General features: G+C 63.7%; 45 protein-coding genes, 1 tRNA gene and 1 pseudogene. 30 read left to right on the top strand and 17 right to left on the bottom strand.

Annotated features, from left to right (window positions below):
• Positions 1-203 precede the first annotated feature (203 nt).
• From AB3X89_RS32005 to AB3X89_RS31990, 4 genes and pseudogenes are all read right to left on the bottom strand, one after another.
• A pseudogene (locus AB3X89_RS32005) lies at positions 204-1,748 on the bottom strand (IS66 family transposase).
• A gap of 123 nt (positions 1,749-1,871) precedes the next feature.
• Positions 1,872-2,198 (bottom strand): IS66 family insertion sequence element accessory protein TnpB, encoded by a 327-nt coding sequence (gene tnpB, locus AB3X89_RS32000; RefSeq protein ID WP_368586832.1) that lies wholly within the window; start codon positions 2,196-2,198, stop codon positions 1,872-1,874.
• A gap of 159 nt (positions 2,199-2,357) precedes the next feature.
• Positions 2,358-2,597, bottom strand: coding sequence for a transposase (locus AB3X89_RS31995; RefSeq protein WP_368586831.1), 240 nt, complete (start codon positions 2,595-2,597; stop codon positions 2,358-2,360).
• A gap of 106 nt (positions 2,598-2,703) precedes the next feature.
• Complete coding sequence (locus AB3X89_RS31990) at positions 2,704-3,900, bottom strand: M20 aminoacylase family protein (protein ID WP_368586830.1); 1,197 nt, start codon at positions 3,898-3,900, stop codon at positions 2,704-2,706.
• 187 nt (positions 3,901-4,087) lie between these two features.
• Between AB3X89_RS31990 and AB3X89_RS31985 the strand changes: the two genes are divergently transcribed.
• Positions 4,088-6,166 carry a molybdopterin-dependent oxidoreductase gene (locus AB3X89_RS31985; RefSeq protein ID WP_368586829.1) on the top strand — a complete coding sequence of 693 codons (2,079 nt, stop codon included), beginning with the start codon at positions 4,088-4,090 and terminating at the stop codon, positions 6,164-6,166.
• A gap of 147 nt (positions 6,167-6,313) precedes the next feature.
• Positions 6,314-7,987, top strand: coding sequence for a long-chain fatty acid--CoA ligase (locus AB3X89_RS31980; RefSeq protein ID WP_368586828.1), 1,674 nt, complete (start codon positions 6,314-6,316; stop codon positions 7,985-7,987).
• Between the two features lie 127 nt (positions 7,988-8,114).
• Here AB3X89_RS31980 and AB3X89_RS31975 read toward each other — a convergent pair whose 3' ends face one another.
• Positions 8,115-9,311, bottom strand: coding sequence for a porin (locus AB3X89_RS31975; RefSeq protein WP_368586827.1), 1,197 nt, complete (start codon positions 9,309-9,311; stop codon positions 8,115-8,117).
• Positions 9,312-9,615: 304 nt separating this feature from the next.
• Here AB3X89_RS31975 and coq7 point away from each other — a divergent pair, with 304 nt between their 5' ends.
• From coq7 to lpxC, 18 genes are all read left to right on the top strand, one after another.
• On the top strand, positions 9,616-10,254 hold the full coding sequence (gene coq7 / locus AB3X89_RS31970; RefSeq protein WP_368586826.1) for a 2-polyprenyl-3-methyl-6-methoxy-1,4-benzoquinone monooxygenase: 639 nt from the start codon (positions 9,616-9,618) through the stop codon (positions 10,252-10,254).
• Positions 10,255-10,708: 454 nt separating this feature from the next.
• Positions 10,709-11,137: a division/cell wall cluster transcriptional repressor MraZ gene (mraZ, locus tag AB3X89_RS31965; RefSeq protein ID WP_013090620.1), complete on the top strand. Its 429-nt coding sequence runs from the start codon at positions 10,709-10,711 to the stop codon at positions 11,135-11,137.
• A 15-nt stretch (positions 11,138-11,152) separates the two neighbouring features.
• Positions 11,153-12,106: a 16S rRNA (cytosine(1402)-N(4))-methyltransferase RsmH gene (gene rsmH / locus AB3X89_RS31960; protein WP_176104975.1), complete on the top strand. Its 954-nt coding sequence runs from the start codon at positions 11,153-11,155 to the stop codon at positions 12,104-12,106.
• Complete coding sequence (ftsL, locus tag AB3X89_RS31955; protein ID WP_368586825.1) at positions 12,103-12,453, top strand: cell division protein FtsL; 351 nt, start codon at positions 12,103-12,105, stop codon at positions 12,451-12,453. Before rsmH ends, ftsL begins: the two co-directional genes overlap by 4 nt.
• Positions 12,450-14,315, top strand: a complete 1,866-nt coding sequence (locus AB3X89_RS31950; RefSeq protein WP_368586824.1) for a peptidoglycan D,D-transpeptidase FtsI family protein — start codon at positions 12,450-12,452, stop codon at positions 14,313-14,315. Before ftsL ends, AB3X89_RS31950 begins: the two co-directional genes overlap by 4 nt.
• Entirely contained in the window at positions 14,312-15,874 is a 1,563-nt protein-coding gene (locus AB3X89_RS31945) for a UDP-N-acetylmuramoyl-L-alanyl-D-glutamate--2,6-diaminopimelate ligase (protein WP_368586823.1), read from the top strand. Before AB3X89_RS31950 ends, AB3X89_RS31945 begins: the two co-directional genes overlap by 4 nt.
• The gene (gene murF, locus AB3X89_RS31940; RefSeq protein WP_368586822.1) at positions 15,871-17,283 is read left to right on the top strand and encodes a UDP-N-acetylmuramoyl-tripeptide--D-alanyl-D-alanine ligase; all 1,413 of its coding nucleotides are present in this window, start codon (positions 15,871-15,873) and stop codon (positions 17,281-17,283) included. The genes AB3X89_RS31945 and murF overlap by 4 nt, the downstream gene beginning before the upstream one ends.
• 15 nt (positions 17,284-17,298) lie before the next feature.
• Positions 17,299-18,468 (top strand): phospho-N-acetylmuramoyl-pentapeptide-transferase, encoded by a 1,170-nt coding sequence (gene mraY / locus AB3X89_RS31935; protein ID WP_176104980.1) that lies wholly within the window; start codon positions 17,299-17,301, stop codon positions 18,466-18,468.
• Positions 18,469-18,493: 25 nt separating this feature from the next.
• Complete coding sequence (murD, locus tag AB3X89_RS31930; protein WP_368586821.1) at positions 18,494-20,005, top strand: UDP-N-acetylmuramoyl-L-alanine--D-glutamate ligase; 1,512 nt, start codon at positions 18,494-18,496, stop codon at positions 20,003-20,005.
• Positions 20,002-21,279 (top strand): putative lipid II flippase FtsW, encoded by a 1,278-nt coding sequence (ftsW, locus tag AB3X89_RS31925; protein WP_176121921.1) that lies wholly within the window; start codon positions 20,002-20,004, stop codon positions 21,277-21,279. The genes murD and ftsW overlap by 4 nt, the downstream gene beginning before the upstream one ends.
• Positions 21,276-22,400, top strand: a complete 1,125-nt coding sequence (gene murG, locus AB3X89_RS31920; RefSeq protein WP_368586820.1) for an undecaprenyldiphospho-muramoylpentapeptide beta-N-acetylglucosaminyltransferase — start codon at positions 21,276-21,278, stop codon at positions 22,398-22,400. Before ftsW ends, murG begins: the two co-directional genes overlap by 4 nt.
• Positions 22,397-23,800 (top strand): UDP-N-acetylmuramate--L-alanine ligase, encoded by a 1,404-nt coding sequence (gene murC, locus AB3X89_RS31915; RefSeq protein ID WP_368586819.1) that lies wholly within the window; start codon positions 22,397-22,399, stop codon positions 23,798-23,800. Before murG ends, murC begins: the two co-directional genes overlap by 4 nt.
• A gap of 1 nt (position 23,801) precedes the next feature.
• Entirely contained in the window at positions 23,802-24,743 is a 942-nt protein-coding gene (locus tag AB3X89_RS31910) for a D-alanine--D-alanine ligase (protein ID WP_368586818.1), read from the top strand.
• 23 nt (positions 24,744-24,766) lie between these two features.
• On the top strand, positions 24,767-25,519 hold the full coding sequence (locus tag AB3X89_RS31905; protein WP_368586817.1) for a cell division protein FtsQ/DivIB: 753 nt from the start codon (positions 24,767-24,769) through the stop codon (positions 25,517-25,519).
• A 27-nt stretch (positions 25,520-25,546) separates the two neighbouring features.
• Positions 25,547-26,779, top strand: coding sequence for a cell division protein FtsA (ftsA, locus tag AB3X89_RS31900; protein ID WP_008921172.1), 1,233 nt, complete (start codon positions 25,547-25,549; stop codon positions 26,777-26,779).
• Between the two features lie 116 nt (positions 26,780-26,895).
• Positions 26,896-28,098 (top strand): cell division protein FtsZ, encoded by a 1,203-nt coding sequence (gene ftsZ, locus AB3X89_RS31895; protein WP_013090606.1) that lies wholly within the window; start codon positions 26,896-26,898, stop codon positions 28,096-28,098.
• A gap of 264 nt (positions 28,099-28,362) precedes the next feature.
• On the top strand, positions 28,363-28,866 hold the full coding sequence (locus tag AB3X89_RS31890; RefSeq protein ID WP_013090605.1) for a peroxiredoxin: 504 nt from the start codon (positions 28,363-28,365) through the stop codon (positions 28,864-28,866).
• A gap of 287 nt (positions 28,867-29,153) precedes the next feature.
• Positions 29,154-30,071: a UDP-3-O-acyl-N-acetylglucosamine deacetylase gene (gene lpxC, locus AB3X89_RS31885; RefSeq protein WP_368586816.1), complete on the top strand. Its 918-nt coding sequence runs from the start codon at positions 29,154-29,156 to the stop codon at positions 30,069-30,071.
• Positions 30,072-30,134: 63 nt separating this feature from the next.
• Here the strand turns inward: lpxC and AB3X89_RS31880 are convergent, their stop codons facing one another.
• Positions 30,135-30,617, bottom strand: coding sequence for a DciA family protein (locus AB3X89_RS31880; protein WP_368586815.1), 483 nt, complete (start codon positions 30,615-30,617; stop codon positions 30,135-30,137).
• Between the two features lie 284 nt (positions 30,618-30,901).
• Here AB3X89_RS31880 and secA point away from each other — a divergent pair, with 284 nt between their 5' ends.
• From secA to AB3X89_RS31860, 4 genes are all read left to right on the top strand, one after another.
• Complete coding sequence (secA, locus tag AB3X89_RS31875; protein WP_368586814.1) at positions 30,902-33,721, top strand: preprotein translocase subunit SecA; 2,820 nt, start codon at positions 30,902-30,904, stop codon at positions 33,719-33,721.
• A gap of 154 nt (positions 33,722-33,875) precedes the next feature.
• On the top strand, positions 33,876-35,117 hold the full coding sequence (argJ, locus tag AB3X89_RS31870) for a bifunctional glutamate N-acetyltransferase/amino-acid acetyltransferase ArgJ (protein WP_368586813.1): 1,242 nt from the start codon (positions 33,876-33,878) through the stop codon (positions 35,115-35,117).
• 37 nt (positions 35,118-35,154) lie between these two features.
• Entirely contained in the window at positions 35,155-36,024 is an 870-nt protein-coding gene (locus AB3X89_RS31865; protein ID WP_368586812.1) for an ATP-binding protein, read from the top strand.
• The gene (locus AB3X89_RS31860; protein ID WP_368586811.1) at positions 36,021-36,467 is read left to right on the top strand and encodes an NUDIX domain-containing protein; all 447 of its coding nucleotides are present in this window, start codon (positions 36,021-36,023) and stop codon (positions 36,465-36,467) included. The genes AB3X89_RS31865 and AB3X89_RS31860 overlap by 4 nt, the downstream gene beginning before the upstream one ends.
• 91 nt (positions 36,468-36,558) lie before the next feature.
• Here AB3X89_RS31860 and yacG read toward each other — a convergent pair whose 3' ends face one another.
• The 9 genes from yacG to AB3X89_RS31815 form a co-directional block, all read right to left on the bottom strand.
• Positions 36,559-36,762 carry a DNA gyrase inhibitor YacG gene (gene yacG, locus AB3X89_RS31855; RefSeq protein WP_368586810.1) on the bottom strand — a complete coding sequence of 68 codons (204 nt, stop codon included), beginning with the start codon at positions 36,760-36,762 and terminating at the stop codon, positions 36,559-36,561.
• Between the two features lie 123 nt (positions 36,763-36,885).
• Positions 36,886-37,641 carry a cell division protein ZapD gene (gene zapD, locus AB3X89_RS31850; protein ID WP_008921182.1) on the bottom strand — a complete coding sequence of 252 codons (756 nt, stop codon included), beginning with the start codon at positions 37,639-37,641 and terminating at the stop codon, positions 36,886-36,888.
• A 257-nt stretch (positions 37,642-37,898) separates the two neighbouring features.
• Positions 37,899-38,513, bottom strand: coding sequence for a dephospho-CoA kinase (gene coaE, locus AB3X89_RS31845; protein WP_368586809.1), 615 nt, complete (start codon positions 38,511-38,513; stop codon positions 37,899-37,901).
• A gap of 3 nt (positions 38,514-38,516) precedes the next feature.
• Positions 38,517-39,458, bottom strand: coding sequence for an A24 family peptidase (locus AB3X89_RS31840; protein ID WP_368586833.1), 942 nt, complete (start codon positions 39,456-39,458; stop codon positions 38,517-38,519).
• 27 nt (positions 39,459-39,485) lie between these two features.
• Entirely contained in the window at positions 39,486-40,724 is a 1,239-nt protein-coding gene (locus tag AB3X89_RS31835) for a type II secretion system F family protein (protein ID WP_368586808.1), read from the bottom strand.
• Positions 40,721-41,977 (bottom strand): GspE/PulE family protein, encoded by a 1,257-nt coding sequence (locus AB3X89_RS31830; RefSeq protein ID WP_368586807.1) that lies wholly within the window; start codon positions 41,975-41,977, stop codon positions 40,721-40,723. Before AB3X89_RS31830 ends, AB3X89_RS31835 begins: the two co-directional genes overlap by 4 nt.
• A gap of 147 nt (positions 41,978-42,124) precedes the next feature.
• Positions 42,125-43,423, bottom strand: coding sequence for an HlyC/CorC family transporter (locus tag AB3X89_RS31825; RefSeq protein WP_368586806.1), 1,299 nt, complete (start codon positions 43,421-43,423; stop codon positions 42,125-42,127).
• 244 nt (positions 43,424-43,667) lie between these two features.
• Positions 43,668-43,744 (bottom strand) — tRNA-Pro (locus AB3X89_RS31820).
• A 49-nt stretch (positions 43,745-43,793) separates the two neighbouring features.
• Positions 43,794-44,786, bottom strand: coding sequence for a polyprenyl synthetase family protein (locus AB3X89_RS31815; protein ID WP_026229109.1), 993 nt, complete (start codon positions 44,784-44,786; stop codon positions 43,794-43,796).
• A gap of 285 nt (positions 44,787-45,071) precedes the next feature.
• Here AB3X89_RS31815 and rplU point away from each other — a divergent pair, with 285 nt between their 5' ends.
• From rplU to proB, 4 genes are all read left to right on the top strand, one after another.
• Complete coding sequence (gene rplU, locus AB3X89_RS31810) at positions 45,072-45,383, top strand: 50S ribosomal protein L21 (protein WP_007180329.1); 312 nt, start codon at positions 45,072-45,074, stop codon at positions 45,381-45,383.
• A 25-nt stretch (positions 45,384-45,408) separates the two neighbouring features.
• The gene (gene rpmA, locus AB3X89_RS31805) at positions 45,409-45,669 is read left to right on the top strand and encodes a 50S ribosomal protein L27 (protein ID WP_008923994.1); all 261 of its coding nucleotides are present in this window, start codon (positions 45,409-45,411) and stop codon (positions 45,667-45,669) included.
• 235 nt (positions 45,670-45,904) lie between these two features.
• Positions 45,905-47,026 carry an Obg family GTPase CgtA gene (gene cgtA / locus AB3X89_RS31800; RefSeq protein WP_368586805.1) on the top strand — a complete coding sequence of 374 codons (1,122 nt, stop codon included), beginning with the start codon at positions 45,905-45,907 and terminating at the stop codon, positions 47,024-47,026.
• 69 nt (positions 47,027-47,095) lie between these two features.
• The gene (gene proB, locus AB3X89_RS31795) at positions 47,096-48,214 is read left to right on the top strand and encodes a glutamate 5-kinase (RefSeq protein WP_176121902.1); all 1,119 of its coding nucleotides are present in this window, start codon (positions 47,096-47,098) and stop codon (positions 48,212-48,214) included.
• Positions 48,215-48,335: 121 nt separating this feature from the next.
• On the opposite strand, the gene AB3X89_RS31790 is transcribed toward proB, so the two are convergent.
• Positions 48,336-48,893, bottom strand: coding sequence for a CNP1-like family protein (locus AB3X89_RS31790; RefSeq protein WP_368586804.1), 558 nt, complete (start codon positions 48,891-48,893; stop codon positions 48,336-48,338).
• 77 nt (positions 48,894-48,970) lie between these two features.
• Positions 48,971-49,720: an RNA pyrophosphohydrolase gene (locus AB3X89_RS31785; RefSeq protein WP_368586803.1), complete on the bottom strand. Its 750-nt coding sequence runs from the start codon at positions 49,718-49,720 to the stop codon at positions 48,971-48,973.
• 300 nt (positions 49,721-50,020) lie between these two features.
• Here AB3X89_RS31785 and AB3X89_RS31780 point away from each other — a divergent pair, with 300 nt between their 5' ends.
• Positions 50,021-51,757 (top strand): proline--tRNA ligase, encoded by a 1,737-nt coding sequence (locus tag AB3X89_RS31780; protein WP_368586802.1) that lies wholly within the window; start codon positions 50,021-50,023, stop codon positions 51,755-51,757.
• Between the two features lie 12 nt (positions 51,758-51,769).
• Complete coding sequence (locus tag AB3X89_RS31775; RefSeq protein ID WP_013090584.1) at positions 51,770-52,369, top strand: MarC family protein; 600 nt, start codon at positions 51,770-51,772, stop codon at positions 52,367-52,369.
• Positions 52,370-52,542 lie beyond the last annotated feature (173 nt).

Raw genomic sequence — 52,542 nt, 5'->3', positions numbered from 1 at the left:
CAGGACCGTGAAACGACTCCACGCCGATGATAGTGCGGATTGCCCGTGTGAAAGTAGGTAATCGTCAGGCTCCCCCACAAGCCAGAAACCCCACCCCCAGCGGTGGGGTTTTTGCGTTTACGCGGCCGAAATCAACAAACAGCATTGAAGCAAGCGAAAAGTAAGCGTGGCCTCGGCGACGTCTTGACTGGAGACTGAGATCTTTAGGCCGCGGTGCGGAGTTGATCGGCGACGACCCACGGTGCGAGTTCATCGATGCGGTTGATCGCATGCTCGGCGATGCGCGCGAGCACGAAGCGCAGATACGCCTCTGGATCGATGCCGTTGAGTTTTGCGGTGCCAATGAGGCTGTAGATCGCGGCGGCACGTTCGCCGCCGGAGTCTGCTCCAGCGAACAGATAGTTGCGTCGACCGATGGCCACCCCGCGTAGCGCGCGCTCGACTGGCAGGTTATCGATTTCGAGCTGGCCGTCATTGCAATAGCGTGTGAGCGCTTCCCACCGGTTCAGCGCATAGAGGATCGCCCGGCTCGTATCCGATTTGCGCGAGAGGGTCTCCAGCGCCGTTGTGAGCCACGCACGGACTCGATCGAGTAGCGGCCGCGCATGCTTCTGGCGATGCGCACGGCGCTGGTCGGGCGGCTTGCCCCTGATTGTTTCCTCAATCCTGTATAGCGCGCCGATACGCTCAAGCGCCTCGGTGTTCAACGTATTCGGGCGCGCTGCGTGCAGTTCATAGAACTGACGTCGGGCGTGCGCCCAACAGGCCGAATCCGTGACGCGCCCGGTTTCATAGATGGCCTGGTAGCCACCGTATGCATCGGCTTGCAGCGTGCCGTTGAATCATTCGAGATGCTGTCGCGGTTGGATGCCCTTACGAGCCGGCGTATAGACGAACCACACCGCCGACGGCGTCGTATCGGCCGATGCGCGGTCATCGCGCACGTAAACCCAAAGGCGACCGGTTTTCGTCTTGCCGTTGCCCGGTGCAAGCACCGGAACCGGCGTGTCGTCAGCGTGCAGTTTGGTCGCCGACATCACGTGTCGACGCAACGTTTCAACGAGCGGCTGCAGCAGCGTCGCCGCGTGACCGACCCACTTCGCAAGCAGCGAGCGATCAAGCTCGACGCCTTCTCGCGCGTACATGACCGACTGCCGGTAAAGCGGTACATGATCTGCGAACTTCGAGACCAGCACGTGGGCGAGCAGCCCTGGGCCGGTGACACCGCGTTCGATGGACAGGCTCGGTGCAGGCGCCTGAGAGATGTAATCGCAACACACGCACGCAAACTTCGGGCGCACATGACGGATGACCCGGAAGCTTGCCGGTACGTACTCGAGCTGTTCGGCAACGTCTTCGCCCAGCGGCTGCATCTCGCCACCGCACTCCGAGCACTTCCCGGCAGATTCAGGCAAGTAGGTTCGGAGCTCGCGCGGCAGATGTTTTGGCAGTGGCTTGCGAGGTGCCTGTTCCACAGCCGTGCGCGGCGCCTTCGGGATTTCGACTGGCGCCGCCCCTTCGTCGGCCTCAAGCTCTTCGAGGCGCAGCTCCAGTTGCTCGATCTGATGGTCCAGCTTCTCCGACTTGCGACCGAACTGCATACGGCGCAGCTTGACAATGAGCAGCTTCAGGTGTTCGACCTCGGCTGTGCGCGAGGCCAGTGCGGCTTGTTGCGAGTCGATCGTTTCCTGCAGTTTGAACACCTGCGCGTCGCGCTCGCGCAGCGCCGCCTCGTGGCTGAGCAGCATCGCCTTCAGCGTTTCGACATCGTCGGGAAGTGGGCTCGCGCGCGTCATGCGACCAGTTTGCGCGCGGGCCACGACGTTTACAACGCCGAGGTCGGTCGTGCAGTTCTCGTCGGTTGCCGCCAGTCAATGCCTTCGAGCAGCATCGACAAGTTGCGCCGGGCTCAGGCAGATAACGGCACCGTCGGCTTGAGGCCATACAAAGCGCCCCTTCTCGAGACGCTTCATCAGCAGGCACATGCCATCGCCACTCCACCACAGCACTTTGAGCAGGTCGCCGCGTTTGCCGCGAAACACGAAGACGTGTCCGCAGAACGGATCGCGTTTCAGCACGGTCTGCACCTTGGCGGCGAGACTGTTGAATCCGGCCCGCATGTCGGTGACGCCAGCGGCCAGCCACACTCGGGATCCGGACGGCAGGCCAACGGCGGACGGCAGCATCAGCAGGCTCATCGGGCAAGACCCCGCACAATCTTGATCAGGTTTGCGATGGGCGTGTCAGCGCTCAGGCGTAGCCGGACGTCACCGCATTCGACCTCGTAGGTGCCGGCGCTGTCCGACGATGGGCTCGCCGGGCACTTCCAGTAAAGGCTCAGCTACGGCCACTGGTAGCTAGTTGAGTGCAGGCGCCTCTGGCAACGGCACGTCGGGCATGCCGAAATCGCCGGCAAGATAGTGACGACGCCATTTGAACAGCAGATTGGCGTTGATGTCGTGCTCGCGAGCGATGAGCGCGGCCGACGCGCCCGGCTTGAGCGTCGCCTCGACGATCTGCCGCTTGAACTCAACAGAAAAATTGGGTCGCTTGGACCGTTCGGATTGAGGAGAGCTGTCCACTGTTGCGTCCACCATTCATTTGGTGGGCACCAAAGTAGCCAAACTCAACGACGAAATCTACACGGTAATGAAGACGCGCTTACAGCGAAAACCTCCACGCGCCTCAATGCTTCTCAACTCTCTACTTACCCTGCGCCAGAAATTTCTGCGCCAGTCGAACCCAATACGTCGACCCCACCGGCAATAGCTCGTCGTTAAAGTCATAACTCGCGTTGTGCAGCATGCAAGGGCCCGCGCCGTGGCCGGCTTCGCGGTGGCCGCCATCGCCGTTGCCCAAAAAAGCATAGCAACCCGGTTTCGCCAGCAGCATGAACGAGAAATCCTCGGCGCCCATCGTCGGTTCAACAGCGTCATCGACATTTTCCGCGCCAACGACCTCTTTCATGACCGACGCCGCAAAACGCGCTTCCTCGCCACTATTGATCGTAGGCGGGTAGTTCCGGTGGAATTGGATCTGAACGGAGCAATCGTATGCTTCGGCTGTACTTTGCGCGATCTTGCGCATGCGTGACTCGATCAGGTCGAGCGTTTCTGTCGTAAAGGTCCGCACGGTCCCCGCGATCCACGCGTCGTTCGGCACGACATTGACCGCATCGCCGGCATGTATTTGCGTAATCGACAATACCGCGGTATCCAGCGGCTTTTTGTTGCGCGTGATGATGCTTTGCAGTCCGCTGGCGATTTGCACCGCGGTAAAGACCGGGTCACGGCCGTTGTGCGGAAGTGCCGCATGCGAGCCGACGCCCTTGATTTCGATGCGAAATTCATTGCTCGACGCCATGATGGGGCCTTCGGTCACGCCGAAGTGGCCTGCCGGCATGCCCGGCCAGTTGTGAATGCCGAACACGGCATCCACGGGAAATCTGGTGAACAGGCCGTCGTCGATCATCGCCTTCGCGCCGGCGCCCCCTTCTTCGGCCGGCTGGAAAATGAACACAATCGTGCCGTCGAAATCACCATGTTTGGCCAGGTAATGCGCGGCACCGAGCAGCATCGCCGTATGTCCATCATGCCCGCACGCGTGCATCTTGCCGTCGTTCGTCGAACGATGATCGAAGCTGTTGAGTTCCTGGATCGGGAGCGCATCCATGTCGGCGCGCAAACCAATCGCGCGCGAGCCGTTCCCGCGCTTCAATACGCCGACCACGCCCGTCTTGCCCAAACCACGGTGAGTCTCGATGCCCCAGGACTCGAGCGAACGCGCGACGAGATCAGCGGTCGCCGTCTCTTCGTAGCGCAGTTCCGGATGGGCATGGATGGTTCGTCGAAGGGTCTGGATTTCGCCGCGAGCGGCCTGAATTTCGGGGATGAGTTTCATGATGGAGTGATTATGCGTTTGTGCTCGACGAGCATGAGATCGCCGCGGACCGCGTCGGCCCGGGCACTGCGGATAATTCATTCTACGCCGAAGGCATTTTTGGCGGCACCACCCGGGTCGGCGGCCTATTGACGTAATAAAATTCCATTTTGCCCGATCACTTTCTGCTCGCCAGGACACCTTGCCGATGAACGCCCCGACCGAATTCGCGCGCGCCGTGTGCCCGCACGATTGCCCCGACACCTGCGCGATGCGCGTGACCGTCGACAACGGACGGGCCATCAAGGTCGCCGGCGATCCCGACCATCCGCCGACTCAGGGCGTGCTGTGCACGAAGGTCAGCCGCTACGCGGAGCGCGTGTACCATCCGAACCGGTTGACGACGCCGATGAAGCGTGTCGGCCGCAAGGGCGAGGGCCGCTTCGCGCCGATCAGCTGGGACGAAGCATTGGACCTTGCCGCAAACCGCCTCGGCGAAATTGCCCGTCGCGCGCCGGAAGCGATTCTGCCGTACAGCTACGCGGGCACGATGGGCTTGGTGCAGGGCGACAGCATCGCGCAACGCTTCTTCCACAAGCTCGGCGCATCGCAGTTGGATCGAACGATTTGTGCGGCTGCCGGCGCAGCTGGCCTCAAATACACGTATGGCGGCGGCGTCGGTATGCACAGCGAGTTTTTCGCCGAAAGCGAAGTGATTCTGATCTGGGGCGCCAATCCGATCGCATCGAATCTGCATTTCTGGACGCGCGCGCAGGAAGCCAAGCGTCGCGGCGCCCGGCTGATCGCAATCGATCCGTATCGCTCGCTGACCGCGGAGAAATGCCACCAGCACATCGCGCTGAAGCCCGGAACCGACGGGGCTCTCGCGCTCGGCATCATGAACGTGCTGATCACCGAGGATCTGCTCGACCACGAATACATCGCGGCGCACACGCTGGGCTTCGCTGACTTGAAGCTGCGCGCGCTCAGCTATCCACCGTCACGCGTTAGCGAAATTTGTGACGTCAAAGAGGAAGAAATCGCCGATCTTGCGCGACTTTACGCCAGCACGAAGAAAGCCGCGATCCGCTTGAACTACGGTCTGCAGCGGGTGCGCGGCGGCGGTAATGCGGTGCGCGCGATCGCGTGTTTGCCGTCGCTGACCGGCGCATGGCGCGAGCGCGCGGGCGGGGCGCTGTTGTCGGCGAGCGGTTGGGCGCCGGTCGACTCCCAGGCGTTGCAGCGTCCCGACCTGATGCCGGGCTGGCCGTCGAAGCCGAGCCGCGTGATCAATATGAATGCGATCGGCGACGCGTTGCTGCACCCGGGCGACGCGACGTTCGGCCCCAAAGTCGAAGCGATCGTCGTCTACAACTCGAATCCGGTCGCGGTCGCGCCAGACTCCGAACGCGTCGCGGCTGGCTTTGCGCGCGAGGATCTTTTCACGATCGTGCTCGAGCATTTCCAGACCGACACCGCGGATTACGCCGATCTGCTGCTGCCCGCCACGACCCAGCTCGAGCATCTCGACGTGCACAAGTCATACGGCCACACGCACGTGATGGTCAACCTGCCCGCGATCGCGCCGTTTGGCGACGCACGCCCGAACACCGAGATCTTCCGCGGCCTCGCGCGCCGCATGGGCCTGACGGAACCGTCACTCTTCGACAGCGATGAAGCCGTCGCGCAAGCCGCATTTCGCTGGGAAGACAAGACGCTGGACGGTGTCGACTGGCCGCTGCTGAAGCAAGCCGGCTGGGCCCGTCTCAATCTACCCGACGCGCCATTTGCCGACGGCGGTTTTCGCACGCCATCCGGCAAGTGCGAGTTCTACAGCGAGCGGCTCGCCCAACAGGGCCTCGACCCGCTGCCGGACTACCTGGCACCCTACGAATCGGCCGACGGCTCGCCCGAACTGGCGGCCCGCTATCCGCTCGCGATGATTTCGCCTCCAGCGCGCAACTTCCTGAACAGCACCTTCGTGAACATCGAGAGTCTGCGCGCTACCGAGGGCGAGCCCCATCTCGACATCCACCCTGCGGACGCGCGCGCGCGCGGCATCGGCGACGGCGATCAGGTGCGCATCTTCAACGACCGCGGCTCGATGCAGGCGCGCGCCCGCGTGACCGACCGGGCGCGCGAAGGCCTGGTCGTCGGGTTGTCGATCTGGTGGAAGAAGCTCGCGCCGGACGGCCGTAACGCCAACCAGTTGACGAGCCAGGCACTCACCGATCTCGGCGGTTCCGCGACGTTTTACGACTGTCTCGTCGAAGTCGAGCGGGCCTGAAAGCCGCACCGCACCTTGAAGCCGACGGCGAGCCTCGCAAGTTCGAGGCTGCCGTCTAACCCCATCGCTTTGGCCATTGGCGGCAATATGCCCATGCTACGATGCGTTTTTAGCACGATCATTCGAAAATAATTCAGGAGACGCTGCATGGAGAAAATCTGGCTGAAGTCTTATCCGCCCGGCGTTCCCGCAGAGATCGACCCGACACGCTATTCGTCGGTGGCCGAGTTGCTCGAGGAAGCCTTTCGCGAACACCGCGCGAAGCCGGCGTTCGTGTGCATGGGCAAGCAGATCAGCTACGGTGAACTCGACCAGCTCTCGCGCCATCTTGCGGCGTGGCTGCAGTCGAAAGGGCTCGCGCGCGGCGCGCGTGTCGCGATCATGATGCCGAACGTGCTGCAATATCCGGTCGCAATCGCCGCGATTCTGCGCGCGGGCTATGTGGTCGTGAATGTGAATCCGCTGTACACGCCGCGCGAACTCGAACACCAACTGAAGGACAGCGGCGCTGAGGCGATCATCCTGCTCGAAAATTTCGCGGGGACCTTGCAGGCAATCGTGCGCAATACGCCGGTCAAGCATGTGGTGGTCGCGGCGATGGGCGACCTGATGGGGATCAAAGGCCCGCTCGTGAACTTTGTGGTGCGCAAGGTCAAGAAGATGGTGCCGGCGTGGAGCCTGCCCGGACACGTCAGGTTCAACGACGCGGTCTCGGAGGGCGCGCGCCTGACGTTCAAGCCGGTCCAGCAGGGGCCTGACGATATCGCGTTTCTGCAATACACGGGCGGCACCACCGGCGTGGCCAAGGGCGCGACGCTGCTGCACCGGAACCTGATCGCGAACGTGCTGCAGTCGGAGGTCTGGCTCAATCCGGTGCGCGCGAACCGCACCGATATCGACCAGTTCATTACGGTCGTTGCTCTGCCGCTGTATCACGTGTTCGCGCTGACCGTGTGCGGGCTGCTGACGATCCGCACCGGCGGTCTCGGCGTGCTGATCCCGAATCCGCGCGATATCCCTGGCATGATCAAGTCGCTCGAGGGTTATGCGATCACGACGATTCCCGCCGTCAACACGCTGTACAACGCGATGTTGAACAGCCCCGATTTCCACAAGCTCGACTTCTCGAAGCTGCTGACCGCGAACGCCGGCGGCATGGCGGTGCAGGAGGCGGTCGCGAAGCGCTGGTTCGAGCGGACGCGCACGCCGATCGTCGAAGGCTATGGGCTGTCGGAAACGTCGCCGTGCGTGACCTGCAACCCCGTCACCGTCACTGAATACAGCGGCACGATCGGCCTGCCGCTGCCGTCGACCGAGATCTCGATTCGCGACGACTCAGGCAACGAATTGGCGCCCGGCCAGGCAGGCGAGATCTGCATCCGCGGCCCGCAGCTGATGGCGGGCTACTGGAACCGTCCCGACGAAACCGCCAAGGTGATGACGGCCGACGGCTTCTTTAAATCCGGTGACGTCGGCATCATGAGCGCGGACGGCTTCGTGAAGATCGTCGATCGCAAGAAGGACATGATTCTGGTGTCCGGCTTCAACGTATATCCGAATGAAGTCGAGGACGTCGTCGCAAAGCTGCCGGGCGTGTTCGAAGTCGCGGCGGTCGGCGTGCCCGATCAGCATTCGGGTGAGGCCGTGAAGCTGTTCGTCGTGAAGAAGGACCCGTCGCTGACCGACGAACAGATCTTCGCGTACTGCAAAACGCAACTGACCGGCTACAAGCGGCCCAAGGTCGTCGAATTCCGCACCGAGCTGCCGAAGAGCAACGTCGGCAAGATCCTGCGCCGCGAGTTGCGCGACGGCAGGGCTTAAGCGAGCGAAGAACAGAAAAGCCCGGCGCACGAAAGTGCGCCGGGCTTTTTCGTTGCGCCTACAAAACCCGCGCATAAAAAAAGGCGCCCGGAGGCGCCTTTGAGGCAAACTGCTTTTTTACGACTTATTAGAACTTGTGGCGAATACCAACACGAGCCGTGAACTGGTTGTTGGTCGACGAACCGGTCAGGCCGTTGATGCCTGCCGTTGCTGCGACCACCTGGCCCGTTGCGTTGACCGTGTCGCCCAGAGCGTGCTGATACACGCCGACCAGGTACACGTCGGTACGCTTGGACAGGAAGTAATCCACGCCCAGTGCGCCCTGATGGTACTGAGCACGCGAGTGGCCTTCGATCTGCTCGCCGCGCGTGTAGTCATACGCTGCGCCGACCAGCAGTGCCGGGGTCAACTGGTACTTGAAGTTGATTTCGCCGTTGTTGAACGTAGCCTTCTGGCCAGTGAACGGCGACGTGAAGGTCTTGCCCAGGTTGCCGAACTGGATGTTCGAATACGTCAGGCCGATGGTTGCCGCGCCGAACGTGTACGCACCGCCTGCGCCGACGACCTGATACGTGTTAGCCGATGCGAAGCCAGCGTAAATCGGGCTCGTGACTGCGAAGTTAGCCGGAGTAGTACCCACGGCCGGCGTGTTCGTTGCGATCGTGCCGCCGTTGTTGAACAGACCACCCGATGCTGCAGGCGTACGTGCGTTCAGGTAACCAACGCCCAATGCCAGCGGGCCATTGTTATAGCCAGCACCCAACGACCAGATCTGGTTGTGCGTGAAGTCACCAGCGACGCCGCCGAAGCTATACGTGCCGCCGAACGTCAGGCCGTTGTAGTTCGCGCTCGTGTACTTGATCGTGTTGTTGGTGCGATATGCGTTGTTGAAGTTGTCGATATCGCCCGGGTGAGCGGCGATGTAACCGCCCCACTGATCGCCCGATTCGAACGGACCCACGTAGTCGACGACGGAGTCGTACTGACGACCCAGCGTGACCGTGCCGAAGGTGCTCGACAGACCGACGTATGCCTGACGACCGAACATCAGGCCGCCTTGCCCGAGCTTGCCGTTGGTCACGTCAAAGCCGTTTTCCAGAACGAACAGCGCCTTCAGACCGCCGCCCAGATCTTCCGTGCCACGCAGGCCGAAACGCGAGCCTTGCAGGACGCCGCTAGACATGTCGTACTTGTGAAAGCCACCAGCATTGGTATTCATGTTGATACCAACGTCAACGATGCCGTACAGGGTCACGCTGCTCTGCGCATGAGCGACGCCTGCGAATGCGCCCAGTGCTGCGAGAGCGAGAAGCGACTTTTTCATCGAATGATCTCCAAGGATTACGAATCTTTTGTTCAAGGCGAAATATTTAGTTGGTGCTAAGGCCTTGCTTGTCCAACTTCGCGAGAAGTTGCCACGTAATGTAACAAAAGGCATACATGGGACAAAGAAAAAGGAGGCGCTCCGGACGGCCGCTGTTTCGTTTACGCAACATGGTCTAGAATCCGAAATTAACCGCCCATTTCATGCGAATTGAGGCCTGTCGGATCGCGGCTTTCGCGTCGCAAGGCCTTGTCCCACGGACCTTCCGGAACGATGCGGCGGTTGTCGAATCAGGGAGCGCTTTATGTTGCTGGACGAGTTGATTGGCGAGTTTGATCGGGGTTTACGCTCACTGACGGGGGTCTCGCGGATGAGCCGTCCGCTGCCGCTTCCGCAGGTTTCCGCGGCGACGGCCGAGGCGCCCGAACTCTCGCCCGCGGAGCGCGCGCATGCAGCTGGTTTGATGCGGGTGAACCACGTCGGCGAAGTGTGCGCGCAGGCGCTTTACCAGGCGCAGAAACTCGCTACCGACTCGCCTTCATTGCGCGCGATGTTCGATCACGCCGCATCGGAAGAAGAGGATCATCTGGCGTGGACCGCCAAACGCCTCGAGGCGCTCGACTCGCGTCCGAGTCTGCTCAATCCGCTGTGGTACACCGGCGCACTTGCGATCGGGCTCGCCGCGGGACGTCTAGGCGATCGCGTGAGCCTCGGCTTCATGGCCGAAACGGAGCGCCAGGTCGAGCAGCATCTCGACAGTCATCTCGATCAGCTGCCCGCCGCGGACCACGAGTCGCGCGCGATCGTCGAGCAGATGCGCGCCGATGAAGTGCAGCACGGCAAGGCCGCGGTGGACGCTGGTGGCATCGAGTTGCCGTTTCCGGCGCGTGCGTTGATGCGCGCGATGTCGAAGGTGATGACGCGCACCGCCTATTACATATGAGCGTTTCGGCTTTGCTTCGTCGACCGCCGCACCGCACGTATCGCATCGAGCATCGCTGAACGCATTAATCGCAAGTGGCACGGCGCCGCGCGCGCCGTTCGTCATTCGTCCCCGCAGCGTCGTCCTTTTCCTTTCAGAATCCCTTAACGATCTCTTTCAATCCGCGCTGTTTCCCCGCACTGTTCACGTATCACCTTCACAAGTTGCACTAGCCCATTCATTTATAACGGTTTTCCGTTTTATACGGGACGTGAAGGAGTCGCGCTAAGTCCTTGTTCTAACAAACAAAATCCGCCCGAAAAGCGGGCCGCTCCCTTGACCCGTGTGTAGCGTTCCTCTAAAGTGGGAGACAGTGTGAGAAAGTGTATTTTTGTGTGTTCTCGACATCACTTTCAGGTAGATTTTCACGGACCGGGCGGGCGGCGCAAACAGCACCGCAATAGGGGAGAGCGAAGTGTTCCAAGGGGCGTCGGCGCTGACGCTCGATGCGAAAGGGCGGATGTCGATCCCCTCTCGTTATCGGGATGCGCTGCAAACACAGGCAGAGGGCCGGGTGACGATCACCAAGCACCCGGACGGCTGCCTGTTGCTCTTTCCGCGCCCCGAATGGGAAATCTTCCGTGACAAGGTCGACAAGCTGCCCATGAACGCAGCCTGGTGGAAACGCATTTTTCTCGGCAATGCAATGGATGTGGATATGGACGGCGCAGGCCGTGTGCTCGTGTCGCCGGAGTTGCGCGCGGCTGGCTCGCTGGAGAAGGAAGTGACGCTGCTCGGCATGGGCCGTCATTTCGAGCTGTGGGATGCACAGATCTACGCCGCGAAGGAACAGGCGGCGATCGCCGAGGGCATGCCCGACGCGTTGAAAGACTTCACGTTCTGATCGCGGCTTATTTATATGGCTTCTGCGATGAGAAACGAATTGCAGCATCGCACGGTGCTGTTGAACGAAGCGGTCGATGCGCTGGTTACGCGCGCCGACGGCACGTATGTGGACGGTACGTTCGGCCGTGGCGGCCATAGCCGCCTCGTACTTGAGCGGCTTGGTGAAGCGGGGCGGTTGATCGCGTTCGATAAAGATCCGCTCGCGATCGCGACGGCGCAGAAGATCGCCGACCCGCGCTTTGCCATCGTCCACGAGAGTTTTGCTTCACTGCGCGCCGCGATGGCGGAGCGCGGGGTAGGGCGTGTGTCGGGGGTGTTGCTGGATCTGGGCGTGTCGTCGCCGCAAGTCGACGATCCGGAGCGGGGCTTCAGCTTCCGCGCCGACGGCCCGCTCGACATGCGGATGGACCCGACGCGCGGCGAATCCGCGGCTGACTGGCTCGCGCGGGCTACGGTGCAGGAACTGACGGAGGTGATACGAGATTATGGGGAAGAACGGTTTGCTTTTCAGATTGCAAAGGCGCTTGTTGCTCGCCGGGCAGAGTCCGACCGTCTTGGGCCTCTCGTCAGCACGGGCGAGCTTGCCCAAATCGTGGCTAACGTCGTCAAAACCCGTGAGAAGGGCAAGGACCCGGCAACCCGCACCTTTCAGGCTATACGGATTCACGTCAATCAAGAGCTTGCGGAGCTGCAAGTCGTTCTAGAAGCAGCGTTGTCGTTGTTGGAGCAAGGGGGGCGGCTGGTGGTCATCAGCTTTCATTCGCTCGAGGACCGTATCGTCAAGCGATTCATGCAGGCGCACGCAAGTACGCCGGCGGTCGACCGCCGCCTGCCGATCCGCGCGGTCGACCTGCCGAGCCCTCCGCTCAAGATCATCGGCCGCGTATTCGCGAGCGACGCTGAAGTCGCCGACAATCCGCGCGCCCGTTCTGCCGTGATGCGCGTGGCGGAGCGGATCGCGCCATGAACCGCCTCAATATCTTCCTGCTGATCATCGTGATGGGCTGCGCCTTGTCGGTCGTCAACGCGACCAATCAGCAGCGTCAGATCTTTATCCAGCTGCAGCGCGCGCAGTCGCAGGAGCGTCAGCTGCAGCAGGACTATTCGCAGCTTCAATATCAGCAGAGCGCGCTGTCCAAAACGTCGCGCATCGAGCAACTCGCCACCGCCTCGCTGAAGATGCAATCGGCCACCACGGGCCGCACGCAGTACCTGACGCTCGCCCCGGGTGCCGCAACGGCGCTCGACGCCCCCATTCCGACTTCCGCGCCGGCCTCGGCGCCGGTTGCAGCCCGTCGCGGAGCCACGCGATGAAAAAATCGTCGGCGCACAAGAGCGTTGCGTTCTCGGCCAACCCGATTCTGTCGGTGCGCCTGCCGATGTGGCGCTCGAAGCTCGTCGTGTTCCTGCTGTTCATGGCGTTCGTCGCGCTCGCCGGGCGCGCGTTCTGGATTCAGGGGCCGGGGAACGCGTTCTATCTGAAGCAGGGCGAAATCCGCTATCAGCGCCGCATCGACATGCCCGCCACGCGCGGCAAGATTCTCGACCGCAACGGTCTCGTGCTCGCCACGAGTCTGCCGGTGCGCGCAATCTGGGCGATTCCCGAATCGGTGCCGGACGACCTCGGCGCCGACAAGCTCGACGCGCTCGGCAAATTGCTCGGCATGACGACGAAGGAACTGCGCTCGAAGCTGTCGGAAGACAAGACCTTCGTCTACGTGAAGCGCCAGGTGCCGGTGGACGTCGCCGATAAAGTCGCGGCGCTCGACATCCCCGGCATTTACTCGCGCGCCGAGTACAAGCGCTTCTATCCGGAAGGCGAGATCACCGCTCACCTGATCGGCTTCACCAACGTCGAGGACGAGGGCCAGGAAGGCGTCGAGCTCGGCGACCAGAAGCTGCTCGCGGGCACCTCGGGCAGCCGTCGCGTGATCAAGGACCGGATTGGTCACATCATCGAGGACGTCGACGAGCAGGTCGTGCCGCACAATGGCAAGGACGTCGACCTGTCGATCGACAGCAAGATCCAGTACATCGCCTATACGAACCTGAAAGCGGCCGTCGAAAAATTCAAGGCGAAGGCCGGCGCGGCGATGGTGATCGACGTGCGCACCGGCGAAGTGCTCGCGCTCGTCAACTACCCGACCTACAACCCGAACGACCGCTCGCACCTGACCGGCGAGCAGCTGCGCAACCGCATCCTGACCGACACGTTCGAGCCGGGCTCGATCATGAAGCCGTTCACGGTGTCGCTCGCGCTCGATCTGCACCGGGTGACGCCGACTACACTGGTAGATACGGGCAACGGTCACTTCGTACTCGACGGCGCGCCGATCACCGACGACAGCGGCTTCGGCGTGCTGACGGTCGGCGGCGTGATCCAGAAGTCGAGCAACATCGGCGCGACGAAGATCGCGATGCAGCTACGGCCCGAAGAAATGTGGAATATGTATACCAGCATCGGTCTCGGCCAGGCGCCGAAGGTCGGTTTTCCGGGCGCGGCGGCGGGCCGCCTGCGTCCGTGGAAGAGCTGGCGCCGCATCGAGCAGGCGACGATGTCGTACGGCTACGGCCTGTCGGTGTCGCTGTTCCAGCTCGGCCGCGCGTACACCGCGATCGCGCACGACGGCCAGATCATGCCGGTGACGATCTTCCACGCGCCGGGCGACCAGCCGGCCACCGGTCCGCAGATCTTTTCGCCGACCACCGCGCGTGAAGTGCGCGCGATGCTCGAAACCGTCGTGTCGGCACAAGGCACGTCGCCGGATGCGGCGGTGCCCGGCTATCGCGTCGGCGGCAAGAGCGGTACCGCGTACAAGCACGGACCGCACGGCTACGACCACTCCAAATATCGCGCGTCGTTCGTCGGGATGGCGCCGATGCCGAATCCACGCATCGTCGTTGCAGTGTCGGTCGACGAGCCGACGGCGGGTAGCCACTTCGGCGGCCAGGTGTCGGGCCCGGTGTTCTCGGGCATCGTCGGCGATACGCTGCGCGCGCTGAACGTGCCGCCCGACATGCCGGTCAAGCAGATGGTGGTGTCCGACGATTCGGCGCCGCCCGCGCCCGGCGCGCCGTCGGCGCCGTCCGGGGCGAAGAAGCTGCCGACGAACCCGGGCGTGAAGAAGGTGACCATTTCCGCCAACCAGAAAACCCATCCAGGAGGCGAGCGATGAGCGCGCTGCGCGAGCAACATCCAGCGCACCGGCAGATCGCCGACGCCCTCGCCTGGCTGCGCGCGCACGTGCAGCCAGGCGCGCATCTGCACGCCGACACGCGCTCGCTCGCGGCCGGCGACGCATTCTTCGCGTACGCGGTCGATGGCGCGGACAACCGCGCGTTCATCGACGCGGCGATCGAGCGCGGCGCGGCCGCCGTGCTCGTGCAACCCGAAGGCTTCACCGGCAAGCTCGACGCGTCCGTCGCGCATGCGGTACCGGCTTTGAACGAACTCGCCGGCACGATCGCGAGCGCGTGGTATCGCGATCCGAGCGACGCGATGCTCGCGGTCGGCATCACCGGCACGAACGGCAAGACGTCTTGCAGCCAGTGGGTCGCCGCGGCGCTGTCCGCGCGCGGCACGCGCTGTGCGATCGTCGGCACGCTCGGCACGGGCCTCGTTGGTCAGCTCGTGCACACCGGCTTCACGACGCCCGACGCACCGCAATTGCAGCGCAGCCTCGCGCAATTGCGTGACGCGGGCGCGCAGGCGGTGGCGATGGAAGTGTCGTCGCATGCGCTGCATCAGGGGCGCGTGAACGGCACCGCTTTCGACATCGCGGTGTTCACGAATCTGACGCAGGACCATCTCGACTATCACGGCACGTTCGAGGCCTATGAAGCCGCCAAGGCGCGCCTGTTCGCATGGCCCGAGCTGCGCGCGGCCGTGATCAATCGCGACGATGCCGCCGGCCGGCGTTTGCTCGCGAGCACGCGTGGTCACGCTCGCACCATCGCTTATGGCATCGAGGGCGAGCATGGCGGCGCCGGCGCCACGAATGCGCCACAAGCGGACGCTTGGCTGACCGCATCGAACGTGCGTGCGACCGCGACCGGCACCGCGTTTCGTCTGAGCACCTCGGACTGGGGCAACGCCGACGTCGAAGTGCAAACGCTCGGCCTCTTCAACGTCAGCAATCTGCTTGCGGTGCTCGGCGTGCTGCTCGCCGCGGACGTGCCGTTCGGCGCGGCGCTCGCCGAACTCGCAAAGCTGGAACCGGTGAACGGCCGCATGCAGCGTTTGGGCGGCCGACTGCAAAACGACGAGCCGCTCGTCGTGATCGATTACGCACACACACCCGACGCGCTCGAAAAAACGCTCGAGGCACTGCGCCCGATCGCGACCGCGCGCGGCGGCGAACTCGTCTGCATGTTCGGCTGCGGCGGCGACCGCGATGCGACCAAGCGTCCGTTGATGGGCGCGATCGCCGAGCGGCTGGCGGACAACGTCGTCGTGACGAGCGACAACCCGCGCAGCGAAAACCCGCTCGCGATCATCGAGCAAATTACCGCGGGCATGCAGGATGCGTCGCAGGCGCGCCGCGTCGAAGACCGCGCGAGCGCGATCCTGCAGGCGATCCGCGGCGCCGCGCGTGAAGACGTGATCGTGCTGGCCGGTAAGGGGCACGAAGCGACACAGGAAATCATGGGCAAGAAACGCGCTTTTTCCGATCAGGACCACGCCCGCCTCGCGCTCGCCGCGCGGGCCACACAAACTCGCGGAGGTGGCGAATGACGATGTTCTCGCTACGAGCAGCCGCCGCGCAGATTCCCGGCGCGAGCGTCAGCGGCGACGACAGCGTGCGCTTCGAACGCGTGTCGACCGACAGCCGCAGCACCGGTCCCGGCGATCTGTTCATCGCGATCAAGGGCGATCGATTCGACGCGCACGACTTCCTGCCGCAAGTCGCCGAGCGCAATGTCGCGGCCGTGCTGGTCGCGCGCACGCCGGAGAACTGGAGCGTGCCAGCGATTCGCGTCGCCGATACGCGCGCAGCGCTCGGCGCGCTCGCGCGCGGCTGGCGTCGTCAGTTCGACCTGCCGCTCGTCGCGGTCACCGGCAGCAACGGCAAGACCACGGTCAAGGAAATGATCGCGTCGATCTTCGCGGCCGCGGTCGGCGCGGACGCGCGTCTGGCCACCGCCGGCAATTTCAACAACGACATCGGCCTGCCGCTCACGCTGTTCCGTCTGCATGCCGCGCATCGGCTCGCGGTGGTCGAGCTCGGCATGAACCATCCGGGCGAAACCGAACAGCTCGCGAAGCTCGCCGAGCCGACGGTCGCGGTCGTCAACAACGCGCAGCGCGAGCACCAGGAATTCATGGCGACCGTCGAAGCGGTCGCGCTCGAACACGCGAGCGTGATTCACGCGCTGTCACCGGAAGGCACCGCAGTGTTCCCCGCCGACGACGCGTACGCGAGCATCTGGCGCGTCGCCGCTACCGGCAGCCGCATCATCGATTTCGCGTTGAACAGCGCGGAGCGCACCACCGAAGCCGCGGTGCAGGGCACGTTCGACGGCAAGCGTTTGAGCATCGACACGCCGCAAGGCCATCTCGACGTGACGCTGCAGGTGCTCGGCGATCACAACGCGCACAACGCGCTCGCGGCGACCTCGGCCGCGTTGGCCGCGGGTGTGTCGCTCGACGCGATCCAGCGCGGACTCGAATCGTTCGGCGCGGTGAAGGGCCGTCTGCAGGTCAAGCAGGCCGCGCTCGGCTCGCTCGCGGGCGCAACCGTGATCGACGACACCTACAACGCGAATCCCGATTCGATGCGCGCCGCGATCGACGTGCTCGCGTCGCGTGAATCGCCGCGTGTGCTCGTGATGGGCGACATGGGCGAAGTCGGCGACAACGGCCGGGCGTTTCACCGCGAAATCGGCGCGTATGCGAAAGAGCGCGGTATCGACGCGCTGTATGCGATGGGCGACGCCTCGCGCGACGCCTGCACCGCATACGGCGCGGGCGCGCACCACGTCGCCGATGTCGGCGCGCTGGTCGCGCAATTGCAGCAGGCCGGCTTCGGCGCTGCCGCAACGCTTCTCGTGAAAGGCTCGCGTTTCATGCAAATGGAGCGCGTGGTGGACGCCGTTACGAGTCCACAACCCAATGCCGCGGGCTCGACGCCCGCCGCACATTAAAAGAAGGATCCAGGCATGCTACTGGCGCTGGCGCAATGGCTGCAGAATGACGCAAGCTTCTTGCGCGTGTTCAGTTATCTGACGTTTCGTGCGGTGATGGCGACCATCACCGCGTTGCTGATCGGGCTCGTCTGCGGCCCGGCGGTCATTCGCAAGCTGACCGCAATGAAGGTCGGCCAGGCCGTTCGCAAGGACGGCCCGCAAACTCATCTCGTCAAATCGGGCACGCCGACGATGGGCGGCGTGCTGATCCTGCTCGGCATCGGCGTCGCCACGCTGCTGTGGGCGGATCTGACCAACCGCTTCATCTGGATCGTGATGCTCGTCACGTTCGGCTTCGGCGTGATCGGCTGGGTCGACGATTACCGCAAGGTCGTCTACAAGGACCCGCGCGGCATGTCATCGCGCGAGAAGTATTTCTGGCAATCGGTGATCGGACTGTTCGCGGCGGTGTATCTCGCGTTCAGCGTGTCCGAGGCGAGCAACGTGCGCGTGTTCGACCTGTTCATGGCGTGGGTGCGCAGTGGCCTGTCGATGGGCCTGCCGGCGCGCGCCGACCTGTTGCTGCCGTTCTTCAAGTCGATCACTTATCCGCTCGGCGTGTGGGGCTTCATCGTGTTGACGTATCTGGTGATCGTCGGCGCGAGCAACGCGGTGAATCTGACCGACGGCCTCGACGGACTCGTGATCATGCCGGTCGTGCTGGTCGGCGGGTCGCTCGGCGTATTCGCATACGTGATGGGCAGCTCGGTCTACTCGAAGTACCTGCTGTTTCCGCACATTCCCGGCGCGGGCGAACTGCTGATCTTCTGTTCGGCGATGGGCGGCGCGGGACTTGCGTTCCTGTGGTTCAACACGCACCCGGCGCAGATGTTCATGGGCGACGTCGGCGCGCTCGCACTCGGCGGCGCGCTCGGCACGGTCGCGGTGATCGTGCGTCAGGAAATCGTGCTGTTCATCATGGGCGGCATTTTCGTTGCGGAGACGCTGTCGGTGATGCTGCAGGTCACGTGGTTCAAGTACACGAAGCGCCGTTACGGCGAAGGGCGGCGCTTCTTCAAGATGGCGCCGCTGCATCACCATTTCGAATTGTCGGGCTGGAAGGAAACACAGGTGGTCGTGCGGTTCTGGATCATCACGTTGATGTTGTGCCTATTCGGTTTGTCCACTCTCAAATTGCGTTAAGCAGCAGTATTTAAGGAAGCAGGCGATGTTCGGCGAGAAGTTTCGGGATCGGCAAAAGCCGATGGTGCTCGTGCTGGGACTGGGTGAATCCGGTCTCGCGATGGCGCGCTGGTGCGCCAGGCACGGCTGTCGGCTGCGCGTGGCAGATACGCGCGAAGTGCCGCCGAACCTGTCCGCCCTCGAAGCGCATGGTGTCGATGCCGATTTCGTCGGCGGTCCGTTTTCGCCGGTGCTGCTCGAAGGCGTCGAACTGGTCGCGATCAGCCCGGGGCTGTCGCCGCTCGCCGCCGATCTGCTGCCGCTGATCACGGCGGCGCGCGAGCAGGGCATTCCGGTGTGGGGCGAGCTCGAACTGTTCTCGCAGGCGCTGCGCACGCTCGGCGAGTCCGGCTACGCGCCGAAGGTTATCGCGATCACCGGCACGAACGGCAAGACCACGACGACGAGCCTGACCGGCCTGCTGTGCGAACGCGCGGGCAAGAAGGTCGCGGTGGCGGGCAACATCAGCCCGTCGCTGCTCGACAAGCTGTCCGAAGCGATCGATCAGACCGCGCTGCCCGACGTGTGGGTGCTCGAACTGTCGAGCTTCCAGCTGGAGACCTCGCATACGTTTACGCCGGACGCGGCGGCCGTGCTCAACATCACGCAGGATCATCTGGACTGGCACGGCGGACTCGATGCGTACGCGGCCGCGAAGGGCCGCATCTTCGGTACACGAACGGTGCGCGTGCTGAATCGCGACGACGCCCGTGTGATGTCGCTCGGGCCCACCAGCGGCGAGGCGGAAGTCATCACGTTCGGCGTGACCGAGCCGAAGAACGACGGTGACTACGGCCTGTTGCGCGAGAACGGCATGGTGTGGCTCGTCGAGGCGCAAGATCGCGACGCGAGCGATGAGCCCACGCCGAAGCGCCGTCGCAAGAACGAAGCAGCCGCAACGCCCGACATCGCGCTGAAGCGTCTGATGCCAGCCGACGCGCTGCGCATCCGCGGTCTGCACAACGCGGCGAACGCGCTGGCCGCGTACGCGCTCGCGCGCGCGATCGGTCTGCCCGGCGCACCGCTGCTGCATGGCCTGCGCGAATATCGCGGCGAGCCGCATCGCGTGGAACTGATCGCGTCGATCGACGGCATCGACTACGTGGACGACAGCAAGGGCACCAACGTCGGCGCGACGGTCGCCGCGCTCGACGGTCTCGCGCAACGCGTCGTGCTGATCGCGGGCGGCGACGGCAAGGGCCAGCAATTCGAGCCGCTCGCCGCGCCGGTGATGCGCTGGTGCCGCGCGGTGATGCTGATCGGCCGCGACGCGCCGCAAATTCGCGCGGCGCTCGAACACTGCGGCGTCGCGATGACCGATCACGCGACGCTCGAAGAAGCGACGCGCGCGGCCACGGCAATCGCGCAGCCCGGCGACGCGGTGCTGCTGTCGCCCGCGTGCGCGAGCTTCGACATGTTCAACGGATACGCACACCGTGCGGCGGTATTCCGCAGCACGGTCGAAGATATCGCGGCCGAACGGGGGACGATGATATGAGCTGGTCGGAACGTTTCGGCTCGCGCGAAGCCACCGGCGGCAACGGCGCCGCCGCAGGTACGTCTTCCCGCACGTCGACCCGCACGGGCGGCAGCGGACTCGCGAGCGCGGTCAACGGCGTGCGGCCGCTGCGCTCGCGCATGCTCGACTACGACCACTCGCTGTTGTGGGTCGTCGTCGCGCTGCTCGGACTCGGCATCGTGATGGTGTACTCGGCGTCGATCGCGATGCCCGATTCGCCGAAGTACGCGTCGTATCGCGACTGGGCGTTCCTCGTGCGCCAGATCGTCTTCGTGCTGATGGGCTCGGCGGTCGGCATCGTCTCGTTCCGCATTCCGATTTCGACGTGGGACAAGTACGCGCCCAAGCTTTTCCTGATCTCGCTCGTCGCGCTCGTGATCGTGCTGATTCCGCACGTCGGCAAGGGTGTGAACGGTGCGCGCCGCTGGATTCCGCTCGGCATCACGAACATGCAGCCGTCGGAAATCATGAAGCTCGCGGTGACGATCTACGCGGCGAACTACACGGTGCGCAAGCAGGAATACATGCACAGTTTCGCCAAGGGCTTTCTGCCGATGGCGGTCGCGGTCGGCCTGGTCGGCGCGCTGCTGCTGCTCGAGCCGGACATGGGCGCGTTCATGGTGATCGCGGCGATCGCGATGGGCGTGCTGTTCCTCGGCGGCGTGAACGGCAAGCTGTTCGGCGGCCTCGTCGCGACCGCGGTGGGAACATTTACGTTGCTGGTGTGGGCTTCGCCTTGGCGTCGTGAGCGGATCTTCGCGTACCTCGATCCATGGGACGATCGCTACGCACAGGGCAAAGCGTATCAATTGACGCACTCGCTGATCGCGTTCGGGCGTGGCGAGTGGTTCGGCGTCGGTCTCGGCGGCAGCGTCGAGAAGCTCAACTATCTGCCCGAAGCGCATACCGACTTCATTCTCGCAGTGATCGGCGAGGAGTTGGGTTTCGTCGGCGTGCTCGTCGTGATCCTGATGTTCTACTGGATCGTGCGCCGTTCATTCGAGATCGGTCGTCAGGCGCTCGCACTCGATCGCACGTTCGCGGGTCTCGTCGCGAAGGGCGTCGGCATCTGGTTCGGCGCGCAGACCTTCATCAACATGGGCGTAAACCTCGGTCTTCTGCCGACCAAAGGTCTCACGCTGCCGCTCGTTAGCTACGGTGGCTCGGGCATTTTGCTGAACTGTGTGGCGATCGCCGTTTTGATGCGGGTGGATTACGAAAATCGTGTGCTGATGCGTGGAGGGAAGGTATGACCCTCACGCCACAACGCACGCTGATGGTGATGGCCGGCGGCACCGGGGGACATGTGTTCCCGGGGCTCGCGGTCGCGCATCTGATGCAGGCATGGGGCTGGAAAGTCGTATGGCTCGGCAACCCCGCGGGCATGGAAGCGACGCTGGTACCGAAGCACGGCATTCCGATGGAGTACGTGCGCTTCGGCGGCGTGCGCGGCAAGGGGCTGAAGACCAAGCTGATGCTGCCGGTGAATCTGCTGCGCGCGTGCACGCAGAGCCTAAGCGTGCTGCGTCGCGTGAAGCCCGATGTCGTGCTCGGCATGGGCGGCTACATCACGTTCCCGGCCGGGCTGATGACCGCGTTGAGCGGGTGCCCGCTGGTGCTGCACGAACAGAATTCGATCGCCGGTCTCGCGAACAAGGTGCTCGCGAAGCTCGCGAAGCGCGTGCTGGTCGCGTTTCCGAATGCGCTGCCGCACGGCGAATGGACCGGCAATCCGATTCGTGAGGAACTTGCGCGCGCGAATGCACCCAAAGCACGCTACGCGCAGCGTAACGGTCCGCTGAACGTGCTCGTCGTGGGTGGCAGCCTCGGCGCCGCCGCGTTGAACGAAGTCGTCCCGCGCGCGGTCGCGCTGTTAGCGCCCAATGAAAGACCGCGCATCGTGCATCAGGCGGGCGCGAAGCATATCGATGCGCTGCGCGAGAACTATGCGGCCGCAGGCTTGCAGGCAGGCGCGGACGTGTCGCTCGTGCCGTTCATCGACGACATGACGAGCGCCTATGCGCAGGCCGACCTGGTGATCTGCCGCTCGGGCGCGATGACGGTGTCGGAGATATCGGCGGTCGGCGTCGCGGCGCTGTTCGTGCCGTTCCCGTACGCGGTCGACGATCACCAGACCACTAATGCAGCGTTTCTCGCCGACAACGGCGCGGCGCTGGTCGTACAACAACGCGATCTGTCGGCGGAAAAGCTCGCCGACTGGTTGCGTAGCCAGACGCGGGAAAGTCTCGCGGAAATGGCGGAGCGTTCGCGCTCGCTCGCGAAACCGGATGCCACCGAACAGGTCGCGCAGATCTGCGCGACGGTGGCGGGTGCGGGTTCGATGGCGGGCATGAGCCCAGAAGGAAAGCAATGAAACACATCGTCAAACATATTCATTTCGTCGGCATCGGCGGCGTCGGCATGAGCGGCATCGCCGAAGTGCTCGTCAATCTCGGCTATCAGGTGAGCGGCTCGGACCTGTCGGGCAACGCGGTCACCGAGCGCCTCGCCGGGCTCGGCGCGCGCATTTCGATCGGGCACGCGGCGGAGAACATCGAAGGCGCGAACGCGGTGGTGGTGTCGACCGCGGTGCGCAGCGACAACCCGGAAGTGCTGGCCGCGCGTCATCGCCGCATTCCGATCGTGCCGCGCGCGGTGATGCTCGCGGAACTGATGCGTCTGAAGCAGGGCATCGCGATCGCCGGCACGCACGGCAAGACCACGACCACGTCGCTGGTTGCGAGCGTGCTCGCCGCGGGCGGGCTCGATCCGACCTTCGTGATCGGCGGCCGGCTGATCAGTGCGGGCGCGAATGCGCGTCTGGGCACCGGCGACTTCATCGTCGCCGAGGCGGACGAATCGGACGCGTCGTTCCTCAACCTGTTCCCGGTGATCGAAGTCATCACGAACATCGACGCCGATCATATGGATACCTATGGTCACGACTTCGCGCGTCTGAAGCAGGCGTTCATCGAATTCACGCACCGTCTGCCGTTCTATGGCATCGCGGTGCTGTGCGTCGACGATCCGAACGTAAAAGAGATCCTGCCGTTCGTGTCGAAGCCGATCATCCGCTACGGTTTTGCGGCCGATGCACAGGTGCGCGCGGTCAACGTCGAAGCGCGCGAAGGGCGCATGCATTTCACCGTGATGCGCGAAGACGCGGCGCCGCTCGACGTCACGTTGAACCTGCCGGGCGAGCACAACGTGCAGAACGCGTTGGCCGCAATTGCAATTGCGACTGAACTTGAAGTGAAAGATGCCGATATCCAGCGAGCGCTCGCGGATTTCAACGGCGTCGGCCGACGCTTCCAGCGTTACGGCGAAGTGCCGGTCGTCAGCGACGGCCAGGCCGCGGGCTCCTACACGCTGGTGGACGACTACGGTCACCACCCGGTCGAAATGGCCGCCACGGTGGCGGCGGCGCGCGGCGCATTTCCGGGTCGGCGCCTGGTGCTGGCGTTCCAGCCGCACCGCTTCACGCGCACGCGTGATTGCTTCGAGGATTTCGTGAAAGTGCTGTCGACCGTCGACGCGCTCGTGCTGACCGAAGTCTATGCGGCCGGCGAAGCGCCGATCGTCGCGGCGGACGGCCGCGCGTTGGCGCGCGCGCTGCGTGTCGCGGGCAAGGTCGAGCCGGTGTTCGTCGATACGGTCGATGAAGTGCCGGACGCGCTCTCTACGGTGGTGCGCGACGGTGATGTGGTGATTACGATGGGCGCGGGTTCGATCGGCGGTGTGCCGGGTCGCCTCGCTCAGGAACTGAAGGTGTGAGATGAGCAGTATCGATCCCAAAAAATTCGGCAAGGTGGCAGTGCTGCTCGGCGGTAATTCGGCCGAGCGCGAGGTGTCGCTCAATTCCGGACGTCTGGTGCTGCAGGGTCTGCGCGACGCCGGCGTCGACGCGCATCCGTTCGATCCGGCCGAGCGTCCGCTGTCGGCATTGAAGGAAGAGGGCTTCGTGCGCGCGTTCAACGCGCTGCATGGCGGCTACGGCGAAAACGGCCAGATCCAGGGCGCGCTCGATTTCTACGGCATCCGCTACACCGGTAGCGGCGTGCTCGGCTCGGCGCTCGGACTCGACAAGTTCCGCACCAAGCTCGTGTGGCAGCAGCTCGGCATTCCGACGCCGCCGTTCGAAGCGGTGCTGCGCGGTGACGACTACGAAGCGCGCGCGAAAGAGATCGTCGCGAAGCTCGGCCTGCCGCTGTTCGTCAAGCCGGCGAGCGAAGGTTCGAGCGTCGCCGTGATCAAGGTGAAGAGCGCGGACGCGCTGCCGGCCGCGCTGATCGAGGCCGTGAAATACGACCGTATCGTCGTGGTCGAGAAGAGCATCGAAGGCGGCGGCGAGTACACCGCGTGCATCGCCGGCAATCTGGATCTGCCGGTGATCCGCATCGTGCCGGCCGGCGAGTTCTACGACTATCACGCGAAGTACATCGCCAACGACACGCAGTATCTGATTCCCTGCGGTCTCGGCGCCGAAGAGGAAGCGCGCCTGAAGGTGCTCGCGCGCCGCGCGTTCGACGTGCTCGGCTGCACCGACTGGGGCCGCGCGGATTTCATGCTCGATGGTGAAGGCAAGCCGTACTTCCTCGAAGTGAACACGGCGCCCGGCATGACCGATCACTCGCTGCCGCCGAAAGCGGCGCGCGCGGTAGGCATCAGCTATCAGGAACTCGTGGTCGGCGTCTTGGCGCTGACGCTGCAGGATTAACCAGGGTAAGCGCAAGCAACACCATGTGGAACAACGTTCGCCAGCTCAATCTCGCCACCAACGCGCTGCACGCGTTGCTGGTGCTCGTGCTGCTGGCGGCGGGCGGTTACTGGATGATCCAGCGCCCGAATTTCGCGCTGCGCGAGATCCAGATCGACGGCGACACCGAGCACATCAATTCGCCGACGGTGCGCGCCGGCGTTGTGGGGCGCCTGAAGGGCAACTACTTCACGGTCGATCTCGACGCCGCGCGTCAGGCGTTCGAGCAGATGCCGTGGGTGCGTCACGCGAGCGTGCGGCGCGTGTGGCCGAATGCACTGGCTGTCACGCTCGAAGAGTACAAGCCGCTAGGGACGTGGGGCAGCGATCAGCTGGTGAGCGTCGACGGCGAACTGTTCACCGCGAACCAGGGCGAGCTCGACGAAGAACTGCCCGCGTTCGACGGCCCGGACGGTACGGCGAAGGAAGTCGTCGCGCGTTATCACGACTTCCAGAAGTGGTTCGCGGCGATCAACGCGACGCCCGAGGAAGTGACGCTGTCGCCGCGCTATGCGTGGACGGTGAAACTGTCGAACGGCACGCAGGTGGAGTTCGGCCGCGAACGCAATCAGGACACGCTGGCCGATCGCAGCAAACGCCTGACCGCGGCATGGGGCGCGGTGACGCAACGTTGGGGAAAGGATATCGAGAATGCGGACTTGCGCTATCCGAACGGTTTCGCGATTCGTGCCGCTGGCATGCGCTTCATCAGCGAACCCGACAAGGGCAAGAAGTAAACGGACATCACACGCACTGAGCACGCTATGAGTAAAGACTATAAGGATCTGCTGGTCGCCCTCGACATCGGGACGTCGAAGGTAGTGGCCATCGTCGCCGAGTTGAAGGGCGAGGGTCACTACGAGGTGATCGGTCTCGGCCAGAGCGAATCGAAGGGGCTCAAGAAGGGCGTGGTGGTGAACATCGAAGCCACCGTGCAGTCGATTCAGCGCGCGCTCGAGGAAGCCGAGCTGATGGCCGACTGCAAGATCACGAACGTGTTCACCGGGATCGCCGGCAGCCATATCCGCAGCTTCAATTCCAGCGGCATGGTCGCGATCAAGGAGAAGGAAGTCACGCAGGCGGACGTGGCGCGCGTGATCGAAACGGCCAAGGCGATCAACATCCCGACCGATCAGCAGGTGCTGCATATCCTCACGCAGGAATTCATCATCGACGGCCAGGAAGACGTGCGCGAGCCGATCGGCATGAGCGGCATCCGCCTCGAAGTGAAGGTGCATATCGTCACCGGCGCGGTCAGCGCGGCGCAGAACATCGTCAAGTGCGTGCGCCGCTGCGGTCTCGAAGTGAACGACCTGATTCTGCAGCCGCTCGCGTCGTCGCTGGCGGTGCTGACGGAAGACGAAAAGGAACTGGGCGTGGTGCTGGTCGACATCGGCGGCGGCACGACGGACATCGCGATCTTCAGCGAAGGCGCGATCCGCCACACCGCCGTGATTCCGATCGCCGGCGACCAGATCACCAGCGACATCGCAATGGCGCTGCGCACGCCGACGCCGGATGCCGAAGACATCAAGGTCGACTACGGCATCGCCAAGCAGGCGCTCGCCGATCCGGACGAGATGATCGAAGTGCCGGGTCTCGGCGAACGCGGTCCGCGCACGCTGTCGCGCCAGGCGCTGGCGGCGGTGATCGAGCCGCGCGTCGAAGAACTGTTTTCGCTCGTGCAGCAGGTGGTGCGCGAGTCGGGTTACGAGGAGTTGCTGAGTTCGGGCGTCGTGCTGACGGGCGGCGCGTCGATGATGATCGGCATGGTCGAGCTCGGTGAGGACATTTTCCTGAAGCCGGTGCGCATTGGCGTGCCGGAGTACGCGGGCGGTCTCGCCGACGTCGTGCGCAATCCGCGCTATTCGACGGCGATGGGCCTGCTCGTCGAAGGACGCTCGCAGCGCATGCGCGGGCGCAAGGTTGCGGTGCAGTCGGGGTCGATGGGACAGGTGTTCTCGCGCATGAAGGACTGGTTCCTCGGCAACTTCTGACCAGGGGTTTCGAGAAATTCGCGCTGGTGCCGGCGGCCGGTGCGCGACAGGAGGTTGCCCGATCTCCTGCCGGATAACGCCGAGTGGCAGTAACTTTTTATCTTGACGGAGGCAACATGGAATTCCAGATGCTGGAAACCGAAACGAGCGGCACCATCATCAAGGTCGTCGGAGTCGGTGGCGCTGGCGGCAATGCCGTTCAGCACATGATCAACAAAGGCGTGCAAGGCGTCGACTTCATCGTGATGAACACGGACGCGCAGGCGCTGTCGCGTTCGCGCGCAACCGCGGTGATCCAGCTCGGCAACACGGGTCTGGGCGCAGGTGCCAAGCCGGAAATGGGCCGCGCCGCCGCTGAAGAAGCACGCGAGCGCATCGCCGACGCACTGCGCGGCGCGCACATGGTGTTCATCACCGCCGGCATGGGTGGCGGCACGGGCACGGGCGCGGCACCGGTCGTCGCGCAGATCGCGAAGGAAATGGGCATTCTGACCGTCGGCGTCGTCAGCAAGCCGTTCGAATTCGAAGGCGGCAAGCGGATGCGCGTGGCGGAAGCCGGTTCGCAACAACTGGAGGATCACGTCGACTCGCTGATCGTCGTGCTGAACGACAAGCTGTTCGAGGTGATGGGCGACGACGCCGAGATGGACAAGTGCTTCCAGTGCGCTGACGACGTTCTGAACAACGCGGTTGCGGGCATTGCGGAAATCATCAACGTCGACGGTCTCGTCAACGTCGACTTCGAAGACGTGAAGACCGTGATGGGCGAGCAGGGCAAGGCGATGATGGGCACGGCGACGGTTGCCGGTGTCGATCGCGCGCGTCTCGCGGCCGAGCAGGCCGTCGCGAGCCCGCTGCTGGAAGGCGTCGATCTGTCGGGCGCGCGTGGCGTGCTGGTCAACATCACGTCGAGCCGTTCGCTGCGTCTGTCGGAAACGCGCGAAGTGATGAACACGATCAAGAGCTATGCCGCGGAAGATGCGACGGTGATCTTCGGCGCCGTGTACGACGATGCAATGGGCGACGCGCTGCGCGTGACGGTCGTGGCAACGGGTCTCGGCCGCGCGGCGAAGAAGCAGCAATCGGCACCGATGACGCTGCTGCGCACCGGCACCGACAACCAGCCGGTCGGCGCGATGGCGCACGCAGCGTACGCACCGGCGGCAGGCCATGCCAGCACGGCCGACTACGGCGCGCTCGACACGCCGGCAGTGTGGCGCACGTCGCGCGACACGGCGGCCTCGCACGTGCAGGCGCTGCAGGAAAAGGGCGTCGATACGTACGACATTCCTGCATTCCTGCGCAAGCAGGCGGACTGAGCGCACGGGCAGGCTTCGTTGCCGCGCTGCGACTGAGGTCGCAAGTGCAGCGCTGGCGGACGAACGCACGAGCGTGGCGGGTGAACGGCAAGCAGGTCGCGTATCGTCTGGTTCGCGGCAGGGGCAACTGCCCTCTGCGGATTCGCGAGGCGGACGAAGTGACTGCCGCCGCACGGTGTGGCTTATAGTTGAAAAGGCCGAACCGATATTCACTGCGACACGAGGACGTGCGAGCGTGCTTCGCATCGATGCAAAGGACTGAGCATGATCAAGGAAGGTGAAAAGCTGCCCGACGCGACGCTCTTCGAGTATGTCGAAGACGACCGGGCGGGCTGCACGATCGGACCGAACAGTTTCGACGTGCGCGAGCAGACGGCGGGCAAACGCGTGGTGATCTTCGGATTGCCTGGCGCGTTCACGCCGACCTGTTCGGCCAAACATGTACCGGGCTATGTCGAGCATGCCGAGCAGTTGCGCGCTGCCGGCATCGACGAAATCTGGTGCGTGTCCGTCAACGACGCGTTCGTCATGGGCGCGTGGGGACGCGATCAGCACACCTCGGGCAAGGTGCGCATGATGGCGGACGGCAGTGCGGCTTTTACACGGGCGCTTGGTCTGGAGCAGGATCTGTCGGCGCGCGGCATGGGGATTCGTTCCCTGCGCTACGCGATGGTGGTCGACGACGGCGTGGTCAAGACGCTGAACGTCGAGGCCGCCGGCAAATTCGAAGTCAGCGATGCAGCGAGTATTCTCGCTACGTTGAGCTAGTTGCTGACGTCGCACCTTCGCCGCGACCCGCGCGCTGATGCCGCGTGGCGCGACGGCAACGGTGATTACGACGCTTTTGTGACAGGCCGTTACGCGGGCCGATGACCGGAAACGCCTCCGTTCCGGGGCATCGGCCCGTCACGCTTTCCGTCGCTAAGCCCAATGGGTAATGCAGCGAAACAGATTGTCACGTTCCCCGCAAAGACGCTGGTCTGGGGATTGGAGTATAATTGCGGCTATGGAATAAAAAATCCTGATTAGGATTTTCAATCGAATAGAAGACCACCATGTTGAAGCAGCGCACAATCAAATCGATCGTCAAGACTGTCGGTATCGGATTGCACTCCGGCCGTAAAGTCAATCTGACGCTCCGTCCGGCGGGGCCGGACACTGGCATCGTGTTTTCGCGCGTGGATTTGCCCACGCCGGTGGACATTCCTGCGTCGGCGATGGCGATTGGCGATACGCGTCTGGCTTCCGTGTTGCAGAAAGACGGCGCGCGCGTGTCGACCATCGAGCATCTGATGTCCGCCTGCGCCGGTCTTGGCATCGACAATCTTTACGTCGACGTCACCGCCGAAGAAATCCCGATCATGGACGGCAGCGCGGGTTCGTTCGTGTTCCTGATCCAGTCGGCGGGTATCGAAGAGCAGAACGCAGCGAAGAAATTCATCAAGGTCACGAAGCCGATCGAAATCCGCGACGGCGACAAGTTCGCGCGCCTCGATCCGTATTTCGGCTTCAAGCTCAAGTTCACGATCGACTTCCGTCACCCCGCCGTGGACAAAACCGGTCAGGCGCTGGAAGTGGATTTCGCCAACACGTCGTACGTGCGCGAAATCGCGCGCGCCCGCACGTTCGGCTTCGCGCATGAAGTGGAAATGATGCGTGAGCTCGGCCTCGCGCGGGGCGGCAGCATGGACAACGCGATTGTGCTCGACGAGTACCGCATCCTGAACAACGACGGCCTTCGTTACGACGACGAGTTCGTCAAGCACAAGATGCTCGACGCGATCGGCGACCTGTACGTGATCGGTCACCCACTGCTCGCGTCGTACACCGCGTACAAGTCCGGCCACGGCCTGAACAATGCATTGCTGCGCGAGTTGCTCGCGCACGAAGACTCGTACGAAATCGTCACCTTCGACGACACGCAAAAGGCCCCGCGCGGCTTCGCGTACGAAACGCAGACGGCGTTCGCATAAAGCCGGCGTGACAGGCAGGCAGATGAAAAACGGCCCCTCCGGGCCGTTTTTTTCGTTCAGCGTTCAGCGATTGCGCTGATGCCGCGCGGCCATGCGCGCGAGCGCTTCCTGCAACGGCGAAGGCTCGAGCGATTCGCTCAACGCCTGCAGCGCGGCGGCGCCGGCCGGCGTCATGCGCGCCTGCTTGACGGGCGGCGGTTCTTTAAGCGGCTGCGGCCGTACGCGAATCTTCAGAGCCTGCACGGGCCAGCCGCGCTGCTGCAAATCCACCAGCAGCCGCGGCTCCAGATGCCGCAGACGCGCCGCGAGCGCGTTGTGCGCGGCGAATAGCGCCAGCACGCCCTCCTTGATGAAGCTGGGCTCGACACTCGTCGCCAGATAGTCGGGCAAAAGCTCGCGCAGATCCTTCTCGAGCGCGGCGATCTGCTCGACGCCCGCGCGCAACGCCGCGAACGCGTCCGTGCGGCCGAGAACCTCGGCGAGCGGTTGCGGGCGGCGCAGATCGAACTGCTTCGGCGGCCTTGAAAAGGACGAAAAACGGCTCATGTTTGGCATTGACACGTGAACTCGCCCCATGCGCGCTCACGCCGCGATTGTACCGCGCGAGCAGCTTGCGATGCCGGTCCGCGCGGCGCCGAAGGTTGCCTGGCGGGGCCGAACAGAGCCGGCGCCGTCACGGCTCCGACACGAGCGCAGCCGGAGGCGCGTGCTAAAATGCCCGATTCGAATTCACTCTTGGACTAAGCCGCCGAGGACTTTCCGACCCAGGCGCGGTATGCATGTAGCGCACACCGCGAGCCAGCCGAAGCCGCGACGCAGACACCGATCCGATGACCACCGGTTTTCTACAGAAGATTTTTGGCAGCCGTAATCAGCGGCTTGTCAAGCAATATCAAAAGACCGTCGCGGCGATCAATGCGCTCGAGCCGCAGATCGAGCAATTGACGGATGACCAACTGCGCGCCAAAACGGGTGAATTCCGCCAGCGCGTCGCGAGCGGCGAATCGCTCGACAAGATCCTGCCGGAGGCGTTCGCGGTCTGCCGCGAGGCCAGCAAGCGGGTGCTGAAGATGCGCCACTTCGACGTGCAGCTGATCGGCGGTATGGCGCTGCACTACGGCAAGATCAGCGAAATGCGCACCGGCGAGGGCAAGACGCTCGTCGCGACGCTGCCGGTCTACCTGAACGCGCTGTCGGGCCGCGGCGTCCACGTGGTCACGGTCAACGACTACCTCGCGCAGCGCGACGCCGAGTGGATGGCGCGTCTCTATAACTTCCTCGGTCTGTCGGTCGGTATCAACCTGTCGCAGATGGAGCACACGGCGAAGCAGCAAGCCTACGCCGCCGACATCACCTACGGCACCAACAACGAATTCGGCTTCGACTACCTGCGCGACAACATGGTCTACGAGACCGACGCGCGCGTGCAGCGGAGCCTGAACTTCGCGGTCGTCGACGAGGTGGACTCAATCCTGATCGACGAAGCGCGTACGCCGCTGATCATCTCCGGCCAGGCCGAAGACCACACCGAACTCTACGTGCGCATGAACGCACTGCCGCCGCTGCTCGAGCGCCAGATCGGCGAAGAGAAGGCGGACGGCACCGGCGTCGAGAAGCCTGGCGACTACACGCTGGACGAAAAAGGCCGTCAGGTGTTCCTGACCGAGTCTGGCCACGAAAAGGCGGAGCGGCTGCTCTCCGAGTGGGGTCTGATCGGTGAGGGCGAAAGCCTGTACGCGCCACAGAACATCACGCTGATGCATCACGTGTACGCGGCGCTGCGCGCGCATACGCTGTTCTTCAAGGATCAGCACTACGTCGTGCAGAACGGCGAAGTGATCATCGTCGACGAATTCACCGGCCGTCTGATGGCCGGCCGCCGGTGGTCGGACGGTCTGCACCAGGCGGTCGAGGCGAAGGAGCACGTGAAGATCCAGAGCGAGAACCAGACGCTCGCGTCGATCACGTTCCAGAACTACTTCCGCATGTACGCGAAGCTGGCCGGCATGACCGGCACGGCCGACACCGAAGCGTACGAATTCAACGAGATCTACGGTCTCGAAACGGTCGTGATCCCGACCAACCGTCCGCCGAAGCGGATCGACAAGCAGGATCAGATCTACAAGACCGCGAAGGAACGCTACGACGCGGTGATCCGCGACATCCGCGAGTGCTACGAACGCGGGCAGCCGGTGCTGGTCGGCACGACGTCGATCGAGAACTCGGAACTGCTGTCGCATCTGCTGAAGCAGGCCGGCTTGCCGCACGAAGTGCTGAACGCGAAGCAGCACGCGCGCGAAGCGGCAATCGTCGCCGAAGCGGGTCGTCCGCAACGCATCACGATCGCGACCAACATGGCCGGCCGTGGTACGGACATCGTGCTCGGCGGCAACGCGGAGAAGCAGGCGTCGTTCATCGAGCAGGACGAAACGCTCTCCGACGACGAAAAGCAACGCCGCATCCAGAAGCTGCACGACGAATGGCAGACGCTGCACGATCAGGTGAAGGCCGCGGGCGGTCTGCACATCATCGGCACCGAACGTCATGAGTCGCGCCGGATCGACAACCAGCTGCGCGGCCGTGCTGGCCGTCAGGGTGACCCGGGTTCGTCGCGCTTCTATCTGTCGCTGGAAGATCCGCTGCTGCGCATTTTCGCGGGCGACCGCGTGCGCGCGATCATGGACCGTCTCAAGATGCCGGAAGGCGAGGCGATCGAAGCAGGCATCGTGTCGCGTTCGATCGAATCGGCGCAACGCAAGGTCGAGGCGCGCAACTTCGATATTCGTAAGCAATTGCTCGAATATGACGACGTGTCGAACGACCAGCGCAAGGTGATCTACCAGCAGCGCAACGAACTGCTCGAAGCGAACGACATCACCGAGACCATCACCGCGATGCGTCACGGCGTGGTGGGCGACATCGTGCATCAGTTCGTGCCGGTGGGCAGTATCGAAGAACAGTGGGACGTGCCCGAGCTCGAAGAAGTGCTGCGCAACGAATGGCAGCTCGACCTCGCGATCCAGGAAATGATCAACGAGTCGAACTCGATCAGCGCGGAAGAGATTCTCGAAGCTGTCGAGGCCGCCGCGGACGAGGGGTACGAAGCGAAGGTCCAGCTGGTCGGCCGTGAATCGTTCAGCGCGTTCGAGCGCTCGATCATGCTGCAGACGCTCGACCGCGCATGGCGCGAGCATCTGGCCGCGCTCGACCATCTGCGTCAGGGCATCCATCTGCGCGGCTATGCGCAGAAGAACCCGAAGCAGGAATACAAGCGCGAGGCGTTCGAACTGTTCGCCGCGATGCTCGACGCGGTGAAGCTCGAAGTCACGCGCATCGTGATGAACGTGCAGATCCAGTCGCCGGAGCAGCTCGAAGCGGCCGCGGAGCAGATGGAAGAGCAGGGCGGTCATCTGGAGAACGTCGAGTTCCGTCATGCCGAGTTCGCGGAAGCCGGCGCCGCCGCGCCGGTTGCAGCCGAAGCGGCCACCGCCGCGATGATCGGCGACGCAATGAGCCATGGTCATGGCCACGGCGCGGTGCCGCAGACCCTGAACGTGAATACCGACAACGTGCCGAAAGTCGGCCGCAACGACCCGTGTCCGTGCGGTAGCGGCAAGAAGTACAAGCAGTGCCACGGCAAGATCGCATAATTGCCGACGCGGCGCGCTTCAGGGCGCGCCGCGTCGCTTTTGAGCGCCGCTTGTCCGTTTTGATTTCGCGGGTGACCCGGCAACACGCCCGGGTCATCAGTTCCGTTTCCCCGATGCCGGCGTCCGCCGGCATTTTCTTCGACAGGTCGCGACCATGGCTGTCAACTTTCCCTCGATCGATCCCGCTCAACTCCACCCCGTCGCCGGCGTCACGCTAGGCTGGGCGGAAGCGAATATCCGCAAGCCGAACCGCAAGGACGTGCTCGTCATTTCCGTCGACGAAGGCGCGACGGTCGGCGGCGTGTTCACGCAGAACCGCTTCTGCGCGGCGCCCGTCACGGTCTGCCGCGAGAACCTGCAGCGCGTGCGCGCGGGCGGCAAGCCGATTCGCGCGCTGGTGATCAACACCGGCAACGCGAACGCGGGCACCGGTGAGCAGGGCCTCGCGGCGACGCGCGAAACCTGCGCGGAACTCGCGCGTCTCGCCGACATCCTGCCCGAGCAGGTGCTGCCGTTCTCGACGGGCGTGATCCTCGAACCGCTGCCGGTCGATCGTCTGAAGGCCGGTTTGCCGGCCGCGCTCGCGAATCGCAAGGAAGCAAACTGGTACGACGCGGCGCAGTCGATCATGACGACCGACACGCTGCCGAAGGCGAGCTCGCGCCAGGTCACGATCGACGGCCACACGGTCACGCTGACCGGCATCAGCAAGGGCGCCGGCATGATCAAGCCGAACATGGCGACCATGCTCGGCTTCCTCGCGTTCGACGCAGCCGTCGCGCAGGCCGTGCTCGACGAACTCGTGAAGCACGTCGCGGACCGCTCGTTCAACTGCATTACGATCGATGGCGATACGTCGACCAACGATTCGTTCATCCTGATCGCGTCGGGCAAATCAAGCCTGCCCGCGATCACGTCCACCGATTCGCCCGCTTATGCAGCGCTGCGCGACGCGGTGACCGAGGTCGCGCAGAGCCTCGCGCAACTGATCGTGCGCGATGGTGAAGGCGCGACCAAGTTCATGACCGTGCATGTCGAAGGCGGCTCGAGCGTCGGCGAATGCCGCCAGATCGCCTACGCGATCGGCCATTCGCCGCTCGTCAAGACGGCCTTCTATGCATCGGACCCGAACCTCGGCCGCATTCTCGCGGCCATCGGCTATGCCGGCGTGGACGATCTCGACGTCGGCAAGATCGATCTGTATCTCGACGACGTGCTGGTCGCGACTGCCGGCGGCCGCAACCCGGCCTACCGCGAAGAAGACGGCCAGCGCGTGATGAAAAAGAGCGAGATCGGCATTCGCGTCGTGCTCGGCCGCGGCAATGCGCAAGCCACGATCTGGACCTGCGATCTGTCGCACGACTACGTGAGCATCAACGCCGACTACCGCTCGTAATCAGGTTCAAAGCTCGGCCGCGGGCCGCCTACTTACCATGGACAAACTCGAACAGTTTCTGACCCGGGCCGAAGCCGTGCTCGGCCGCCTGGAAGCGATGCTTCCGCCCGCCGCGCCGGACATCGACTGGTCGGCCGCAGTCGCGTTTCGCTGGCGCAAGCGCCAGGGGCGCGGCTACCTGCAGCCGGTGCCCGCCATTTCGTCGATCACGCTCGACGACCTGCAGAACATCGATCGGCAGAAAGGGCTGATCGAACAGAACACGCGCCAGTTTGTGCGCATGCAGCCGGCCAACAACGTGCTGCTGACGGGCGCGCGGGGCACCGGCAAGTCGTCGCTGATCAAGGCGTGTCTGAACGCTTACGCGAAAGACGGCCTGCGTCTGATCGAAGTGGACAAGGACGATCTGCACGACCTCGGCGACATTGTCGATCTGATCGCGAAGCGCCCGGAGCGCTTCATCGTCTTCTGCGACGACCTGTCGTTCGAAGAAGGCGAGTCGGGCTACAAGGCGCTGAAAGTCGCGCTCGACGGCTCGGTCGCCGCGCAATCCGACAACGTGCTGATCTACGCGACGTCGAACCGCCGCCATCTGCTGCCCGAGTACATGAGCGACAACGAAACGTACAAGCACACGTCGGACGGCGAGATTCATCCGGGTGAACTGGTCGAAGAGAAGATTTCGCTGTCGGAGCGTTTCGGGCTGTGGGTCAGCTTCTATCCGTTCAAACAGGACGACTATCTGACGATCATCGCGCACTGGCTGCGTCATTTCGGTTGCGACGACGCCGAGATCGAATCGGCGCGCGGCGATGCGCTCGTGTGGGCGCTCGAACGCGGCTCGCGCTCGGGGCGGGTCGCATGGCAATTCGCGCGCGACTGGTCTGGCCGTAAGACGCCGGCATGAGCGACGCTGGCAAAAACGCGGGCAATAGCGCCGGCACTAACGGCGCCGGCCGACCCGTCACCGAGGTCGCGGTCGGCGTGCTGGTGCAGCCTGACGGGCGCTATCTGCTCGCACAGCGTCCGGCGGGCAAGCCGTACGAGGGCTACTGGGAGTTTCCGGGGGGCAAGCTGGAGGCGGGTGAGTCAGTCGAGGCCGCGCTTGCGCGCGAGCTGCACGAGGAGCTGGGAATCGAGGTCGAAGCGAGCCATCTGTGGCACACGCTCGAACACGATTATCCGCACGCCTATGTGCGCCTATTCTTCTGCAAGGTGACGCAGTGGTCGGGCGAGCCCCACGGGCGTGAAGGCCAGGCCTTCGTGTGGCAGAGCTTGCCTGCGGATGTCTCGCCGTTGTTACCGGCCACAATCCCGGTGCTGGAGTGGCTGGCGGCCGAAAACAAGTGATCGGTTGAAACAGAGTGGCTGAAAAGGCCACGCGATAGCGTTGCGCTGTCTCGGGAGCGTCGCGATTCGCGTGGCTTTTTTGCTGGCTCACTCAGTGCGGGTTGTAGTCGCCGCGCGGCGTTTCCTCTTCGGACGAAGACCCTTCCTGTTCGTTGCCGCCAATCCGGTATTTTTCGGCGGCCCATGCGCCGAGATCAATCTGCTTGCAGCGCTCGGAGCAGAAAGGACGGAAGCGGCTCTCGGGGATCCAGCGGACATCTTTACCGCAGGTAGGACATTTGACGACGGTAGGCATACGGTCGGACGGTCAATCGCAAACGGAACAAGTAACGAATATAGGGCTATTTCGCGCCGCTTCAAAGGCGCGTTCGGTCAAATCCGGGGTGCGCTGCCCGATGCGGCGGCGATTTTCAGGCGATTACAGGCTGCAGAGCGTGAGCTGGAACGGCACGTCGACGTCGACCGCACGCGGCCGCAGATCGCCGTCCTGCACCGTGAAACGCACCCACAGCATGTACTTGTTGGCGCTCGCTTCGGGAATCACGCGCAATTCGGGCGCGACGCGAACCTGCATCAATTGATACGAGCGGCCCGACAGCATTTGCTGATAGCTGCCTTGCATCGCCATCACCTTCGACGCCTGGCCCGACTCGCGCGCGAGCCGCAGCACGATCGTGGCTGCGTCGCGCAGCGGCAAAAGCGGCGTGACCCACTTGGCGATGTCCTGGCGACGCTGATCGGGATGCAACTGTTGCCACGCGTAATACGAGGGCAGGTCGAATTTGCAGGTGCCACCGGGGATGATTGCGCGGCTGCGAATGCTCGCGAGCCATTCGTTGTCTGCAAGATGCTGGCCGGTCTTGCCTTGCATCTGCGTGAGCCCCGCAAGTGTCTGCTCGATTTCGCCGAGCACCGCTTCGAGCGCGTTCTGCTCGATGCCCGGATTGCCGCGAAACGGCGCGAGCGTTTGCCGCTGCCGTTCGAGCTCTTTCATCAGATCCGACTTCAGATCCGCGCGGCCAGCTACTTCGGAGATTTCGAACAGCGTTGTCAGTGCGACGTGATGTTCCCGCGCGTCTTCCTGAGTCAGAAAGAACGTGAAGCGCTCGAACAGATCTTCGAGCCGCAACAGCGTCCGGATTCGCTCATTGAAGGGGTACTCGTAAAGGATCAAGCGGGCTCGCCTCGGGCGTGGTCGGTGACAGGAATGCAAAACATTCTAATGCCGTGGGACTACCCAGGCAATCACGCACGCTTTCCGCGTGCTTTCGCAACTTTTTTGTCAGTTCCCGGTGTTCTGAGCGCTTCGGCTCTCGCATGCGCGCAAAGTTCAATTGTGCCCTGACGACGCGTGCCGAAGATGCGTATCCGCCTCACGGGGCACCATGCGCTTGATGCGTGCAAGCGAGGCCGACCTGAGAGCTCCGCGCGCTACGACTCGGCCTCACCCTTCGCGAGCGACAGATACGCTTGATGGTGAGCGTCCACCTGCGCCTCGAGTTCCAGGAGCGGCGCATTGTCATTGACGATCACGTCGTCGGCGGCGGCGAGGCGCGCTTCGCGCGTGGCCTGGCGCGCGATGATCGCGAGCACCTGCTCACGGCTGAAGCCGTTGCGGCTTATCACCCGCGCGATTTGCGTGTCGACGCTGCAATCGACGGTGAGCACGCGATTCACACGGTTCTTCCAGGTGCCGGACTCGACCAGCAACGGCACCACGACGATCACATACGGCCCTTGCGCTTCGCGCTCTTCGCGCTCGGTTTCCGCGCGAATCAGCGGATGCGTGATGCCTTCCAGACGTTTGCGCGCAGTGTCGTCGCTGAACACGAGCGTGCGCATGCGCGCGCGATCGAGCGAGCCGTCGGCGGCGACGAACTCAGTGCCGAATTCGGCGGCGATGTGCGGCATCGCCAATCCATGCGGCGCGGTGATGCGATGCGCGATCACGTCGGTATCGACGAGCGGCACGCCGCGCGCGGCAAACAGATTGGCAACCGTCGACTTGCCGCTACCGATGCCGCCGGTGAGTCCCACAACGAACATGCTTCAGCCTCCCAAAGCCAGGTAAAGCGGCGTGCCGGCAAACAGCGTGAGCGCACCGCCCGCCGCGAGAAATGGCCCAAACGGCAGCGGCTCTTCGAAGCGCATACGGCCGCGCCACGTCGCCGCGAGGCCGATCACGGCGCCGGCCACAGCGGCGACCAGCACGATTTGCGGCAGTGCGGGCCAGCCGAGCCACGCGCCGAGCGCCGCGAGCAGTTTGAAGTCGCCATAGCCCATGCCTTCGATACCGCGCACGAGCCTGAACGCCCAATGCACGGCCCATAACACCAGATATCCGAAGATAGCCCCGAGGACCGCATCATGCAGGTTCGTGAACATGCCGTTGAAATTGACGATCAGGCCGGCCCACAACAGCGGCAAGGTCAAGGAATCGGGCAGCAGATGCGTATCGATATCGATCGCGCTCATCGCAAGCAACGTTGCGCACAGGCCGAACGCAGCGAGTGCCATCAAGGTCGGGCCGAACGCCATCAATGCGCCTGCGGCGAAAGCTGCACTCGCGATTTCGAGCAGCGGATAACGTGCGCTGATGTGCGTGCCGCATGCGGAACAGCGGCCGCGTAACAGCAGGTAGCTCAACACCGGCAAGTTTTCCCACGCGCTCAGTACGTGGCCGCAATGCGGGCACGCGCTACGCGGCACCCACAGGTTGTAGCGCTCGGGCAGTCCGTCGCCGGGCCGCGGCTCGTCGGTGGCCTCGCTGATTTCGGCGCGCCAGGCACGCTCGAGCATGATCGGCAGCCGATGCACGACCACGTTCAGGAAGCTGCCGATCACGAGGCCGAGCACGATCGCGAACGCGATCTGCACCCCGGCGGGCAGACTCGCGAGCGCGAGGCCGATATCGCTTGCAAAGCGGCCTGGCAGTAAGCCCGCGAGCAAGCTGGAGGAGGTTTGTGACACGAGCGGTAGAGGAGCCTGCATGGTCATGAAGTGGATTCGGCTGCGATGCTACACCACGTTGCCGAGTTGAATAATGGGAAGATACATCGCGATTACGAGGCCGCCGACCAGCGTGCCGAGCACGACGATCACGAGCGGTTCGCACAGGCTCGACAGCGTACCGATGCGGTCGTCGACCTGGCGATCCGCGAGCGACGCGACATCGAGCAGCATGCTGTCGAGCGCGCCAGATTCCTCGGCGACCGCAACGGGCTGCACGACCTCGGCAGGAAAGCAGCGTGCCGCGCGCATCGCCGCGGCGAGCCTTTCGCCGCGCCGCAGTCTGATGGCGATGCTTGCCGTTGCGCGATCGAAGAAGGCATTGCCGGTCGCCTGGGTGAGCGAATCGAACGCGTCGGCGAGCGGTGTGCCAGCGGACAGCAAAGTGCCGAGCGCGCGACTCCAGCGCGCTGCGCACAGCGTGCGCAGCAGCGGGCCGGCCACCGGCAGGTTGAGCGACAGGCGAGCGAAGCGGATGCGCGCGCTGGTCGATCGACGCAGCACGAACGAGATGGCCGAGCTCATTGCGAGCATCAGCGCGAACAGCGGCACACTCCAGCGCGCGGCACCCGCCGAAAGCGCCAGCACGAACTGCGTCGGCGCGGGCAGCCTGGCGCCGAAGCCATCGAAGATCTGCTTGAACGTCGGCACGACCCACACCAGCAACGCGGCGGTTATCGCGATCGCGAGCAGCAGGATCGCGACTGGATAGGTGAGAGCCGCGCGCACCTTTGCACGCTGTGCGGCGGCGCGTTCGCGATCGTCGGCGAGGCGGGCGAGCACGGTGACGAGCGCGCCCGCCGCTTCACCCACCTCGACGAGTTGGCAATACAGCGCATTGAACTGCGCCGGATGCCGCTGCAGGGCCGCCGAAAACCGCAGGCCGGCAGTGATATCTCGCGCGACCGTACCGACGATCCGCGGCATGCCTTGCCGCTGACCCGACGCCGGCGTCTGCGCGAGCAGTTCGAGCGCGGGCGCGAGCGGCAAGCCGGCACGCAGCAGACTGGACAGTTGTCGCGTGAATAGCGTGACATCGGCCGCGCTGGTCTTTGGGCGTGGCGCCGGCCCTTGCGTTGCGAGCTCGACGATAAAGAGGTTGTCGCGTTTGAGCAGCGTGCGCGCGGCGCTCGCGTCGGGCGCGATGAGCGTGCCGCTATGACGCGTGCCGTCCGCGTCGACGCCGCGCCACCTGAAGCGCAGATCGGCTGAGACGGACCCTGTCGGTGACAGCGCGGGGATACTCATGCGACCTCCGTGGCGGCGAGCGCTTCGGCGAGACTGGTGGTGCCGTCGCGCACGCGCGCTAGCGCCGCGTCGCGTAACGTCGCGACCTGTTCGGTCTGCGCGAGGCGGCCCAGCTCGTGCGCGCCCGCGCTTGTGACGATCAGCTCGCGCATCGCGTCGGAAACGGGCATCACCTGATGTATGCCGACGCGCCCCCGGTAGCCGATGCCATGGCAAGCCGCGCAGCCGGTCCCCGCATACGGTTGCCAGCCGTCCAGCTCGTGTTCGCCGAAGCCCGCCGCGTGGAGCGCGGCCGCGGAATGGGGCGCAGGTGCTCGACACTCGACGCACAGTCGCCGCACCAGCCGCTGCGCGGTCACCATCCGCAGCGCGGCGGCAAGGTTGTACGGCTCGACACCGATATCGATGAGGCGCGCGATGGCTGCGGGGGCGTCGTTGGTATGCAGCGTGGACAGCACGAGGTGGCCGGTTTGGGCGGCCTTCACGGCGACGTCGGCGGTTTCGTTGTCGCGGATTTCGCCGACCATGATCACGTCAGGGTCCTGACGCAGGAACGCGCGCAGTGCGACCGCGAACGTAAGCCCGGCTTTTTCGCGCACGCTGACCTGGTTGATGCCGGCCAGCTGAATCTCGGCCGGATCTTCCACCGAGCAGAGGTTGCGTGCCTCGCCGTTCAGCAGATTCAGGAAGCAGTACAGCGAAAGCGTCTTGCCGCTGCCCGTTGGTCCGGTGACGAGCATCAGACCGTGCGGCGCGCGGATCGCGGCATCGACGGCCACGCGCTGCCGCGGATCGAGGCCGAGCGAATCGAGTGATAAATCTGCGGGTAGCGCGTCGAGCCGTCGTAGTACCAGCTTTTCGCCGAACAGCGTCGGCAGTGAATTGACTCGGTAATCCTCGAGTCGCCCTGGCGACGTCGCGAGGCGTAGCCGGCCGTCTTGCGGCACGCGTCGCTCGGCGATGTCCATGCGCGCGAGCACCTTGACACGCGTGACGAACGCATCGCGCAGATGCGCGGGCGGCCGCGGGATTTCATGCAGTACGCCGTCGATACGCAGGCGCACACGCCAGCCGTGCTCGGCCGGCTCGATGTGGATATCCGACGCATTGCGCCGCGTCGCTTCGTGCAACGTGTCGGTCAACAGACGCACGGCCGGGGCATTGTCCGGATCGTTCAGATTCGTTGCGCTGGATTCGCCGTCGGCAGCGAGTGGGCGCCGCAATGCCGCGGTGGTGGCGAAGGGTGTTTGCATAAGAGACCGGTGATGAGCCGCCTGTAGAACATGACGGCTTCATCTTCCGGATGAGAGCGTCCGAGTGCCATTCGGCCATTCGGCTAATGGCGCGCGTCGCGAGCCTGTGCAATGCTGACCATGAATTAGCGAGCGACTGTGCGGGCTTCAGCCTGACCTTGCTTTTCCGGCCTTGGTGCGCGACGGCGGTTTGAACAGCTTGACGGTGCGGATTGCCTGATCGTCGCTGCGCATCACTTCGAGCTTGGTGTCGCCGATGCGCACGCAGACGTCGCCGTCGGGGATGTCTTCGAGAATTTCGAGAATCAGGCCGTTGAGCGTTTTGGGACCATCGGTGGGCAGCGCGAGTTGCAGCCAGCGGTTCAGCTCGCGCAACGGCATGCTGCCTGCAACGATGCATTCGCCCGCTTCGTTCCAGCCGCCGCGCGAACTGGCGCCACGCGGAATCGACGTGGTGAATTCGCCGATCAGTTCCTCGATGATGTCTTCCGGCGTGACGAGGCCTTGCAGTTCGCCGTATTCGTTGACGACGAGCGCGATGCGGTGCCGGCTCTCCTGAAAGTACTGCAACTGCTGGAACACCGGCGTGCCGCTGGGCACGAAATACGGCTCGGCGAGCAGCTCGCGCAAGGTATCGCGTTCGAGCTCCTGGTTGTGCAGCGCTGACAGTGTCTTGCGCACATGCAGCACACCGAGCACGCGGTCGATGTCGCCCTGGTAGACGATCAGCTTGTTGTGATAGCAGGTCTCAAGTTGATGCAGGATCTGTTCGAACGGCGCATCGAAGTCGAGCGCCTCGATGCGGCGGCGCGGGATCATCACGTCGTCGACGGAGATGTTTTCGAGGTCGAACAGATTGAGCAGGATGCTGCGGTGTTTGGTCGGCATGAAGCTGCCGGATTCGAGCACGATGGTGCGTAGTTCTTCGGTAGACAGTCGCTGATCGCGCGCGCCCTTCGTATTGATGTGCAGCACACGCAGGATGCCGGTGGCGAACAGGTTGACGAACCAGATCACCGGTCTCGCGATGCGCATCAACGGCGCGATCAGCAGGCTCGCGGGCAGTGCGATTTTCTCGGGAAACGTCGCGCCGACGATCTTCGGCGTAATTTCCGCGAACACGATAATGAGGAACGCGACGATACCGGTCGCGATCGACAGCACGAGGCTATTGCGGCCGAACGTATGCAACGCGAGCGATGTAGTCAGGACCGGAATGATCGTGTTGAACAGGTTGTTGCCGATCAGGATGACGCTCAATAGCTGATCGGTTTTTGCGAGCAGTCCCTGGGTCGTTTTCGCGCCGAGCGTGTTTTTGCTGGCGAGATGTTTGAGCCGATGACGGTTCAGCGCCATCATCGCTGTCTCGGAAATGGAAAAGAAGGCGGAGCAGACAAGCAGCAGAAGGACGGCGCCGATCTGCGCCCATAAGGGAAGTTGTTCCACGCGTCGTGAAAAAAAGGGAAAGGATGAAGAGAATATAGCAGAGGGGGCGCGCGCTCCGCCGTGGACGGCGGCTGACGCCGCTGCTGGATCGCCAACGTCGCGACGTACGCGCTGTGCCTGCCTTGCCGGAGCAAAAGAAAGCAGCGAAAGGCTGCAGGAGAGCAGCAAAAAGCTCCCGTGCAAAACAAAAAACCGCCGAGCAATGCTGCGGCGGTTTTTGAACCTTGAGCTAACAAGGAGAATCTGGTCGGGGTGAGAGGATTCGAACCTCCGGCCTCTACGTCCCGAACGTAGCGCTCTACCAGGCTAAGCTACACCCCGATTTGGTACTGCTGACTCGATTCGGACTATTTCGGCGTTTCAGTCTCGTTCAAGACTGCCTTGCCGTCGAGTAAGAACATAATTCTAGCAGGCTCTCTTTGAAAATGGAATGGGGAAATGAAGAAATTGCTGCCGCGGCTGCCTGCGCCTCCTGTTTCGCGCACTCGAGCGTGTGGTCGAGCGCGCCCGATCGCGTGATAGCGTCGAAAATCGTATCGAAACGGTCGGTGCCACCCTGCTCGATGGCTTCGCGCGCGAGCGCCGATTGCTCGGGCGTGCCGCGTTCGATCAGATAGATGAGCGGAAGCGTCGGTTTGCCTTCGCGCAGATCGTCGCCGGCGTTCTTGCCCATCGACTCGGCCGTGCCGGTGTAGTCGAGCCAGTCGTCCATGATCTGGAACGCGGTGCCGATGCGGCGGCCATATTCGGCGGCGGCGGCTTCGGTTTTCGCGTCCGCTCCGGCGAGCACCGCCCCGAGTTGGGCGGCCGCCTCGAACAACTTTGCGGTTTTGTAGCGGATCACCTGCATGTAGCGGGCTTCGTCGACGTCGGCATCGTGCATGTTCAACAACTGCAGCACTTCGCCTTCGGAGATGATGTTGGTCGCCTCCGACAGAATTTCCATCACGCGCATCTTGCCCACGCCGACCATCATCTGGAACGAGCGCGAATACAGGAAATCACCGACCAACACGCTCGCGGCGTTGCCGAACAGCGCGTTGGCGGTCTGGCGGCCGCGCCGCAGGTCGGACTCGTCGACCACGTCGTCATGCAGCAGCGTGGCCGTGTGAATGAATTCGACGACCGCGGCAAGCTCGTGCCGGTGTCCCGTCGTGTCGCCCAGCGCGCCCGCCACCAGCAACAGCAGCGCGGGCCGCAGCCGCTTTCCGCCGGCGCTGATGATGTACTCGGAAATCTGATTGATCAGCATCACGTCCGACGCAAGACGTTGCCGGATGACGCGATTGACCTGCTGCATGTCTTCGGCGATCGGAGCAAGCAGGCTGGCGACGTTGGGGGAGGTGGTGGCAGTCGACGACATGATGGCTGAATTGGGTAGTGCCGCGAATTATAAGGCGATCGGGGCGCTTCCGGGTCGCCGGCTGCGGTGCGGATGCTTTCCGCACGGCGCGAGGACCGCTCGCCAAGGGCGTCTGCGGACCGCCGCGCCTCGCTGGTTTATTGTCTGCGAGCGCCTGCGACAGGTGGCGAACCCGAACGGTAGGCGGTTTGGTAAGCAGGTTTTGACCGAGCAGCTAACTCTATGTATAATTGAGAGTTTCCGCGCGCGGTGCGTGGGAAAAATGAATACAGAGTGAGGTTCTCAATGTACGCGGTCATAAAAACCGGCGGCAAGCAGTACAAGGTTGCCGTCGGCGAAAAACTTAAAGTAGAACAGATACCGGCAGACATTGACGCTGAAATCACGCTCGACCAGGTTCTCGCAGTGGGCGAAGGCGAATCGATTAAGTTCGGTACGCCGCTGGTCAGTGGGGCTTCCGTCAAGGCTACCGTCGTGTCGCAAGGGCGTCACGCCAAAGTGACGATCTTCAAGATGCGTCGCCGGAAGCACTACCAGAAGCATGGCGGCCACCGCCAGAACTATACCGAACTGCGCATCGACGCGATCAACGCGTAAGCGCACCGGTTAAGGAGCAAATCAAATGGCACACAAAAAGGCAGGCGGATCGTCCCGGAACGGCCGCGACTCCGAATCGAAGCGCCTCGGCGTTAAGGTTTACGGCGGCCAGGCTATCAACGCTGGTGGCATCATCGTGCGTCAGCGCGGTACGCGCATGCACGCTGGCGAGAACGTCGGCATGGGCAAGGATCACACCCTGTTCGCGCTGAAGGACGGCCACGTCCAGTTCTCGACGAAGGGCGCGGCGAAGAAGCACACCGTTTCCGTCGTCCCGGCAGCCTGAGTTTAGTCAGGCACGGGCTTCAGGACCGGAAAAGGCCCCGCGAAGTTCGCGGGGCTTTTTTTATTGCGGCGCCTCTTTCGTGTGGCGCCGAAGCCGCGCAGCCAACAGCTCATCACCGGCGACTATGCCTTTCGGTCGATTGATCAACGCGCGGCCCGCGCGGCAAAATAGCAGCATCCAATCAGTAACAACCCCTGCATCGAATCGAGCAGTACACCACGGGACGGAGTAACGCATGAAGTTCATTGACGAAGCGAGGATTGAAGTCATCGCCGGCGACGGAGGGGATGGCAGCGCGTCGATGCGCCGCGAGAAGTTCGTTCCGTTCGGCGGCCCCGATGGCGGTGATGGCGGCCGGGGCGGCAGCGTGATTGCCGTTGCTGACCGCAACATCAACACGCTGATCGATTACCGCTACGCGAAAAAACATCTGGCGCGCAACGGCGAAAACGGTCGTGGCTCAGATTGCTATGGCAAGGGCGGCGACGACATCACGCTGCGCATGCCGGTTGGCACGACCATCACGGACATGGAAACCGGCGAACTGATCGCCGATCTGACCGAGCACAACCAGAGCGTGCAAATCGCGCAAGGCGGCGCAGGCGGTCTCGGCAACCTCCATTTCAAGTCCAGCACGAACCGCGCGCCGCGTCAGAAAACCGACGGCAAGCCGGGCGAGCGCCGCATGGTCCGCCTCGAACTGAAAGTGTTGGCTGACGTCGGTCTGCTCGGCATGCCGAATGCAGGCAAGTCGACGTTCATCTCTTCGGTGTCGAACGCGAAGCCGAAAATTGCCGATTACCCATTCACCACGCTCGCACCGAACCTCGGCGTCGTGCGCGTCGGGCCGAGCCGCAGCTTCGTGATTGCGGACATTCCGGGGCTGATCGAAGGCGCGGCGGAAGGCGCCGGCCTCGGCCATCAATTCTTGCGCCACCTGCAGCGCACCGGGCTGCTGCTGCACATCGTCGACATCGCACCGTTCGATGAATCGATCGATCCGGTCGCGGAAGCGAAAGCGATTGTCAACGAACTGCGCAAGTACGACGAAGAGCTTTATCAGAAACCACGCTGGCTCGTGCTGAACAAGCTGGACATGGTGCCCGAGGACGAGCGTGAAGCGCGCGTGGCGGCTTTCCTCGAAGGCTTTGGCTGGGACGGTCCGGTGTTCGAGATCTCGGCGCTGACTGGCCAGGGCTGTGAAAATCTTTGCTATGCGGTGTTCGACTACCTCGCCGAGCACTCCGACGCGCAACGCGCGGCCGAAGCCGAAGACCTCGCCTCCGACGTGCGTTTCCGCGAGGGGACGCAGGTACCGGCCGAGACCCCCGAAGCCGGCAGCGATCCGCACGAATAACAAGTCGCGCGCCGGCGCCTGCGGCGGGTGTCGGCATGCATCTCGCGTCATCTTGGGAGACAGCGCACAATGCGTTCCGTCATCGCAGATTCACGGCGATTGGTCGTCAAAGTCGGTTCGAGCCTCGTCACGAACGACGGGCGCGGCCTCGATCATGCGGCGATCGGCCGCTGGGCCGCGCAAATTGCCGCACTGCGCGCGCAGGGCAAGGAAGTCGTTCTGGTCAGCTCGGGCGCGATCGCCGAGGGCATGCAGCGGCTCGGCTGGACAAAGCGGCCGCGTGAAATCGATGAATTGCAGGCGGCTGCGGCGGTCGGCCAGATGGGCCTCGCGCAAGTGTACGAAAGCCGCTTTGCCGAGCATTCCATCCAGACTGCGCAGATCCTGCTTACTCACGCCGACCTCGCCGACCGCGAGCGCTATCTGAATGCGCGCTCCACGCTGCTCACGCTGCTGCGGCTCGGTGTCGTACCGATCATCAACGAGAACGACACGGTCGTCACCGACGAAATCAAGTTCGGCGACAACGACACGCTCGGCGCGCTGGTCGCCAATCTGATCGAGGGCGACGCGCTGATCATTCTGACGGACCAGCAAGGCCTCTTCACCGCCGATCCGCGCAAGAACCCGAACGCGACGCTCGTCCAGCAAGCCGACGCCGGCGCGCCCGATCTGGAAGCGATGGCGGGCGGCGCGGGCTCGAGCCTCGGCCGCGGCGGCATGCTGACCAAAATTCTTGCCGCGAAGCGCGCAGCCCATAGCGGCGCCAATACGGTGATCGCGAGTGGGCGCGAAGCGGACGTGCTGCTGAGACTGGCGGCCGGCGAGGCGATCGGCACGCAGCTGATCGCGCGCACCGCGCGCATGGCGGCGCGCAAGCAATGGATGGCCGATCACCTGCAGGTGCGCGGCCACGTCGTGATCGATGACGGCGCGGTCGAAAAATTGACCGCCGGCGGCAAGAGCCTGCTGCCGATCGGCATCGTGGGCGTGCAGGGCGCTTTCGCGCGCGGTGAGGTGATCGCGTGTCTGAGCGCGTCGGGCCGTGAAGTCGCACGTGGTTTGACGAACTACAGCAGCGCGGAAACCAAGCTGATCCAGCGGCGTCCGAGCGGCGAAATCGAGTCGGTGCTGGGCTATATGCTGGAGCCCGAGCTGATTCACCGCGACAATCTCGTGCTGATTTGATCTTTCAGGATGCGAGCGCACAAAGCGCCGACAAAAAAGCCGTTCCAGCGCAGGCTGGAACGGCTTTTTGTCGTCATGTGTAGGCAACGGCGCCTGAATTAGGTGTGCCGCACAAACGGCCTCAATGAATCTGCGACGTCTGCGTGCGCTTGTAACGAATGTTCTCGACGATGCGCTGCGCGCTGCCGGTCGGAATCTTGTTCGCGCACATATAGTCCTGATACAGCGCGGCCTGGTACGCGTTCAGCGCACCATTTTCGATGCGCGAAAACTGGTTCGCGACCGTCGTGTCCCAGCCGTCGTGATCGGCGTTGAGGCCCGCGTACTGACGCCATTCATACGTGTCGCAGCGGATGCCCTCGTAATTGACGTTGCGTGCGCCGCCCGGGCTCGTGACGACCACCGTGTAACGCACGACACCGTCGTCGCCGACGCTGACCGATTTCGGGTCGATCGCGAATTGCAGCGGCGTATTGCCGGAGACCTCGAACGGCAGCAGGTTCGTGTCGGTGGGCAGCGGCGGCAACGTGTCGACCTTGTTTTCAACCCAGTTGCTCTTACGATCCAGCAGATAGACGAACTCGCTGTCGTCTTTATTGGTCGGTTTGCCGGCGCTCGAACAGCCTGCCAGCAGGGCGCCAGTGGCGACGCACGCCACGGCGAGTGCAAATGCTTTCAATATGATTCCCTCGAAAGACGGACGCGGCTCAAAAGCCGCGCCAGAGAGAGGCGGCGCTTGCCGCCGCCTTGGAATGGTCAATCGCGCACGCCTCGTCGGACTAACGGGGCGACGGCCTCGTCGGCTTCGGCCGTTTCGCGCTCATGCTCCGGTGCGATGTTCGCATCTGGTGAGCCGGGACCGCAATCCGGCACGACCAGCACGCGCGTCGATGTTTCGACACTGACCGAACTTACGGTAGTGACGGTGGTGACCACCGTGCTTACCGCGGAATCCGGCGGGCTTTGCATCGACGACGCTATCCGGGGATAACGCGACCCATGATGCCCGCCAGGTTTTTCCGCACGCGGCGCAGGCCGGCGCATGAAACGGGACAGCTCCGTCAGCGCCAACTGATACACATCCCGCTTGAACTCGATCACACAGTCGAGCGGTACCCAATACTCGTTCCAACGCCACGCATCGAACTCGGGGTGGTCGGTGGCGCGCAAACAGATGTCGCAGTCGCGTCCTACCATCCGGAGCAAAAACCAGATTTGTTTCTGGCCGCGGTAATGACCGCGTACTTCGCGCTTGATGAACTTGTCAGGCACCTCATAACGCAACCAGTCGCGCGTGCGACCGATCACCTTGACGTGCTCAGGAAGCAGTCCGGTCTCTTCGTGTAACTCCCGATACATCGCTTGCACGGGGGTTTCGCCATATTTGATGCCCCCTTGCGGAAACTGCCAGGAATGTTCACGGAGCCGTTTGCCCCAAAACACCTCGTTGTGCGCGTTCAAGAGGATGATGCCGACGTTCGGGCGAAAGCCTTCACGATCCAGCATACAACCACCTTCGAATCCTTTAAAATTGCTTTGATTATAAACAGATAACGGACCCTACGCACCGAATCGCATGAGATTGCCGCGATTCGCCGCAACAGCCCGTGTTTGCGGTAGCCTGTCGGTTTTCCGTGCCGGATCCCTTGCGAGAGGCTTTGCGCGGCGGTTTCGGCGCTGCACGGGGACAGGGTGCCGCCAGTCGGGCGAATCCCGCTGGCTTCGCCGCTGATCTGTGTCGATTTTCCCCATGTTTTCACCTTTTCTGGCGGTCCCACCGGAAGCCGCCGCTTTTGGACACCTTGAATGAAAGCTTCCCGTTTCTTTATCGGCACCCTCAAAGAAGCGCCCGCCGACGCCGAAATCATCAGCCACAAGCTCATGGTGCGCGCGGGCATGATCCGCCGCGTCGCGGGCGGTATCTACAACTACTTGCCGGTCGGCCTGCGTTCGATCCGCAAGGTGGAAGCGATCGTGCGCGAGGAAATGAACCGGGCAGGCGCCATCGAGCTGTTGATGCCGTCCGTGCAGCCGGCCGAACTGTGGCAGGAATCGGGCCGCTGGGAGAAGTACGGTCCCGAGCTGTTGCGCTTCAAGGACCGCAAGCAGGCTGATTTCGTGTTGGGTCCGACGCACGAGGAAGTCGTGACCGACATCGCGCGCAACCAGATCAAGAGCTATCGCCAGCTGCCGGTCAACTTCTATCAGATCCAGACGAAGTTCCGCGATGAGATTCGTCCGCGTTTCGGCGTGATGCGCGGCCGCGAGTTCATCATGAAAGACGCGTACTCGTTCGACAAGGACGCGGAAGGTCTGCGCGAGTCGTATCGCAAGATGTACGAGGCGTACGTGCGCATCTTCACGCGCCTCGGCCTCGAGTTCCGCGCGGTGGCGGCGGACAACGGCTCGATCGGCGGCAGCGGCTCGCATGAGTTCCACGTGATCGCCGACACCGGCGAAGACGCGATCGCCTATTGCCCGAGTTCCGATTTCGCCGCGAACGTCGAGGCCGCCGACGCATTGCCGCTGATCGCGCAACGCGCCGCGCCCGCCGAGGACATGAAAAAGACCGCGACGCCCGGCAAGGCGAAGTGCGAGGCGGTCGCCGAACTGCTGAACATTCCGCTCGAGCGCACGATCAAGTCGGTCATTCTCGCCACCGAAAACGAAGGCGCCGAGCCGACCATCTGGCTGCTGATGCTGCGCGGCGACCACGACCTGAACGAGATCAAGGTCGGCAAGCTGCCCGGTCTCGCCGACTTCCGCATGGCGACCGAAGCCGAGATCATCGAAACGTTCGGGACGCCGCCGGGCTATCTCGGTCCGATCAACACGAAGAAGCCGGTCAAGGTGATCGCGGACCGCACGGTCGCGAACATGAGCGACTTCGTGGTCGGCTCGAACGAGGTCGACTATCACACCACCGGCGTGAACTGGGGCCGCGACCTGCCGGAGCCGGTCGTCGCCGACATCCGCAACGTGAAGAAGGGCGATCCGTCGCCGGACGGCAAGGGTGTGCTCGACATCTGCCGCGGCATCGAAGTGGGCCACGTGTTCCAGCTCGGCACGAAGTACTCCGAAGCGATGAACGCGACCTGTCTCGACGAAACCGGCAAGCCGCGGCCGATGGAAATGGGCTGCTACGGCATCGGCGTCACGCGTATCCTCGGCGCCGCGATCGAACAGAATTTCGACGACAAGGGCATCATCTGGCCGGAGTCGATCGCGCCGTTCGAAGCCGTGCTGTGTCCGATGGGCTACGACCGCAGCGACGCGGTACGTGAGCAGGCCGACAAACTGTACGCGGAACTCGTCGCGGCCGGCATCGACGTGATCCTCGACGATCGCGGCGAGCGTCCGGGCGTGATGTTCGCCGACTGGGAGCTGATCGGCGTGCCGCACCGGCTGGTCATTGGCGACCGCGGACTGAAGGACGGCAAAATCGAGTATCAGGGCCGTCGCGACGCCGAAGCGACGCTGCTGCCGGTCGCTGACGCCGCGCAGACGGTGATCGACAAAGTGCGCGCGGCGCTCGCGAACTAAGCGGGGCGGGCAGTGGAGTACACCTTCCTGTCCGCGACGGTGCTGCTGATCCTGATCACCGATCCGCTCGGCAACATCCCGATCTTCATTAGCTGTCTGCGCGGGGTGTCGCCGGAGCGCCGCACGGTCGTGATCCTGCGCGAGGTCGCGATCGCGTTTGCGATCCTGCTGGTGTTCATGGTGCTCGGGCAGAGCTTTCTGCGCATGATGAGCCTGAGTGACCAGTCGCTGCGGATCGGCGGCGGCATTGTCCTGTTTCTGATCGCGCTGCGCATGGTGTTTCCGCATCCGGACGGGCCGTTCGGCGGCGACGCGCGCGGCGGCGAGCCGCTGATCGTGCCGCTCGCGATTCCGGCGCTGGCAGGTCCGTCGGCGTTGGCGACCGTCATGCTGCTGACCTCGCAGGCGCCGGGCCAGACGTTCGAGTGGGTCGGCGCGCTGACCGTCACGATGATCATCTGCGCGATCGTGCTGATGCTCGCAGAGCGCATTCAGGCGTGGCTCGGTGAACGGGTGATGGCGGCGTTCGAGCGGCTGATGGGGCTGGTGCTCGTCGCGATTTCAGTCGAGATGATGCTCGGCGGCATCCGCTCTTTCGTGCACAAGCTGTGAAGCGGGAGCCGATGCGCGAGTTGCCACCGTCGCAGCCATAAAAAAAGGTTCTTCGTAGAAAAGCGTGGAGCGATTTTTGCCAATTGCGTAATCTGATGCCTGAATTGAGGGGACATCAGGGGGAGAATTGCTCGATCGCAAGGCACTGCAGGCGCTGGGGTGCTGGAAGGGCT

This window comes from Paraburkholderia sp. BR14320, assembly GCF_040948665.1.
In the GTDB taxonomy this organism is placed as follows: Bacteria; Pseudomonadota; Gammaproteobacteria; order Burkholderiales; family Burkholderiaceae; genus Paraburkholderia; species Paraburkholderia youngii.
The sequence above is the reverse complement of the archived record's forward strand: the minus strand, read 5'-3'. Positions and strand labels throughout refer to the sequence as shown.

What these genes read in the sequence shown, in the direction of transcription:
- cgtA (WP_368586805.1), top strand. Translation starts at nt 45,905, where the DNA reads ATGAAGTTCATTGACGAAGCGAGGATTGAAGTCATCGCCGGCGACGGA.
- AB3X89_RS31860 (WP_368586811.1), top strand. Translation starts at nt 36,021, where the DNA reads ATGAGCGACGCTGGCAAAAACGCGGGCAATAGCGCCGGCACTAACGGC.
- AB3X89_RS31830 (WP_368586807.1), bottom strand. Translation starts at nt 41,977, where the DNA reads ATGCAAACACCCTTCGCCACCACCGCGGCATTGCGGCGCCCACTCGCT.
- ftsZ (WP_013090606.1), top strand. Translation starts at nt 26,896, where the DNA reads ATGGAATTCCAGATGCTGGAAACCGAAACGAGCGGCACCATCATCAAG.
- tnpB (WP_368586832.1), bottom strand. Translation starts at nt 2,198, where the DNA reads ATGAGCCTGCTGATGCTGCCGTCCGCCGTTGGCCTGCCGTCCGGATCC.
- coq7 (WP_368586826.1), top strand. Translation starts at nt 9,616, where the DNA reads ATGTTGCTGGACGAGTTGATTGGCGAGTTTGATCGGGGTTTACGCTCA.
- murD (WP_368586821.1), top strand. Translation starts at nt 18,494, where the DNA reads ATGTTCGGCGAGAAGTTTCGGGATCGGCAAAAGCCGATGGTGCTCGTG.
- AB3X89_RS31945 (WP_368586823.1), top strand. Translation starts at nt 14,312, where the DNA reads ATGAGCGCGCTGCGCGAGCAACATCCAGCGCACCGGCAGATCGCCGAC.
- coaE (WP_368586809.1), bottom strand. Translation starts at nt 38,513, where the DNA reads ATGTTCGTTGTGGGACTCACCGGCGGCATCGGTAGCGGCAAGTCGACG.
- murF (WP_368586822.1), top strand. Translation starts at nt 15,871, where the DNA reads ATGACGATGTTCTCGCTACGAGCAGCCGCCGCGCAGATTCCCGGCGCG.
- AB3X89_RS31815 (WP_026229109.1), bottom strand. Translation starts at nt 44,786, where the DNA reads ATGTCGTCGACTGCCACCACCTCCCCCAACGTCGCCAGCCTGCTTGCT.
- AB3X89_RS31950 (WP_368586824.1), top strand. Translation starts at nt 12,450, where the DNA reads ATGAAAAAATCGTCGGCGCACAAGAGCGTTGCGTTCTCGGCCAACCCG.
- AB3X89_RS31905 (WP_368586817.1), top strand. Translation starts at nt 24,767, where the DNA reads ATGTGGAACAACGTTCGCCAGCTCAATCTCGCCACCAACGCGCTGCAC.
- proB (WP_176121902.1), top strand. Translation starts at nt 47,096, where the DNA reads ATGCGTTCCGTCATCGCAGATTCACGGCGATTGGTCGTCAAAGTCGGT.
- rpmA (WP_008923994.1), top strand. Translation starts at nt 45,409, where the DNA reads ATGGCACACAAAAAGGCAGGCGGATCGTCCCGGAACGGCCGCGACTCC.
- AB3X89_RS31910 (WP_368586818.1), top strand. Translation starts at nt 23,802, where the DNA reads ATGAGCAGTATCGATCCCAAAAAATTCGGCAAGGTGGCAGTGCTGCTC.
- AB3X89_RS31980 (WP_368586828.1), top strand. Translation starts at nt 6,314, where the DNA reads ATGGAGAAAATCTGGCTGAAGTCTTATCCGCCCGGCGTTCCCGCAGAG.
- mraY (WP_176104980.1), top strand. Translation starts at nt 17,299, where the DNA reads ATGCTACTGGCGCTGGCGCAATGGCTGCAGAATGACGCAAGCTTCTTG.
- lpxC (WP_368586816.1), top strand. Translation starts at nt 29,154, where the DNA reads ATGTTGAAGCAGCGCACAATCAAATCGATCGTCAAGACTGTCGGTATC.
- rsmH (WP_176104975.1), top strand. Translation starts at nt 11,153, where the DNA reads ATGGCTTCTGCGATGAGAAACGAATTGCAGCATCGCACGGTGCTGTTG.
- ftsL (WP_368586825.1), top strand. Translation starts at nt 12,103, where the DNA reads ATGAACCGCCTCAATATCTTCCTGCTGATCATCGTGATGGGCTGCGCC.
- AB3X89_RS31865 (WP_368586812.1), top strand. Translation starts at nt 35,155, where the DNA reads ATGGACAAACTCGAACAGTTTCTGACCCGGGCCGAAGCCGTGCTCGGC.
- AB3X89_RS31995 (WP_368586831.1), bottom strand. Translation starts at nt 2,597, where the DNA reads ATGGTGGACGCAACAGTGGACAGCTCTCCTCAATCCGAACGGTCCAAG.
- ftsA (WP_008921172.1), top strand. Translation starts at nt 25,547, where the DNA reads ATGAGTAAAGACTATAAGGATCTGCTGGTCGCCCTCGACATCGGGACG.
- murG (WP_368586820.1), top strand. Translation starts at nt 21,276, where the DNA reads ATGACCCTCACGCCACAACGCACGCTGATGGTGATGGCCGGCGGCACC.
- AB3X89_RS31780 (WP_368586802.1), top strand. Translation starts at nt 50,021, where the DNA reads ATGAAAGCTTCCCGTTTCTTTATCGGCACCCTCAAAGAAGCGCCCGCC.
- argJ (WP_368586813.1), top strand. Translation starts at nt 33,876, where the DNA reads ATGGCTGTCAACTTTCCCTCGATCGATCCCGCTCAACTCCACCCCGTC.
- AB3X89_RS31990 (WP_368586830.1), bottom strand. Translation starts at nt 3,900, where the DNA reads ATGAAACTCATCCCCGAAATTCAGGCCGCTCGCGGCGAAATCCAGACC.
- AB3X89_RS31880 (WP_368586815.1), bottom strand. Translation starts at nt 30,617, where the DNA reads ATGAGCCGTTTTTCGTCCTTTTCAAGGCCGCCGAAGCAGTTCGATCTG.
- AB3X89_RS31890 (WP_013090605.1), top strand. Translation starts at nt 28,363, where the DNA reads ATGATCAAGGAAGGTGAAAAGCTGCCCGACGCGACGCTCTTCGAGTAT.
- AB3X89_RS31840 (WP_368586833.1), bottom strand. Translation starts at nt 39,458, where the DNA reads ATGCAGGCTCCTCTACCGCTCGTGTCACAAACCTCCTCCAGCTTGCTC.
- secA (WP_368586814.1), top strand. Translation starts at nt 30,902, where the DNA reads ATGACCACCGGTTTTCTACAGAAGATTTTTGGCAGCCGTAATCAGCGG.
- AB3X89_RS31835 (WP_368586808.1), bottom strand. Translation starts at nt 40,724, where the DNA reads ATGAGTATCCCCGCGCTGTCACCGACAGGGTCCGTCTCAGCCGATCTG.
- AB3X89_RS31985 (WP_368586829.1), top strand. Translation starts at nt 4,088, where the DNA reads ATGAACGCCCCGACCGAATTCGCGCGCGCCGTGTGCCCGCACGATTGC.
- rplU (WP_007180329.1), top strand. Translation starts at nt 45,072, where the DNA reads ATGTACGCGGTCATAAAAACCGGCGGCAAGCAGTACAAGGTTGCCGTC.
- AB3X89_RS31785 (WP_368586803.1), bottom strand. Translation starts at nt 49,720, where the DNA reads ATGCTGGATCGTGAAGGCTTTCGCCCGAACGTCGGCATCATCCTCTTG.
- yacG (WP_368586810.1), bottom strand. Translation starts at nt 36,762, where the DNA reads ATGCCTACCGTCGTCAAATGTCCTACCTGCGGTAAAGATGTCCGCTGG.
- murC (WP_368586819.1), top strand. Translation starts at nt 22,397, where the DNA reads ATGAAACACATCGTCAAACATATTCATTTCGTCGGCATCGGCGGCGTC.
- AB3X89_RS31975 (WP_368586827.1), bottom strand. Translation starts at nt 9,311, where the DNA reads ATGAAAAAGTCGCTTCTCGCTCTCGCAGCACTGGGCGCATTCGCAGGC.
- ftsW (WP_176121921.1), top strand. Translation starts at nt 20,002, where the DNA reads ATGAGCTGGTCGGAACGTTTCGGCTCGCGCGAAGCCACCGGCGGCAAC.